Genomic DNA, 48966 nt, shown 5'->3' on the forward strand with positions numbered 1-48966 from the left:
CCAGGGTGGGGAAATTCGCTGACCAACTCTGGGGAATTTCGCTGATCGCCATCACTCCGAGCAGAACCCCAGGAGTATTGGGAGACAGAACGCAGGGCCGCACGTGTCGACACTCGACCATTCATAAAGCACGGCGAAACACTCTACATACTTCCCTGCACTTCGTCGATGACACTGGCTGTGCTATCCACGTATCTCGACGATGGTCGCCTGCCGTGGCCACCCAGGACACTCCCCGAGAATGTCAACCAGGCACTCAATAGATACCGACAGGAGAGGAACGACCAGTTCGAGAACGACTGCTACAACGCCCTCTCAATCCCAGGTCTCATAGTCCGCAAGAAAATACGACCTAGGAAAGCCAAACACCTAGGAATCGACTCCCTCTCCGGCGAGATTGACCTGTTGTGCATCAACCCAGCCCAATCACACATCTGGGTAATCGAAGCAAAGGACCCCTACATCCCATTCTCAGCTCATCGGATCAGACAACTGATAGAAGACTTCCACCAACCCGGCGGATACGTCGACACATTGCTACACAAAGTCGAAGACATCCAACGAAACATCCCATCCCTCACGAGCTCCCTGAACATCACACAACCCGACAAGGATTGGCACGTCCGCGGTCTACTGGTGACCAGAACGACCAACCCAGCCGCCTTCAAGCCGAACAGCAGCGTACCCTTCAGCAACCTAGCCGAACTCAGAAGCGTGATCTTGCCCGAGGAGCGTTGCGGCGAGGATCGGGGCTAGTTCGTGATCCCTACACGCACACGAGACCGGCTAGGCCCGGTACCAGCAGCTTTGGGCGATTGGCACCGACGTTCTCCACAGAGCCTCGGCTCCCGCCAGTGGATGGACTGGCCGCCGCACGTTACTGAGTGAGTTGAGACGAGCTGGTCATGTTCAGACGGTCTCTACGAGTTGTTTCTCAACTCGGACTCAACCGCCTGGTCGTATCTACCGAGAATCTCGTCGACGGACTGGTGGAGATACACCCTGTCGTCGTCTACCATAAGGTACCTATCTCCGATGACAGCTTGGATGCCCTTCAGGACCGCTAGAAGTCGGCTCGGTTGGAAGCTTATGAACTCCGACTCCGGGAGACGGACTCGGGAGATCGTTGGAGCATCGTAGGGATCCTCTTTCTGAGCCTCGAGCCTTTCGAGAAGTTGGCGGACCGGTACTCGCGCCTCAGCGCTTCCGAGCTCAGACTCGAGCCACTGGAGCCAGGAGAGCACGTCTTGTCGACTGAAGTGCCCCTGTTGGTCGGAGCCGCGTTGATCCGTGCCCCTGTAGGGCCCCGCAAAGAGTTCTCGCATCGTTGGTAACGGAATGCCAAAGGACGCGTGCAAAAGAAGCAAGCGTTGCAAGTCGCTCGTCGTGAGAACAGTCGCCTGTTCCGCCTTTGCTTCTTCGTTAATCGCCGACTTGTCGTCATCTTCTCCTTGAAACTTGTCGGCGATGGCGAAAGCAAAGTCTGCTTTCTCAGTACGCTGGAATCGGTGAAGAGCGTCGAAGCGAACCCTTTCGTTTGGAACCGCTCCGCCGCACGTCTTAGCGTCGAATACAAGCTTGAAGCTTGTTCGTACACGGGACCCCGGCGATACGCCAAGGTTGGCTTCGAGCACACCGTCGGTTCCGCCGCGACTCCCACCTCGCTTCTGATAGTCGAACCCGAGTGCTTCGAAGGCGGCTCCGGTTGCCCGTTCCATAGCAGTCTCATCGGTGCCAGCCACCGCGAGGAGACCTAGTATGTCGCCAATCACGGCCGGTTGGTCTTTCAAGAGGATTCTCAGAATCCGATCCCTGAAACGGAGCAACTGTTCTGTCTCTTGATGGGGGAGGCCGATGGCTTGGGCGAGCGCTTCCAAGAGAAGCTCTGATGCAGCGAATAGTTTCCATAGGGTCGGGCCTCGACTATGTTGAATCACATGGGCGACGTAAGGATGCTCTCGGTTTGTATGGAGGACTCTCGTTGTCGGTTCGTAGGATGCAACCGGGGCGTTTCGGCCTGCTTCTGCTAGGACAATGTCACTGATGGGTTCGTTCGCCGCGGCGGTCTCAAACTCAGCGACCCAAGCATCTAGGTCGGTGGCTTCTCCCTCGGCAGGACGTCGCAGGTAATACATCTGTGAGGAGGGGTCGGTTATGCCCCTGCGCACTGCGTCGATGAGCGGGTTAGTTACGAATCGTGATGGAGCTTCAGCGACTAGTCGGTGAATCTCATCGCCAACCAACTGTTTGTCTAGGTACGCATTGTAGGTCCGTCTACACCTCAGGAACTTCTCTTGGAGATACTGCTGCAGAGTGCGGGTTTCTCGCGTTTCCCTTACACCCTCACGGGAGGACTGGAGGAACTCGGTAAGTCCATCTGCTTCTACTCTGATAACGGTTCGGTGCCAGGCGGCGTGGTTTTGTACAGGAAGCCCGAAGGTCTCGTCTTCGAGGTTGACGATGCGCTGGCGAATCTTGACGAAGATGCCGTAGCTGCGTGAGTACCGGTCGGACTTGCCTCCTTCGAGCGGGCTCGGGTATACAGCTGCGTATCCTTTGATAACGCCTTTAATCCCGTCGATCGATACACTGTCTGCTGTTGCTTCGATGGAGTATTTCTCCTTCTTGAGTTTCTCCACTTCGGGGTCCTCACCGCCAAACGTGAAGCACTCGAGTGGTTCAAGGTCGACCTTAGGGCTCACGAGGATCGAGCCATTCAGGATGATGTGGAAGTCGGTCAGGATGGGTAGACCGGTTCGGAGCACCCAACGCAGGGTGCCTACCTGAAAGTCGTCCATTAGAGGCTTGAACTCGCTCAAGGCCGCAGCGGTCCAAGTTGGCTTGGCGTTATTGCCAAAGAGATTGGACCAGACTTGATCGTCATCGCGGTCAGCGATCTCGTGGAGTAGCTCCATCGCCTCGTCCTCGGAGAGCTTTCGCAGTTGGACCTTGATTTCTCTCGATTCTTCCCACTGGTGGTGTTCCCTCACACGAGTGAAATCCATGGACGTGGCGAGGTAGCGAGAGTCGTGTTTTGAGATGTGTGTCAGTCGCTCGGCTAGTACGTAGGCCGCAAGTTTTCCGATCCCGAACTGTCCAATAGCGACTCGACCTTCAATGCCTGTTTCCGGATCCTTGGACTTACGCGGGTCTGCGACGTGCCACAGGTTCTCAAAACCGTGGCTGTCCATGCCTGAACCGTCATCGACCACCCATAGGGAGTCCTCGGGGTACTCTTCTCTGGGTGTGAAGATCCAGACACGCTCGGCACCAGCGTCGTAGCCGTTTGTTACCAACTCTTCCACCGCTTTGTGCGGGCTCTGGTAGAGCCCCTCAGAAAAGAGCCGGATGATCTCGTAGCTCATTCGGACGGGGATGTCATCAACCACCTCACCTGCGTCCAAGGCGAGCGGTGTGAGGCGACTTCTAGAGTGGTCGGTTGACGCGGTAGGTGTTTCCATCCTCGGAATAATAGACGAGTGCGCCCGGTCGTAGATCTTGTTCGTTCGCGAGTGTTGGGGCTGCCAGAACCAACGGTTCTAAGTCGAACTACTGTGTTCCTCTTCAGAGAAATTAGTGTTTAGTAACATACAGCAATGGAGAATCGGTAGATATCGTATGTAATGGAGATTCGGTGCTGCGGCCCAACGTCGGATGTGTGGAGCAGAGACGAAACCATCGGCGGGCCCGTCGGTAGTCGAAGCCGACCGATACCACCGATCCCACGCCATTTGCGACTTTGCCGTCCGTGACCTCAAAGGCTCGGCGGGTCTCGCCCACCTCCCGTCCGGGATGTTCGCCGCTAACGCTGCCTGGCTAGCGTGCGACGCCCAGCCACAACCTCTACCGCTGGATAGCACTCGCCGGACGGACTCAACCCCCCGAAACTCGTCTACGGATCCACCATCCGCACTCGCCTCTTCGGTTTGCCCGGACGGATCGTGAACCGCAGCGGCCTCCACATCCTACGCGTACCGTCCGATGGTCGGAACCTACCGAACCACCCTCGGTAACCTCCGGGCTCTTCCCCAACTCTGCTAACCCGAACTGCCCCCTACTATTGAATCAACCAGATCTATCCCACTATTGAATCAACCAGATCTATCCCAACGCCCCGCATTGTAACAATACGTCAATCTACCAAAACCCAAGATAACTCCCAGACCAGACCCCCCATCATCCATCGAGGCCTTCCGAATCAACCCACCCAGAACCCCTCGACCACCCCGACACCGCTCCCGAACCAACTCCGAGGCAAGCTAATTGGTGGATTCAGGCCTAGGGTCTGCCTGCGGCCCTTGCGACCGTCTGGCGGCCGCGGAGGTTGTGGGGAGCGCAGACTCTCGCCTAGGGCGATTGTTCTTGCAGGCAACCTTGCCGGCGGATCACCTCTCGCGTCAGAGAACAACGGGTAGCCAAGGGAGGCCCGCTACTGTCAGGTACCTATGGCTGTGCGGACTATCCATCCCTTCCCGGCGCGCATGGCGCCGGAGATTGCTCTTGACTGCATCCCGGGGTCCGAACGCGGAAGAACGCAGAGGATTCTTGATCCAATGTGCGGCTCCGGGACGGTGCTCTCTGTCGCCGCCCAGCGGGGACACCACGCGATTGGGGTTGACCTTGACCCACTGGCGATTCTGATGACGAGGGTGGCCACCAGCCCCCTTGACACCTCGCAATGTGAGCAACTGCGTGAACAGGTGGTTAACGCTGCGGCGTCGGATGGAGACGTCGAACTCCCATGGAGCGATGCTGAGACAACGCGCTTTGCCAAATACTGGTTTGCCGACGGGCAACGGATACAGCTCGCGAGGCTTTCAAGGGTGATTAACGACCTTCCCGCAGGCCCGCTTCGCGCACTAGCCCAGATATCTCTAAGTAGGACTGTAATAACGAAAGCACCCAAAGCGTCTCTCGCAGCTGATACCTCTCACAGTCGACCCCATCGAGTGTCGACCACATCCGACTACGACGTGATCGCCGGATTCTCGCTGGCTATTGCCGACCTCGCCAGGCTTCTTGAGGGTCGCCGCTTGACCGGTTCCACGGAGGCCCACCTTGGCGATTGTCGCGTTCTTGACCGTGTAGCGTCGGCAAGCATAGATATGGTCGTCACATCACCACCATACTTGAATGCGATTGATTACATACGGGGACACAAGTTTGCGCTGATCTGGCTTGGATATTCGATTCCTGAGCTCCGGGCTATCCGCTCATCAAGTATCGGGGCTGAGCGAGCCCTCGACTGTCCAGCTGAGGCTGAGGCCGGTGCACTCGTAGCTCGGATAGAGCGCGATGCGGTTGACGCCGCCCGGCTACCGATGGGAATACTGACTCGCTACGCGCACGATATGCTCCTCTTTGCCAGGCAGATGAAGCGTGTTCTGAGACCGGAGGCGCGACTGATACTGGTGGTTGGGAATTCGACGCTCCGCGGAAACTTCATACGTAACGACTCGCTCGTAGAACGGGCCTTGCAGCACTATGGGTTCAGCACCGAGCGGAGCACGGAACGGACTCTGCCTGAGAACAAGCGCTACCTCCCGATTAGAACGGCTGAGCCTTCCTCATCCATAACTCGGCGGATGCGCACGGAGACGATTCTGCACATGGTTGCACCCAAGTGACGACCGAGAGGCCGCCGTCAACCGTGCCTTGGTCGATGTGGGACAGAGTGTGGGGCGGATAGTGTTGTTATGACTATCTACCTGGGGTTTTAGACGGACTCATAAGCTCCGCGCCGTGGGGCAGCGAGTTCTAGGACCGGTCCGCTCGTGCTTCGGGGATCCGACTCGTGGAGGCTGGTAGCGACCAAGAAGGGTCAATTGACTCCGTTCTCTGGGTGGAGCGTCGAGCCCGACTAGTTGAATGGCCGTAGATGGGATCGCAAGGTCGAGCGCATCCGAGAGTTCGTCGGCTTTGGGTTGGATTGGCGGACGATCCGGTTAACGGTGTGGGCGGGACTACGTTTGTCTGTGGCCTCACCTTGACCAATAACTGGAGGCCTCCGCGTGCGTGTAGGAGACGTTCGGGCGTTAGGCTCCCCGCCGGAGATCCATGGATCGGGTGGTGTCAGTAGTCCGGCCGACAGCGCCGAGCAGGAGGGCTGGACCCCAGACTCGGCGGTTTCATTCGAAGTCGCTATAACACTTGAAGTAACATTCAACGAAAGTTAAAGGCCCTCTGACCTCGGGTTATAGGGGTATCTGGCGGTTCGAGCCCGTCAACGCCCACAGTGGTCCACGGCCGGGACCTGTCCCGTCGATGCGGAACAGCACGCTCACGGCGATGTTGTCTCCTCCGACGCCGCCGGGTGGCTGATGCGGGGTGGTTCAGCCTTCTGGGCTTTCGGGGCCGCTCAGCAGGGCCATCTCTTCTGGTGTGAGGCATCCGAGCATCGCGGCCACGATTGTCTGTTCCGCGGCCATAGCGGCGTCAGCGTTGTTCTCGTCGGTGCCGTTTTCGTCGGGTGCGGTCTCGCTGAGGGCGTCGACTTGTTCCGCTACACACGCGGCGCTCTCTGGTGAGACCCCAACCGAGATCAGTTGTGCTGCTGTGAGCCTGCCAGCCGCTGTCTCGGCTTGGGAAGCGCCGGTCTGAGGCAGACAATCCGGAGGCAGCACCAGATTGAGGACAACCCCGAGATCCCCGCCGAACAAGGCGACGTCTGCGGCGACCCGGTCGGTCTCTGCGCTGGGGGCCGCTGCCTGGGCGCATTCGAGTATCGCCGGTGGCACATCGGGGAGGTCTTGCAGCGAGTCAAGGATGGTCTGTGTCCATGGCAGGCACCCGACGGCAGCGTCGACGATCCGATCACGTTCGGAGTCCGAAACGACACCGGCGGGCAGCACACCGTAGGACGGCCCGGCGAGCGCAGCGACGACTTCTGAGAGGCGCTCCTCGTCGAGGGTGTCGACTGTCGCGGAGGCCACACACGTGATCTGTTCGTCGCTGATGCTTTCGGGAGCGTCCTCCGCTAAGCGGGCCGCGACGGCGAGTTCTGCTTCAGCGCGCACCAGCGACGGTTCCCCGACCGTCGTGGTGGTGGTGCTCGCCGGTGGTGCTGCGGTGGTGTTGGACACGGTGGCGGCCGTGGTGGTCGCTGGTTCGATCACCTCCGGCTGGGACGGTGGCACCGTAGACGGTTGAGGCTCCGTGTCGCCGCCACACGCGGAGACTGCAAACACGGCGACAACTGCTACGCGAAGGAAAACATGCTTCATACGGCGACTATAGAGACGTGTCGACGCGTAAGTGACGCGGGAAGGTAGCCCGTTGCGGATGGTGACGGCCACTCTGAGCAGGATCTCGCGTACCAGGTCCCGGGCGAGCGCCTTGCAAGTTGCTTCTGGTGGTCCCGGGACGGGCCTCTCGTAGACGCATCCCAGCCGTGTTGGCTTTGAACACCCTCGAAACGCCAGCTCCCCCGAACCCGCACCGACACTAAGTTCCGAGCCCAGACACTGAGGTCTTACGCGGTCTGTCAGTCATCCCTCAGTTATCCCGAAAGCCCATGACAGCAAGGCATCACTTGATGCTATGCTGTCAGAATGCGGACTACAGTCACACTTGACTCCGACACAGAACAGATCGTCCGCCAGCGCATGACCGAACGTCGGGTCTCTTTCAAGCAGGCATTGAACGACCTGGTCCGCGAGGGCCGGGGTTTTGCTGATGGGCTCCACCAGTTCAGAACAACGACCCGGCCGATGGGACGCGCCAAGGTCGATCTCGACAAGGCGCTACGTCTCGCCGGCGAGCTCGAGGACGGCGAGGTTGCCAGGAAGCTAGAGACCGGATCTTGAAGCTCGTAGATGCCAATGTCCTGTTGTACGCCGTCAACCGAGACGCTCTCCGGCATGCCTCGGCCCGGAGCTGGCTTGACGAGGCGCTCAGCGGCGGCGCCCGGGTGGCGTTCTGTTGGGTGGTGCTGCTGGCGTTCCTGCGGCTGTCCACCAACGGACGCATCTTCGACGAGCCGCTGTCCGCAAGCGAGGCGATCGCACAAGTCGAGGACTGGCTGGCTCAGCCCTCGGCCGTAGTTGTAGAGCCGACGGCACGCCACCTCGGGATCGTCCAACAACTGCTGGCCCCGCTTGAGACAGGCGGCAACCTCGTCAACGACGCCCACCTGGCTGCCCTCGCCATCGAACACCGATGCGCAGTCGTGTCCTACGATACGGACTTTCTGCGCTTCCACAGCGTGAAGCTGGAGACCCCAACAACCTAAGAAACCAGCAAGGTGTCATGCCGAGTTGTCGGTATATCCACCGGCGAGTCCTGGGACGGGAGTCTTCCCCGCCTTGAGACGAGCGTCCACTCAACGGGTCAACCTCACGCTGACACCGGCGAGAGTTTGTTTGCTAGCTGCGTCCTTCCCCAAAGGCAGCAACGCGCAGAGTCTGACCGGACCGGTTCATTCCTGCTTCGGAGGAGCCCACTCCTGGGCTGATCGCGACCAACAAGGGCCCCTTGATCTCGTTCTCTGGGCAGACAACGAGGCCGACCAGTAGGGCGGCCGCAGATGGGATGGCACGGTCGAGCGCATCTGAGATGTCGTCGGTTCAAGTAGGATCTCCCGTCAATGCCCACCAGCCTTGTTCCCGCTTGACAGGGCGTTTTCGCCTGTTTCGGGGTATCACCTACTGAACCATCCAACTCGTGAGAAGGGACCATCCTTATGGCCGCTGACAGCAGGGACTCTCTTCTAGCCCACCTGGCCGGGAAATTCACCGGGCAGACCGAGACCCTCGCCACCGAGGCGCTCGGTTACATACTCTCTCGATCTGGTGCTGCTCGAGAGGCCCTGCGGGAGATGCTCCAGGACGGCGGCGCGGACGTGGGGGCTCTTAAAGAGGTGGCGACCGAGGTCATCGGAGAGCAAGGGGAGCGGGTGGATCTGGTCGCTTCCGACGAAAAGGGCTCGGAGCGGGTACTCATAGAGGTGAAGTTCTGGGCCGGCCTCACCGACAATCAACCCAGCACGTATCTGAAGCGTCTTCCAACAGACGGAGACCCCGCCGTTCTGCTCTTCGTCGCGCCGGAACAGCGGCTGGTGACCCTCTGGGTGGAGATTTGCGGTAGGGCCAGAGAGGCCCGTTGGGACTTGGAAACCGACGCAGGCACGGAGGAGTTGAAGAGTGTCACAGTCGGTGGCGGCCCACGCAGATTGATGCTCACGAGTTGGCGGACGTTGCTAGCCGCGATGTCGTACCGCGCCGGTAAGGGCAGCGATTCAGCCGCCGAGCGGGACATCCAGCAATTGGCGGCGTTGTGCGAACGCCAGGACCGGGACGCTTTCCTGCCGTTGCGTTCGGACGAGTTGGCACCCGCATTCCCCAGACGGATGCTGGACATGGAGAGGCTCTGGAAGGATGCTACGGCACGGGCGGTTGAACGTGGACGGGAGCTCGGACGTCCATTCGTGAACACGGACGGAACGGCTGTCGCTCCCCAGTGGCACGGATCCGGTAGACACATTCAGATCGGGAAGGAGGACGCCTGGTGGGGTGCTTGGTTTGGTGTTCACTACGAACTCTGGGTCCGGGAGAGAGAAACCCCTCTCTGGCTTACCTTCTGGGATGATCATGCGCCGGCGGCGGAGAAGAAGCTGGGCAGTCAGAACTGTGGTTTCACGCTGCCTGTAGATGTGGAATACGGCAGGGTCCTTGATTCCGTCGTAGAAGAGTTGCAGAAGATAGCGCACACGCTCAGCAGTTGAAGGAGCGTCCGACGAGCCAGGTGGGTTGGCCTGTCACACCCGGTGGATAGGCTCGGGGTGGAGTAGATCCTTGAGCGAGCCAGGAGGCTGAGGTGGGTACGACCGTAGTGTGTTGGAACATCGCCAAGCGCCACAACGCGTGGCGCGAGTTGGTGCAGATGGACGCTGACGTGGCTCTGTTGCAGGAAGCAGGCCGATACCCCGCTGACATAGTCTCGAAGGTGGACATCGGCCCCCGCGAACACTGGGACTCCCACTACTGGAACTCGGAGTGGTACGGAGACAGGTTCCGGTGGCTGCTGGAGCGGTGGCCGATGGTGGTGAAGCTGTCGGACCGGGTCGAGGTCGAGTGGTTCAAACAGGTCAGCCCGATCAGCATGACAGGCGAGGACGAGATCGCGGTCAGCGGGATCGGAACCATCGCCGCCGCGCGTATCGTTCCCCGAGATGCCGAACCGTTCATAGCGGTGTCCATGTACGCCCGCTGGATGAGCCCGCACCCGTCCACCAAGACCTCATGGAAGGTGGGTTACCCCGACGGGTCGGCGCACCGGATCATCTCGGACCTCTCGGCCTTCATTGGAGGCACGGACCCCAGCACGCATCGCATCCTGGCCGCCGGTGATCTCAACATGGCGTTCAGCGGCAAGGACGACGACCCGTTCGTACTGCGAGAACGTACAGTGACCGACAGGATGGATGTGCTCGGCCTCGAAATGCTTTACGCGGAAGGCCGGAAAGCAGACCCGACCCCCGATGACCTCCCGGCCGACACCCGCAACGTGCCCACCTATCACACCACGAGCCAAACTCCAGCAACCGCCACGAGTCAACTCGACTGGGTGTTCGCCTCACAGGGCTTCCACAACGGCATCACCGTGCGCGCCCTCAACGAAGTCGAAGAGTGGGGGCCAAGCGACCACTGCCGGCTCCTCATCGAATTCGCCGGCGACTAACTCGTAGGCATCGAAGGGCGTCGGTCAGCGGTCCCGTAATCACCGCCGAGCGTCAGATCTTGTAGCCGCCGTCGACGTCCAGTACTTTCCCGGTGATGTACGCCGCCTCATCGGAGGCGAGGAAGCAGACAGCCCGGGCCACGTCGTCAGCCGTACCCGGCCTGCCCAAGGCAATGTTCCCGGAGGCGTCGGCGAGCATCTCCTCGGTGAAGTCGCCCCGGGCGACGAGCTCGTGATACATGCCGGACGCCATCAAACCGGGGCCGACAGCATTTGCGCGGACCCCGAACCGACCTTCTTCGGCTGCTATCGCCCGGATGAGGGCCTCCACCGCCCCCTTGGGAATCGCCGATAGCGAGTCTTTGACCGGATACCGTCGCACGGCCATCGACGTGACGGCGACGAACGATCCCGACGACTCGCGAACGTGGGGCAGCGCGGCCCAGACCAGATGGAATGCTCCGAAGAGGTCGACGTCCACCTTCTCTCGGAATAGCTGAGGATCGATCTGGCTGACGTATCGCATCGGAACGTACGGCCCCGCTGCGGAAACCGCAGTGTGGATGCCACCGTGGAGTTCCGCAGCCGAGTCGACGAAATCCTTGACGGCGTCGGCATCGGTGACGTCCACCTGGCCGACCGTGACCCTCGAGCCGGCAGCCTCGACGGCCGCAGCGACCTCTGCAGCAGCCGCCTCGTTCCGGCCGTACGTGAAGGCAATGTCGCTGCCGCGCGACGCCAGCAGCGTGCACACGGCCGAGCCGATGCCTCCCGAGCCGCCCGTAACCACGGCGGTCCCTGGCCGCCCGGAGAAGTCACTCGCGGTCCGCGGTGGCACTATGGATTCTCCAGTGCTGCGATCAGGCCGTTCGCGCCCGCCAACCATGCCGCGACGCCGGCGAACGGTATGGCGCAGGCCACCGCTTCGGTGAGCTGGCCCGGCGTCGCGCCGCCCTTGAGGGCGAAGCGGGCATGGATCTCTACGAAATCGTCGCGGAACTCGGCCGCGTTTATTGCACAGAGCATGAGATCCGCCAACCGGTTTTCGAGCGGAGACTCCTCCAGAGCCGCCTGACGCATGAGGTAATAAGCGATTACGACTCCGGGAGCATGCTGAGCACCCAGGGCGACATTGGCGGGAACCTCACCGTAGAGCCCCCGGTAGTAGTCAAGGAGTTCGTCCATCGAGACCTCGGTCTCGAAAGGCGGTCCAGGGCTCACACCGACGTCACTTATCGCCGCTAGAGCCTCGGTCAAGGCTTGGTAGCCCGGAATTCCGCGTGATATCAGCACGTTGAGTGCAGCCCCGTGGACCTCATCGGGTGTCATACCGCGGTCCATCGCAATGGTCAGGTACTTGGAAGTCACCTCGGGAAGCCGTTTCACGGCACCTATCACGGCGGCACAAAGGGCCTTGTCCCGGGCCGGCAGGGCTCCGTCGGAATGGATCACGTCGGCCGCACTCGCCAGTCCTTCGGCAAACTTCGGTGATCCCGCGACCAGTCCTTCGGCCCAGGCCGCCGGACCCAGCATCTCGATCAGTCGTTGTGTGTCCATGGCTGACCTTTGCGAACGATGTCGCCCCGAGGATATCCCACCGGGCGGTCCGGCCAGTACGCATACAAGGCGATGGAACTCTTGCGGTGGCCACGGCGCCGGCTCGGCAGACGCATTGCGTAGAGTCGAGTCAAAGGCTCCGGCGCTCTCCGGCGACCACCCGTCGGGCGCGCCGGGCTCCGTCGGCTCCGTCGAACTCGATCGACCGCAAGTCGTCGGGATCCACCGAGGCAAGTGCCTCAAGCTCAGCCGGTGTCGGGTGGGCAACGGTCGGAACACCGGAGGCCACCCGTATGGGGAACCCGCCGGATGCTACCACATCAGCCGCCCCGACATCGGGGAAGAGACAATCGGCCCTCCACCCATGGTGCGAATCGAGCGTGAATACGCCGAGCCGCGTGATGAGCCTGCGGATCCGCTGCGGGGAAGGCGGAGGCCCTGAGACGAAGTCGACCCGGTCGACGAGGGTGCGGGCGGCATGGTCGGCGACGAGGTACCAGACACGTGAAGGCGAGTCGTTGTTGTCCGGCAGGCCGCGACTCCCCGGCAAGGCAACTCGCGGAGCGGCATGGGTGCCGGCGATGTGAGAGAGGTTGGTGGCCCCTCGACTGTCGAGCTGGCCAGGGGTCACCACGACGCCGACCAGGCCGCGCGCCACGGCCACGAACGTGTCGCTGACCGGTCCCCGCGGCGAGGCTCCGGCCCGAATGGCCCTCTCTCCGAGAGAGAGCGCAGGCCGCGGCGCGGCGTCGAGCGTCCCGAAGCCGGGTGCGATGGCGAGATCGGAGGCCCCCAAGCGCCGGGCCGCCAGGGCCGCGACGAGGCTCGCCGTGGTCGTGACGGCGATGACCCGAACACCGTCATCGGCCGCGGCGGTGGCGAACTCGCGAGCGAGCACTGTGGTGAACAGGTCCCCGAGCGTGCTCACGAGGCCTTCTCCAACAGGTCCGGTGTGAGGCCCTTGGACCCGGCCCACGCGGCGACGACTCCGAGGTCCACCAGAGCGTCGGGGTGGCATTCGGTCGGCCAGGACCCGCCGGCCGCACGTACAACCGCGTCGATCCATAGCCTGGAAATCGCTGCAAGCGGAGGATCGGCGGGAGCCTGCCGTTCGAAAGAGACGATCGTCGTCTTCGCGGCGCGGGCGAGCAAGCCATCGAGACCGAGGTCCCCGTCGACGTAGATATTCCCGTGGGAATCGGCTGCCGGGGCGTGGATCAGGGCTATGTCGATTGCGAGAGCGGTGGCAAACACGGTCGGTATGCCGGTTGGTGGATCCTTGTAAACGCCCAGTGACGGGTTGTGCTTGACGACGTCCGAGCCGGCCGCGGTGGAGCAAGGCATAGACGGCAGGCCGCGTGCCGTGGCTTCGACGGCCGCAACCATCGACGCCTCGGACCATTCGATGAACCGGACGGTTTGCTGCTGCCGGGCGGCGCGGAATGCGGGCGCCAGGCCGAATCCGTCCAGAGAAACCCCGGCGGAATGAAGAGCCGCCACTGCGGCGGAAGCCAGCAGGTATTCGACGTCGACGCTGCCGAGAAAGCTCACGATGTTGAGGTCACGGACTCCTCCGGCCACGATCCCCTTGAGGAGGGCCATCGGCTTCCGGTTAAGTCCGGTGCCCCCGACGGCGACGGTCGCGCCCGGCGGAATCAGCTCGGCAACTGCTGCCGGCGAGGAGAGGGTCCGCACCATGGGCCATTCAGGCCTTGCCGGTCCAGCCGGGGCAACGAACGCTGTTCACCGCCATGTCCGCAAACTCGGAGGCGATCTCCTCGATCGTGTTCGGACCTTCAGGTCGATACCACTGGTAGGTCCAGTTGATAGATCCGAGAATCGAGAACGACGCGAGCCGGGGGTCGATCGTCGCACGAACGCTTCCCTCGGCCTGACCCGCTGCGATGAGCGCTCGCAGGTGGCGGTCGTAGACATCGCGCGCCTCGATGATCTCAGCTCGGAGTTCGGGGCCGAGCGATCGAAAGTCGTGGAGAAAGACGGTCATCTTGGCAAGATTGCGAGCGTTATAGGTGATGTGCCGCTCGACGAACGACCGGATGCGATCGAGGGCGCTGCCGTCGCGTCTGCCACCTTCGAGGTTGGCCAGCCCCCCCTGGTGGACCTCCTGGATCACCTCAAAAAGCAGTTCTTCCTTCGACTTCACGTAGTAATACAGCGAGCCTTTGAGGATGTCGACGGCTTCGGCCACGTCCCGGATCGACGTCGCTGCATAACCCTTCTCGGAAAAGATGGCTGCAGCCGCGTCGATGATCTCCTTCCGTCGATCTACGGAATCCCGCCTCCGCCGACCCGAGGCCGGCGCGGTGTCGGTCACGATGTCACCCTTCTGTCTCGACCTGGTGGATCGGGGACCTCTTCGTCACGTCTGCGGCGTGGATCGACCAGATCCAGCGCTTCCAATTCATCAGGGGTCGGCTCCGGCGTTGGCGGTGCATCCTCGGGCAGCGAGAGTTCGAAGCCGGTGTTCTCGCCCACCGTCGAGGCATCGCTCCATGGATGGATCGACTCTACCCGGCCACGTCTCTCGACGAACTCGATGACGGCGAGGTCAGTGACCACGGCGACCGTCCCGGCAGCTTTCCGGGTGTTGCCGGCCCATCCGTGACCGCTGCCGGTGATCCAATCCACCTGGGCGGGCAACGAGCGAGGCCGGTGATCAGGGTGGTAGGCGATCACCCGCGGCAGTAGCGCCGGCACATCCGCTGTGGCCAGGCCGCCGCTGAACCGAGCCGTCGGGGCCGAGCGAACTCCGATCCGACTCGTATTCAGGTTTCCGAACCGGTCGATCTGAGCCGGGCGCAAGAATTGCAGAGTCATCGCCTGGCGCTCGGCCATATCCATCGAGTCGAGATGCGGAATGAAGCCGGGGGTCAGGCTGAGCTGGTCTCGAGGATCGCGCAGGTGGGACTCCACGCCGCCGTTAACGTCCAACGCACCACCGGCTAGTACATGTACGCCATGCTGTGTCGTGTGCTTGGCGACCAGGGCTGCGACGAGGGCGATTGGAGTCCCGAGTCCGACCCCGACGACGTCGCCGGCCACGACCATGCGGGCGAGCGCAACAACCATCAGGTCCGCGATCTCACCCCTCGAGGCAGTCACGATGGCCGCGCAAAGTTGAGAGTCCCCGATTCTCCACCCGACGACACGTACGCGCTGATGGCCCCTTCATCGACATCATGTTCCGGTGGCGAGCTCGTAGGCCAACTGCCCCTCTGAAGCTCGACAACCATGTCCACTTCGAATCCGAAGAGACGAGTGTGCTCCGGGATCGACGCGATCTCTTCCTCGGACACGATCTGATCGACGCCGATGATGACGCGATCGGCGGCCCGCGCCGCGAGCACGTCGATGTCCCACAGGTGTTGGGGGGGAAAAGCCATCTGCACGTGTCCGCTGGGGCTGGCTCGCCATGCGTGAAGCAGCGTGATATCGGGTTGAAGCGGCGGGAGAGCGACATAGGTATCACCGGAGTAGGGGTCGGCTACCGAGGCGAAGTCATGGATGGCCAGGGTCTCGCTGCCCGTTCCAGCCCTGGTCGGCAGAAACGGTATGCCCATCGATGCCGCTCGAAGCCGCCCGAGCAGGCTCCACTCGGAGTATTCGAGATCATCAAACGTTCCGGCCTTGACACCTGCAACGTACTGCGGCGCCGGACCGAATCGACCAAGCCCCACGTAGGCGGCGGCAACGCTGCGGACGCTGCCGGCGGCGACGAGGAGTTCTATCTCGAGGGATCCGGCGAAGGTGACCACGTCGAGGTCCCGCCTTCCCGCTCTGATGAGCGCCCGGGTCAACTCCATCGGCTTGCGGTCGAGAACGGTCCCGCCGAAGTACACTGTGTCGCCGTCTTGGACCGTGTCGGCGGCTCGGGACGCATCGACGAGCTTCAGGTTCGGGGCCACCCGACGAGCCTACCAAACGGTTGTTTGGTGCCGATATCTCAGGCCGGGACGAAGGCTGCGATCGCCGTGATCTCGGGGACCGGCTCGGGAGACCATCTTGGCACCAACTCCATGCCCACCTGAAGACCTGACGGCTCGGCGTCGACGATATGGAGCATCACGGTGTCAGCGCCCCTGATCCGGATCAAGCCGTAGGTTCGCGTGACTCCTTGGATCGTCGCGGTCGACCAGGTTTCGAGTGTTCCCTGCGGTTTCATGTCCATCGTTTCCCCGCTGTGCGCTGAGCATTCCGGACAGAATGGCCGGGCCGGTACCGCCACCGTGGGGCACGCTGGGCAGCGGGATCCCACTATCCGCCGGTTGGCCAACCCGTGGAGGAATGCCTTGTGAAAGTCGCCGGCCGTATACCGGTATGGCAGGTTGATCTTCTGATGCAGGATCGTCGGCTCACCCATCGGCTGCCGGCTCCTCCGCACGAAAATGAATGATGTCCGCCAGGGTCCCGTCGCGTTCGTGGGCCGGCTTGAAGACGGCCGTGATGCGCATTCCGATCGAGATCCGGTCGTGCCGGCTCTCCTCGAGGAAGTGATAGATGTTCGTGTCCGCTCCGTCGAGGCGGACGAACGCAAAGCCATAGGGAATCGGCCGCTTGATGCCGGTCATCGGATCGATGAAGGGCACCTCGACCACGGTGTAGCCCGTGATCACTCCGCCCGGCCCGACGTCGACCCATTCCGCCGTTCGTTCCAGGCAAAGACCGCATACCGGCCGGGGAGGCACCAGGACTTTGTCACAGGCATCGCACCTCGTTCCCTGGATCCTTGCCTCGGTCCGGAGCGCGTTCATGAATCGCGACGCGAACTTTCCGGCGGCGTATGAGTACTCGAAGTCCGCCACGTACTCGAGCCTCAGGGCGGAGTCAACCGGCGGAGTCGGGCTCACGGCGCGGTCCCCTTGAGGACGACAGCCTCGGTCCATGCGTTACCCCCGTAGCCGGTGGCCAGGGCGGTCTCGACCCCGGGAATCTGACGATCTCCCGCCTCGCCCATGACCTGGAGGGCCGCCTCCGCAACCCGGATCAGTGCGGTGGCGCCGACCGGGTTGGTCGAGAGCACCCCTCCGGACGGGTTGACCGGGAGTTCACCCTCCATGAGGGTGACTCCATCGTCGATGAGGGACCCACCCTCCCCCCAATTGCAGAAACGCAGACTCTCGTACATCGCCAGCTCCGCATAGCTGGCCGGTTCATAGATCTCAGCGACGTCGAGCTCAGCCCGGGGATCGACGATGCCGGCCTTCGAGTAGACCGAATCGGAGGCGGCGATGAGGCTGCGCATCCGCGCCAGGCGCTTGGGTGAATCACCCATGAACTGCGTGTCGTGCGCCGTCTCGGTGGCGGCAACCCACGCCGGCCTCGGGGTCATCTCACGGGCGCGGTCGGGTGCGGCCATCACCACAGCACAGGCGCCGTCGCTGCTCGGACACATGTCGAGCAGCCGCAGCGGCGCCGCAAGCATGCGGGAGGCGAGCACTTCCTCAACCGTGATGTCGGGGCGCTGTAGATGCGCATGAGGGTTGAGACAGGCATTGCGGCGGGCCTTTACCGTCACCTTGGCGGCCTGCTCCGCGGTGACGCCGCTCTCGGCGACGTATGTCGAGGCCATCACGCCGAAATTCCCGATGGCCCCCGCCATCACCGACCGCTCCCACGCAGGATCGCCGACCGTAGTTATCGCCGACTGCGTCTCACCCTCGGACTGCTTCTCGTAACCGATACCCAGTACCACGTCGTAGAGCCCGGAAGCGACGAGGTGAGCCGCTGCGACGGCCACGCTTGCCCCGACCGTACCGCCGTTGTTGAGTTTGAAGAGTGGTTTGCCCGCTGCGCCGATGGCGGATGCCATCCACAGCTCGGGAAAGTTGATTCCCTCGAACAGCTCCATGTTGCCGACGACGACCGCATCGACCTGGCCCGGGTTCAGGTCTTTCGATCCCAGGCAGCGATCGACAGCCTCCCTGACCATCTCGGGTATCGACACGTCGAGACGTCTCGACACGTGGTCGGTCTGGCCGGCGGCAACGATCGCGGCGTTCCTACCCATCAATCCCCGTTTCGAGGGTGGCGACGAAATGAGACTGCGCGCCGAGGCCGGCCACGCCGTGAGCGAGGGCGCGTTGTGCATCGTGATGCTGTCTCGGGCCCGCCTCGCCACGAAGCTGGTGCACGCATTCGGTCACCCTCGAGAGCCCCGAGACCGTCACCGGGTTGCCGCCGTGCCAGCCACCGGACGGATTCAGAGTCCCTCCTGCTTCAGCCAGATCGGCACCGAGACTCGTTGCGAACTGACACAGTTGGTGGGCGTACTGAGCCGAGACCTCGAACACGTCAGGGACATCCGTGCCCCAACCGGTCATGGCCACCGCACTGTCCCGGGCCCGGTCGAGGGCGCTTAGATCGCCGGGATGCCGATCGGTCCAGTACTTGCCCGTGGCGGTTCCGACGCCTGCGATCCACACAGGGTTCTCGGAGAGGTCCCTTGCCACCTCCTCGGTGGCGAGGATCACCGCGCATGATCCGTCACGGTTCGGCGCTCGATCGAGTACACCCAGGGGAGTCGCCGACCGCGGCGCGTCCAGAACATCGGCGACTGTCATGGCTTCGAGCGTCGTGACCTTGGGATTCACCGCGCTCGCCGCCCTCGCCGCTACAACCAGGGCCGCGGCATCCGCGGGAGAAAACGCCCCGGAAGCGTAGATCTGCCGAGCACCCAGACCGGCGACGACGTCTGCGTCCGCCCCGAGGCGCCGCTGGACGAAGGGATCGAGGGCGGCGCCCTCGATGGTCGCGAGATTGCCTTCCGACTCCTTGCAATGCGCGGTCACCAACCCGACCCGGTGGTCGCCGTCGGCTATGCGAGCCCACCCGTATAGGAGAGCGCCGATTCCGTCCGAGCATATCCGGCTCTCCGGCTTCAAATAGGAGCCGACGACATCGGCAACAGCCATGTTGGCGATGGTCCGCCCATCGTAGAAGTCCAGGCTCGCCGTGACCGCATTGTCGACGTCGGACAGCCCGATACCGGCGTCGTCGAGCGCCTCGTCAATGGCTTCGAGTACAAGCTCGGCGTAAGCGACGTCATTGCGGTCTCGTGCATGAACGCTCTGGCCGACACCGACGATCGCGACACGCCCCAATAGATCTCCCTCGTTACGCCGGCTGGGCTGGATGGTAATCCGGCGCCATCACCCGGAAACTGTCGGATTCACTCACTTTGCTGGTGTTTCCCCGGCGGCTTCGCCGGCCTCGAGAGCGACGGTCGCCGACCCTGCCAGCGCCCGGGGCCCACCTACGACATCGAGCCAGACGTCACACTCTGCGACCTGGTATTGCCCGTCCCCGGCCACCGACGTGACGATGCCGCCGGCGACGACTCGATCTCCACCCCGGACGTTGTCGAGAAAACGAACCTTCAGAGACTGGATCCGCGCCGGGTCGCCGGCCCAGGCCACCAGCATGTCCACGACATATGCCATGTTCGTCGGACCTTGGTTGATTACTCGATCCCCCATACCGAGGGCGGCCACCACGTGGGGGTCGAAGTGGATCGGGTTCGGATCTCGCAGCAGGACGGCCATGGTCTTCATGGCGGCAGCCCGAACCTCGACCTCGTACACGGGAAGCTCGGTGCCCGCGGACACTCTCACGCTGCCCTCCTCGGGAAGACGAACGAGTTGGTCGACACCGCAGCCACGGTGCCGGTCGAGTCGATTACACGAAGCTCGAACGAGACAATGTCGAACACGCCCGCTCGCTTGCCGGTCTTGCGAGCCGCACCGGTGATACCGCCTTCGACTCGATACGTCTCGCCGACCCGCATCACCTCTCGGAACTCGAGCCCGGCTTCGCCGAACATCGGGCCGTCGGCCGCCGACGACCCGACCATCGCAAACAGCTCGTCCAGCGTGAGTCCCATGCCGCCCAGCGCGGCGTAGTAGGCGTACATCGGGTGGGCCACACCGGCGGGGAGAGGCGGCGAGCCGATGGCATCGGCCGTCAGCCAGTGCTCGTACCCCTCGATGGTGAACTCCCCGACCGGAAACTCGACACCTACCAGTCGCTCCAGGTCGTCAAGCATCATCGGGCGATCCATCGCATTCAACGACCTTCGAAGCGGGGCGGTCGCTTCGCAAGAAAGGCGGCGACGCCCTCACGGCTGTCGTCGGAGAGCAACGCCGTCACGACGGCCGTTCTCTCCAATTGGAGACCGCGATCGAGATCGCGGTCAAGACCCTCGTTCACGGCCTGCTTTATTAGCCGGACGGCAAGGGGCGCCTGGTCGGCGAGCCGGGCTGCAAGCTGACGAGCCTGACCCACGGTGTCTTCGGAGTCGCTGCCCACCGCCGTCACCAGCCCGGCGGCGAGGGCCTCGTCGGCGTCGAGTCGGGATCCGAGCATAAGCAGCTCCAGAGCCTTACCGCGGCCGACGAGCCTGGAGAGCCGCTGGGTGCCGCCGCCTCCCGGAACCAAACCGAGGTTGACCTCGGGAAGTCCGATGGTCGGCCCGCCGCGCATCATGACCCGGAAGTCCAGGCACAGCGCGAACTCGCAGCCACCGCCGAGGGCATGGCCTGTGATCGCTCCCACGGTTGGCTTTGCGAGGCGCTGAAGCCGCAAGAACGTGCTCTGAGCCTTGTGAACCCGCTCGGTCATCGGACCGGGGGAGCGGTCGTAGCTCTCCATGTCCTTGATGTCGGCGCCGGAGATGAAGAGCTTTGGATGGGCCGAGGCGAAAACGATCGCTCTGACACTGTCATCTTCTTCCAGTCGGCCGAACAATGACGTGATCTCGTCGTAAAGAGCGAAGTCGAGGGTGTTTGCCGGGGGCTTGTCGACAGTGACAATCGCCACCCGATTGTCCTTTGCGATCCGGAAGAACTCCACGCGAAGGTCGTCAGCTTCCGCCGAGGCCGAACACCTCAGCGGCGGTGGTGCGCAACAACTTCTGCTTCGCGCCTGGCTTCAGACCGAGCTCGTCGACCTGGCGCAGGGACTCCCCATGTTGGATGAGCGGATAGTCCGTGCCCCACATCACCTTGCCCTGGCCCCTGCTATTCAGGAAGTGCACGAGGGAGCGGTCCCAGTATTTCGGAGCATGGCCCGACATGGCAACGTAGACGTTGGGGTGTTTCCATGCCATCGCGACCATCACCTCGCACCATGGCCAAGCCTGATGGGCGCCCACCAGCTTCAACTCCGGGAAGTAGATCGCGACGTCATCGAGGAGTAGGGGGTGCCCGTGCTTGGAAGGCATGAACTCGGCAGAGTGACCGGTCTGGAGCTCGACCGGCACCCCGAGCTCGGCGCACTTGGCATAGAAGGGATAGAACCGGGCGTCATTGATCGGCGTGTCGAATCCATACGGATGCACGTGCCCGCCGACGAAGCCGTATTGCGTGACCGCCAACTCGAGTTCTCTGACGCCCTTCATCCCGGAGAAGGGGTCGATTCCGTAGAGCCCTGAAATCCGATCGGGGAATCGCTCGACGACTCGGGCGACAGACCCCCACGGGACGCGCACGAGCTGACGGTCTCGATAGAGATACTGCTGAAGTGCTGGAACGACCACCCTCTCGACACCTGCCGGGTCCATCTTCTGTTCTATGAACTGCTCAGGCTCGTAACCGACCATGAGGTCGTGCCTTCCCCACTGGTCGCCCATCATGAAGGACACCTCAGGGTTCTCGGTAAAAACGATCCTGATGCCTTCTTCGGTGAAGAAATTACACCAGGCGTCAATGGCACCACTCATGGTTGGGGACTCGACTTCTCTGTCTGGATCTCTAGAAGCTTCTGCTTGTGGGTGCTTCGCGGCAACGAGCCCACCGCTACGAACTCGACACGGGGACGGACGGTGAGCCGATGATGCATTGCCAGGCTAATCCGGTCGGCCAGGTGAGCCGCTGCTTCGGCGTCGCCAGCGACCGGCGACTCGACCTTCACGCGCAAAGGGGGTGTCACACGAGGTGGGGGGCCGTCGAGCACTATCCGGAGCTCGCCGCTGACCTCAGGGACGAAGCTGCTGACCAGGTCCTTCACGGCGGCCGGATAGAGCTTTACCCCTTTTACGATCAGAAGGTCGTCGACACGCCCGAGCACTTTGATTCGCTTCCCCCCGATGGGTCCTTCCGGGGCAGGTGCGGTGAATACCTCATACACATCTCCGACCGAGTACCTCAGAGGAGGGGTACCTCCCCATTCGAGGGACGTTTTGACCCGCTCACCGATCGCGCCGTCGGCTTCTTCGACGGGCTCCCGGGTGGCCGGATCGACCAATTGCGTCGAGACCGAAAAATCATCTCCCAGTACGTACATGCCGTGGTATTCGTCGGTTGGAGCCGACGCCATCATGATTCCATGGGCGCCGCCGAGTAGGTCGAAGACTCTCCCGCCCCAGCCACTCTCCAACCTCGACCGCACCTCAGGCAGGCCCGCTCCCGGCTCCCCTGCACAAACAATCAACTCGATCCCCAAGTCGGCAGCATCCATTCCCAGCGCCTCCGGCACGCGCTCCATCAAGTGCTCGGCGTAGCTCGGGGTGCAGGCGAGCACCCTGGGGCGGGTCAGCGTTAGAAGCCCCAACAATCTCTCGGTGCCGGCCTCGGCACCGATCGCTATCGGCAGCGCGCCCATCCGCTCCAGTGCTCGCACCAGCGGGAGGCCGGCCAGGTACATCGAGAGGCCGAACCCCAGAAGTACCCGGTCGCCGGGTCGAACCCCGACGAAACGTAGCGCTCTCTGCCAGAGCAAGTCGGTTGTCTTGACATCGCGCCTAGTGAAGGGATAGAACGTGGGAGAACCCGTCGTCCCCGAGGTGGAGCTCAGAGCCACGATCTTTGCCGGGTCGGCACAGAGGAATTCAGAGAAGGGGTGTCCGTGTGCCTCGAGGGACTTTTCTTGGGATTGCCGGTGGATGTCCGGTGTCACGAACACGGGCAAGGACGCAAGGTCGTCGACCGCCCGGATGGTCGCAGGATCCACGCCTGCGGCCTCGAAGCAGTTCCTGTAGAACGAACTCTTGAGACAGTACGCGATCTGGCGGCGCAACTTGGCGCTGCGTTCCTCGTCCGACGGGATGGAACCGGCCAATGTCTCTGGCTTCACTCCGCGCCCCGATCGCCCCGGTTCGGTTCAGGAGCATGGAAGGCCTGATACGTCGCCATGATGTAGCCCGTGCGATCGACCCTGCGGCAAAGTCGGCCAGCCGGGTTCCGATCCGCTCGTGATAAGTCGGTCATGCGGCTGCTTTCAGCCCGAAACGATGTTCCAAACAATCTACCAAACGTTTGGTAGTTTTTCGTGGTAGGTCTGCGTTGCGGGCGGCGTGATCTGGACCGCCATCAACGCCTCTGGCTGCGTCCTGCCTCCTCAACGTACCCTGCGGGTACGCATTCGTCAGCGAGTCCTTGCCACAGACGCCGCTGGCGGCGCCATATCCCACCGCCGCCCCACAGACCCACCACGGTGCCGCGGTCGCGCATCGGATTGCGGTCGTGTTCAGGCGAACTCGCGGAGCCGGCTGCCTGTGGGATCGACTACGTCACGTAGGATGCTCAACTCGGCCGGAGTCGGTAGGTCGGTCTCTGCGACCGTGCCGCGGGGCATCGCCACCTCGAACCCCGTTGCGCTCTGAATGTCACCGATGGTGACGCCGGGATGCACCGAGCGGAGGCGCATCGCCTTGGTGTCAGGGTGGAAGTCCATTACGCACAGGTCCGTCACGCACAGCTGCGGACCTCCGCCGAAGCCGAGCCGGCGACGGTGGTCGCCGCCGTCACCCCAACCGAGACCGCTGCGGAAGTCGACCTTCTCGACCAGCGTGCGGGGATTGTGCGTCGTCGTCCAGAGGTACACGTTCGGGATCATGCCGCCGAGATCCGCCATCCCGCCTCCTCCAGGCAGACGGACCTTGGGGTTGGCGTAGGAGCCGATGACCGTGTTGTTGACATTGCCGAACCTGTCGATCTGCGCCCCGCGAAACGCGAACGTGTTGTACCGAGCTCCTTGGGCGTAGGCCCAGAAGTCGAACGGGGAGTTGGATAGCATCGTGGCGCCGTCCCAGAGCGCGTCCGACAGGGTGGACTCCGGAATAGCGGGAGGATCGGCGTCGATCGCGATCGAGCTGGCGGCCCACACGAGGCCGGGTGCGTGCGTCTTGCGCGCCAGCCGGTATGCGCAGACCGGTATGAAGCTCGCGGCGCCGTTGAAGGCGCGCGTGTCGTTGGTGAACTCGCGAGCAAGCGTGACGACCATCAGCTCGTCGACCGTGCAGTCGGCTCCAGGTATTTCGCGACTCACGAGGCCCTCCTCGTGATCGCGAGGATCGTCGCCGCGCCACCGTTGGCCTCGAGAAATCCTGCCTGGTCGTCCGGAGCGGTGATCCGGTCGTTCCAGAACCGTGCAAAACGGTCGCGGTGGCGCGAAGCACCCAGGTATTCCTGAATGAAGTCTTCATGGTGGGTATAGGACGGGTAGTTAGATGTCGGGTAGGCGCCCCAAGGTGCGTGAACCACGGCGTCGATCATGAAGCGCGGGTAGGTAGTGCGCTCCGGGGCATCCGTGAACGACCTGCGCGGTGCGACCGCCTCCACGGTCACGACGGTCGCCTCGGCGGCCCTCACGAGGTCGGAGTCCATCCAGATGAGCTTCGGGTCGACACGCGTGTTTCCGTCGGCGTCCGCAGCATGGGCATGAACGACGGCGACGTCGATCGGCAACGGTGTACACGCTACGTAGGCCTCTCCCGTTACCCGATCGGTCTCCAGGCGGGTGGTGTCAGGGTGCAAGGCGAGCACATCGGTACCGATCCCGGCCTTGGTCGGGACAAAGGGGAGGCGGTGCGCGGCCGCCTGGAGCCGGCAGATCAGAAGATGCTCCGAGTACTCCTCGACCTCGATGTCACCTGCTTCGGCCGCTCTGCGGAAGTTCGGAGCCAGACCGAGGCCTTCGAAGCTGACCAGTCCGGTGACCACTTTGTTCACCTTGCCCGAAGCTACGAGCCAGTCGACCGCCATCGACCCGACGATCGACACCACGGTCAGGTCCCGGGCATCGCTCCGAATCAGTTCACGTACAAAGCCCATGGGAGCGCTGTTCATCGAAAGCCCACCGATTCCGATGGTCGCACCATCAGGAACGAGCGACGCAGCCTCTCGCATGGAACGAATCTTCGACACCTGCCCCCCAAGCATCGGGCGCTAGCCCTGATTCTTCATGGTTCCCGTCACACTTACGTACATTAGGCACGTCAATTTCATCGATTGACTCCTGCCACTCCAACACCGGGCAGGTGAAGGTCGCGCCAAGTGTTGCGGTTGGCAGGATGCCGGTCAGCCTCCGGCGCCGGACCGATCCGCACCGACTTCGACCGCCGCCGCACCCTCCTTGCTCATGCCGGTCAGCTGCCATCGGGCCGCCAGCATGGCGACCGCCGAGATGCTCGACATCGCAGCGGCGGCCAGCCAGGCGGCCTGAAAGGAATAGATCTCGATGATCTGACCCATCACGATCGGGCCGAGCGAAGCACCGATGTACGTACCCGTGAGCGCAACGCTCGTGGCTCGCGCCGGAGCCCGCGGGAAGTGCTTCACAACGCTGTAGTTGAACAGCCCGTTCCAGCCCCATCCTGCCCCGAAGGCGAGCATCGCCGCAAGCGTGAGCATCCAAGTCCCGGTGCCTGTGAGCGCTCCAAGGCCTGCGGAACCGACCACAAGAAGCAATGCGACCCCTCCGAGCCCGCCCGCCTTGCGAGCGTCGGCCCACCAACCGGCCAGAAGCCGGACTACCAGTCCCGTGACGCTTGCCGCGGCGAGGATCAAACCACCTGCTCCGGGGCTGACACCCGAGTCGACGACGGAAATCACCAGGAACGCGCTGAGGGCCGACGCCACCGATGCTGCCAGAAATGCACCGACCGCCATGAACACGAGCGGCCGCATCTCCAGTTCCACCTTTCCGGATGAGCGTCTCGAGGCCACGTCGGCGGAGGCGCGCTGCGATCCGGGCACCGCCAGGGCCACGCCGCCCGCGATCACGCCCGCACCGACGAACACCCCTCGCCAATCGCCGTTGACAGCGAACAGCGGCACTGCAAGGCCGCTCAGCATGGCCGCAGCCGGTATCGCCGAATGTTTGATGCCGAAGACGAACCCCTGACGGCTCGCCGGCACTTCTCTGGCGAGGGCCAGATTCACCGCAGGCTGGCCGATCGCCATGGTGAGGCCTCCGAGCGAGATGAGCGCTGCGAACGAGAGCCAGGAATGGGCGAGTGCCGCTATTCCGAACATCGTCACCGCGCTCATCGCCGATGACACCCGCATCGCGGCCGGCCAGCCGATCCGGTCGGCAAGCCCGCCGATCGTGACCGAGCTGATGGCCGACAGGCCGAAGAATCCGCCCAAGGCGATCCCGAGGGAGCCGGTGTCGAACCCGAGCTCGGGGAGGATCCTAAATGCGAGCGCGCCGGCGAGAAAGGGCGGGAAGGTCATGACCATCGTGACCGCAAGCGCCGGGAGGAGGACTCGTACCGAGCCGATTCGTTCGCGCCGGCTGCTCAAAAGGCTGCGGCGGCACCACCACCGATGGTTTCCGGGCTCCGTCCGAGCAACCGGGGACCGTGTCGGGCGATGACGAGGGTCGCGATCAGCGAGATGACGGTGACCACGAGGCACGTCGTGAACGTGCCGGTGAGGTCGAGGCCCCCTGTCGATGAGACGATCAGGAACCCGAGTCCCTTGCTACCGATGAAGATCTCGGCGACTATCGCGCCGACCAGCGCATACGGTGCCGCGATCATCATCGCCGCCAGGATGAAGGGAACGATGGACGGCAGTATCACCATCCGGATCACCTGGAAACGCGTCGCCCCCATGACGCGCATGCTTGCAACCAGGTCGCCTTTGACACTTTCGACACCCGCCCTCGTGTTGTAGAAGAGCACGAAGAAGGTCATCAGGACGACGAGTGCCACCATCGGCCTGAACCCGAATCCGAACCAGAAGAGCACCACCGGGAGGAAGGCGATCCGGGGCATCGTGTACGCCCCGCCGAGGATGGGGTCGAGCAAACGTGACAGCGATCGCTGCAGGCCGAGCATGATGCCGCACACCACGCCGATGGCCGTTCCGATGAGAAGGCCGAGCCCGGCGATCTGGAGAGTTGCGAGGATATGCGGGTAGATGAACCCGCTGGAGAACCACTCGAGCGTCCGTTCCGCGATCAAGGAGGGCTTGCTGATCCAGAGGGTTCGAATGTACCGATCTGACACCCACTCCCAGCCGCCGAGGAACACGCCCAGCACTATCAGCTGGTAGAGACGGATCCGCCACATGGGGGCCCGCTCGATCATCGCTGCATCGCCGCGGCTACATCGACGCCGGCGGAACGCCATGGCAGCACGGCACGCTCCAACCAGCTCACGAGAGCGTTGAGCCCCACACCGACGACGAGCAGAACCGTGAGTGCGGCAAAGAGGCCGGCGCTGCTGTAGGAGCGCGCAGATGTGAGTGCGAGGAAGCCCAACCCTCTCACCGAGGCAATGAACTCGGCAAACACGGCCGCGCGCAGCGCGAACGGCACGGCGTGGCGCAGCCCGGTGATCAGGAAGACTGCGCTGGCCGGTAGGACCACGATGCGGAACACGTCCAGGCGCTTCGCTCCCATGACGCGCATGGCTGCGACGAGGTCGCCTTCGACGTTCTTCACACCTTCGAACGTATTGAAGAACATGAGGAAGAAGACAACCACGGCGACCAACACGACCTTGGGCATGAGAAACACCCCGAACCACAGGATATAGAGAGGGATCAGAGCCACCTGGGGAAAGCTGTAAGCCACCGTCGCGAACGGACGGAACACCGCAGCGAGGGTGGGGCTGGAGCTCAGTATCACGGCGACGAGCACTCCGAGAACTACCCCGATGACCAGGCCATATACGATCTCAGCCATCGTGGTGAGGACATGCTCGACGATGTAGCCGGTCGACACCCATTCCCACAGCCGCTCGGCGACGTCGGAAGGCCGGCTGATGTAGAACGGCTCGATGATCGTACGGCCGGCGAGGTCCCAGGCGACGACGATGCCGGCCACGATCAGGAAACGCGCGAATGTGGTCCCTGACCTACTCGACAGCACCTGCGGCTCCAGTCGGATGTGTATCAGCGACCTTCACCGCTGGCTTCTTCCTGGCTGACGACCTCATGGCGTAGCGTCGCCCAAATCCTGTTGTACAGTTTCAGGAATTCGGGTGAGCTTCGGATGGTGTCGAAGTCGCGGGGACGCTCGAGTTCGACCGGCAGGTCGAGCACTATCCGGCCGGGACGCTTACTGAACACCACGATGCGGTCGGCGATGCTGATCGCCTCGGTCAGATCATGGGTCACATACACCACGGTGGCTCGCGCCTCACTCCAGATCCGGAGCAGTTCTTCTTGCATCACGAGTTTGAGCAGTGCGTCCAGGGCCGCGAACGGCTCATCCATCAGCAGCGTGTCGGGCTCGTAGATCAGCGTCCTTGCGAGGAGGACCCGTTTGCGCATACCGCCCGAGAGTTCGTCCGGGTGATGACGCTCGAACCCTCCGAGCCTGACCTTCTCGATGGCCTGCGACACCAGGGCGGCCCGCTCGGACTTCGGGACGCGCCGGATGTCGAGCGGCGCCGAGATGTTGCCCTCCGTCGTGCGCCACGGGAGGAGCGAGTCCTTTTGGGTCATGTAGCCGACGGAGGTGTTGATGGCCGTGACCCGTTCGCCGTTGTACTCAACGACGCCCTCTTCAGGTGCGAGCAATCCCGCGATCAGGTTGAGAACCGTCGACTTGCCACACCCGCTCGGACCGATGAGTGCTACGAACTCGCCGTCGTTGATCGTGAGCGAGAAGTCCTTGACCGCGTCGATTTTCTCGCCGTCTTTCTCGAAGGACTTCGACACGCCCGTTATCTTGATCATGGATACCTCACAGCAACGCGAGCAGGTCGCAGCCGCAGGCTACGAAGGCTGGTCCCCACCGGTGTCGATGGGAGCCGGCGCCGAGCGCCGGCTCCCATCATCAACCCTCTGGAGGGTTACCGGCACGTCACTTGACGTCTATACCCAGTTCCGTCGCGGCTGCGATCACTAGTTCATTGGTGACGACCGCGGTCATCAGGGTTGTGTTGTGCTCTTCTTCGGGTTTACCGATGTTGAGGATGTATCTTCCCTTTTCGAAGCCGTCCTCGCTGAAGAGGATCGACGGCTTGAGCGAGTCGTAGTCGATCTGGAACGACGCGTCGAACGCCGCCTGCTCGAGGTCGGGGAACCGTGCCCGGGCGATAGCGCGGGCGTCGTCTTCGTTCGCTAGGGCCCAATCCCGGGCGCTGAGGACCGCCCGCAGGAACGCCTGTACGGTGTCTGGATGCTCCAGGATGTAGCTGTCGGTCGTGAAAAAGCTCGCCCAGTTGACGGCTTCGAGCTCGGACAGAACCCGGAAATCGATCGTCACCGCCCCCGGTTCCAGAGCCGCTATCTGCGTCTCGGGAGGAATCCAGAAGAACGCGTCGATCTCACGAGCCTGGAACGCGGGCAACAAAGCGCTGCCCCTCCCCAGGGGAACCAACTCGACCTCAGATGAGGTGTCGATGCCTCGTTGCTCCATGGCCCCGATCGCCAGAGTCGTCGTCGTCGACCCGGGCCGGCCCGTGCCGATCTTGAGGCCCCGCAGCGCTTCGAACTTCTCATCGATCGTAGAGTCCTCGGTTATGCCCGCAGCAGCGGCAGCCTCGGGCGAGATGATGCCGAACTCGTTCGGGCCATGCGAGAAGCCGAAGATACCGCGGAAGTCGAGGCCCCTCGTCACCGCTCTGATTCCGTGCTGGGTGCCCAACTGGGTGAACGCGACCGATCCGCTGGCAAGAGCAGAAAACAGGTCAACGCCGCCTCCCAACTCGATGCGCTCCAACTCGAGACCCTCAGCCTCGAAGAAGCCGGCATCCTCCGCTACGAAGAACAACAACTCAGACATACCACCAAAACCGGCCCAGCGCACCTTCGGCTCGGACAGGGGCACCGGTGGCGGTGGCGGCGCCGTCACTTCGACCTCTACGGTCTCGGTGACGACCTCGGTGACGACCTCGGTAACGATTGAAGTCACGGTGATGGTCTCGCCCGGGACCTCGACCTCGACTATCTCGGTGACCGTCTCGCCCGGGACCTCGACCTCGACCTCGACAATCGAAGTGACCACCACAGTCTCCGGAGGCGCATCGTCGCCCCCGCAGGCCGCGGCCGCCAAAACGAACGCAACTCCCAGGATCAAGAACCTCCAAGGACCTCTGATTCTCCTAGACATCAATGTCGTCTCCTTCCCTCGTCTTCCATACTTCGGCAACCATTCCCATTCCGTTCTCCCTCACTTGCGCGGATCGTCTGCCTGAAGGATTCTCATGATCCGGCGATTCGTCGCCGGTCGGAACTCGGAAGCCAGTGTGTCGAGCTTCTGCCTGGCATCACTGTCGATGTAGGCCTGAGCGGCGGCTTCGGTTTCCCAGAACGTAAGGCTGACACCCTCTCGGGCGTCCGGGTCGTCGAACGTGTAGACAGCCACGAACCCAGGAATCTCCTTCAGTTTCGGCACGAACTCGGGCCACAACTCGCGCCGGGTGTCACCATCGGGATCCACACCGTACTGATGCAGAATCACGTACTGAGGCACACCCGATTCAGTCACTGGCCCCCAGCACCCCTTCCACTATGAGCTTGAGCTCACCGATAGTGATATAACCCTCGGCTCTGCCCATAAGAGCATCCTTGGTGCGGTTCCGCACCTCTTCAAGGTCTTCATCGGAGCACTCGAAGCCGAGCTCTCCAATGAAGTCAGCAATGATCTCTTTGTGCTTGTGCAGGCCCTCGGGCTGGATGTAGTGGATCTTGCCGAAGACGTTCGGTCCTATCACGCTTTCGAATGGTTTGCCTAGTACCTCACCGGCAATCGCCATCGGGCTCTCCGGCGGATCGTCGGGGTCGCGGTGGCCGTACCCCTCCTCCATGTTCGCCTGCCAGCCGATGATGGGCTTGATGGCGTCGCTGATGTGGCCGCCGAAGGCCTTCTCGACCTCCTCGGCGAGCGGAAGCAGCTTGTCGAGGCGCACTCCGGCGTCCCAGCCGTATGCATAGAGGGCGCATGCCACCTCTTCGAGGGCCGCCGTGCCTGAGCGGTCGCCGACACCATTCATCGCCGCGTCGATGAAGTCCGCGCCGGCTTCGGCAGCCGCGAGCGAGTTCGCCGTCGCCATCCCGAGGTCGTTGTGATGCTGGACGTACAGGTTCACGTCGCCGATCGTTTCCTTGATCTCGCGGCAGATGAGATACGAGGCTCTCGGGTTGCTCTGGCCTCGGCTGTCGTAGATGTAGATACCCATGGCACCCGCGTCCACTCCGGCCTTGCAGAACAGTTTGATGGTCTGGATGCTGTGCCGGAACGAGTCGGGGAAGCTGAAGATGATCTGAGCGTCTCTCTCTACGCCGTAGCTCACGGTCTCGTGGATCGCGTCGACCACCTGACTCTTGGTGAACGGGCCCTTTGTGAAGTCGCTCCAGTAGCTGATCTGCGGGTAGTAGGGGAACGTGACGAAGGTGTCCGCTTCGCACGCGAGGTGATCGTCGTACCGCTTCTTCCAGTCGCCCTGCTCGAGAGGCAGCACGTGGGCGATCAGCTTGTCGCAGATAGGCGTCTCGATGCCTCCGCGCTTACAGGCTCTCACCCAATCCTTGAGCTCTCGCGGTGACAGTCCGATCGGAGTCGTGATCTCGCCGACACCGAGTTCGTCGAGCAGGTGCGCCAGGCGAATGCGCGCCGCCCACGAGAGGTGTCGGCCAACCATGTCTTCACCCTCACTGAGGGTGCAGTCGATGATCTTGACCGACCGCCCCTTCGCAGCAATTGCGTCCTGGATCTCCGAATCCCAATACGCCGGTACTGAGAAGTACTCGCGTGGTTTGTGCCAAGGTCCCCAAGAATGGTCCTGCAACGTCACTACCTCTCCTTCTCCTTCCGCGCTTCCCGCTAAACCTCAGTTGGGCCGTCCGGCACTCCGGCTGGTCCAGTGACCTGCTCGGGGGCGCGGGACGGACTCGGCATCAGGATATACCTGCATGGGTCCACTAGGTCGGGCTGGCAGCCTTTTTCGCGGTCTCTCGCGTCCCCGAATCGGGAGACGCTCAAACATCTCGCCGTCGAACAGACCGATACTTCAGGGAGAGCCCTCGCTCAGCACCGGTGCGCCGACGAACGCTAGCCCTCCAGTTCGGCGGGGCGAGGTAGCAGCTCGAGGAGCGCCGCGCTCAGCCCGCCATCGACGTAGATCGTTTCTCCGTTTATGTACGAAGCCGCGTCGGAGGCGAGAAAGGCGATGAGTCCGGCGACGTCTCGAGGTGTGCCGATCCGGCGTGAGGGAACGGCCGCGGCGCGCGCCGCACGTCTCGCAGGGTCGTCGTAGATGGCGGCAGTACCGGGAGTGGCGATGAGACCGGGGGCCACCGCGTTACACCTGACGCCACGAGGCCCCCATGAGATGGCTGTTTGCTCGGTCAGGGCCACCACCCCCGCCTTCGAGGCCGAATAGGACCCCGCGCCCGAACCGACCACGGACGCTGCGATCGAGGCCACGTTGACGATCACCCCGCCCCTGCCCAGCATCGCGGTGCCGAAGTAACGGGTGCAGTGGAACGTTCCGCGCAGGTTCACGTCGAGCACTCTCTTGAATTCGGCCGGATCCACTTGCTCCAGCGGGGCAAACCGCCAGATGCCCGCGTTGTTGACAAGAACATCTACGGGCCCGATCGCATCAGCGGCTCGCTCGACGGCCGTGGGATCCGCTACGTCGCACTCCCATATCCCGGGACCGGGCTCCAGGTCAAGACGGAAGACCTCGTAACCCTCCCCTTCGAGAACTTCGGCGACGGCCATGCCGATTCCGCGGCCGGCACCGGTAACGACTGCCTTCTTCGGTACCACGGTCCCTCCCATCTTCGAGGACTGCCGAATCGTAAGCCTCGAGCGAGCGCTCCACCACCCGAGGACTGTAGGTTCCTCCTAAGAGGCGGCGGCGAGAATGAACCGTCGATCCGGAAGGAGGAAGATGGAGGCGACATCGCCGGCGGGCGCCGATCGGCTGCAAACTTGGTTGGGCTCCCCGGACTGGCTCGAGGGCCTCGTCGCGGCCCATCCGGTCGCCGCCGAGGGGCTCGCCAGACTCACCGATGCCGCAACCGGCGACGGTTCGTTGCCGGCCCCGGTCAAGTGGCTCTATATGGCAGCCATCGGATCCGTGAAGCTGGAAGACGATTTGATCTCTGTCTGCCTGGAGCAGGCGTTCGCGTCGGGCTTGAGCAGGGACCAGGCCGATGGCGCCGCGCTGACCCTTCTGGCCTCGCGCGGGATTCCGCCCTACCGGAGGTTCATCGCCACGGCCGATCAGCTGGTTCCTCGCCACGGGGCCGGAACGAGCGAACCACCGGCCGGCACGGTAGATGTCGACGAGGCGAAGGCATATGCCTCGTCCGTGTACGGAAGGGTGCCCGATCGTATCCGGCTGATGGCCGATGAGATCCCCCGCGCTCTTGAGGGCCACCTGATGCTGCGGCGTTCGGGACTGCGTGACACCGGCCTCAGCCCGTTGCACACCGAGCTCTTGCTCGTGGCCATCAACAGCTCTCTGCAGGAGCCGGAGTTCGTCGCTGCGCATGCGGCCGCCGCCCGAAGGGAGGGCGCCTCGGATACCGAGCTGGCGGAGGCGGCTGCAACGGCGGTGCCGTTCGGAGGGTTGGCAGCGTGGCATGCGGGAGCTGCCGGCATCGCGGCATCACGCGGCCGGCCCGAGCAGGGGGCAGGCGCCTGACACACGGGGCAGGTGCTGTCGGATAGCTATACTTCTAGGTCAGGGCGCTCGAAACTCGCGCTTACGCATCCCATCAGGGTCGATGACCTCACGGATGAGGCGTACCTGCTCTTCGGTCGGCTCCGGGGTGGTCGGCACATCGGTCGGGATGACCAGTTCGAACCCGGTGGCGGCGCGTATGTCGTCCACGGTGACGCCTCTGTGGGCCGACCTGAGGCGCATCCGCTTGCTCTCCGGCTCGAAGTCGAGGACGGCGAGGTTGGTGACAACCGCCTGTGGCCCCCCCGTCAGGCCCACATCCTCGCGCTCGTCACCCCCGCCCAGATACCCGGCTGCCGAGATGAAATCGACCTTCTCGACGAGGCTGCGAGGGCTGTGATTCGGGTTCCAGTAGTAGAGGAGCTTGCCGAGCGATCCCATGTCGCCGAGGCCCGCCGTACCGGGCAAACGCACCCTCGGAGCGTGAAAGTCGGCACCGATCACCGAGTTGTTGGCGTTGCCGTACATGTCGAGCTGAGCGGCTCCCACACAGAACTTCTGCAGCCATCTCCCGTTCATGGCGTAGTTCCAGAAATCACCGTATTGCTCCATGTACATGACCGAATCGCTCCAGAGTTGCGATTCGAGAGTCGAGGCGGGCACCCTCGCCGGTTGCGGGTCAAGACCTGTGGCCGACGCCAGCCACACAAGGCCGGGTGCGTGCGTGAGTCGGGCCAGCATGAAGGCAGACACCGGTAAGAACGATGCCATTCCGTTGCATGCCTGATCGCCGTCCTCGAAGAAGCTCGAGAGCACGCTGATCATCAGCTCGTCGACCGTGTAGTCGCGCGCCCTCTGGTGCGCCTCCCCGCTCATACGCCCTCCTTGCCACGCAAGTGGCTCATCATCGCCACACCCCCGGCGGCGCTGAGGTATTCGGCGTGTGACCGCGGGCCGAGTACGTGCCTGCGGAAGAACTCCTGCGCCGCGCCGTCGTCCCGCGATACCTTTGCCCAGGCGAGATGGAAATCGGAGTCGTAACGGTATTCGGGGAAGAACGAAGTGGGGTGGGCACCGTACGGAACCTCGACGACGGCGTCCACGACGAACCCCGGAAGCACCGTGCGGTCCGGGTTGCGTCTAAGAATGTCGGATGAGACGATCTCCTCGGCCGTCACGATGACCTTCCTGGCGGCCTTCGGGAAGATGCCTATATCCGGCCAGAGGGTCGTCGGTTTGTATTGCACGTTGCCCTCGGCGTCGACACGGTGGGCGTGGACGAGCGCGACGTCCGGAACGAGGGCGCGGCATGCCACGACCGCAGTACCGCCGAACGGATCCTCGACCAGCCGGAGGTTGTCGGGGTTCTGGCTGATCAGATCGGTTCCGATCAGGCCGCGGGTCGGAAGATACGGCAGGTTCCGGGCGCCGGCGCCGAGGCGGGCGTTCAGTGCGGTCTCGGAGAGCTCTTCGACGCGCACCCGGCCGGCTTCCACGGCCTTGCGGTAGCGCTGACACAGCCCGAACTGTTCCATCGTCACCGCGGCGCCGATCAGCCGGTCCATGACACCTGCGAAGGAGAGCCAATCGACGGCGATGCCCCCGACCAGGACCACGATCCCCAAGCCGCGCTTCTCCTGTCGTATGAGTTCACGCACCGCCGCCATCGGTGCCGCCTGGGTAGCCATGTTCTGCAATGCGACGACGTCGCCGTGCTGCACATGGGTAGCGATCGCCTCTTCGATCGACGTGACCTTGTTACTCGCCAATTCCCACGCTCCTCGAACAGCCTCGTCGCCCAACTATCTGCGCTCAGACCACCTGGATGAACTCGAGGCCGCCGTGCACCTCCAGCACCTGGCCGGTGACATAGTCCGACTCGCTCGAACTCAGGAACGCAACTGCTGCCGCGACATCCTCCGGAAGCCCCGGCCGCCCTATCGGAATCTGTGCCTCGATCTTCGGAATCACTTCCGCGGGGATTCCGAACCGCCCGGCGTCGTCGCGGGGACCGGAGAGACGGGTGCCCTTGATGTACCCCGGCGCGATTGCGTTGACGTTGATCTTCTGCCCTGCCCACTCCCGAGCCAGGGACTTGGTGAGTCCGATGACACCGGCCTTGGCCGCCGAGTAGTTGACGTTGGCCGCGGCGCCGTAGATCCCGTTGATCGAGACGATGTTCACCACTTTCCGGTGATAGCGGATCTCGCGGGCGTCCTTTCGAAGCAGCCTCGCCGCCGATCGGCACACGTTGAACGTCCCGGTGAGGCACACGTCCACCACGAGATCCCACGTCTCGTCCGGCATCCGATGAAGCCAGTCGTCTGCGGTCAGGCCGGCGTTGTTGACGACTATGTCGAGCCCTCCGAACAGTTCGCCGGCAGCGCCGACCATCGCCTCGGAATCTGTCGGGTCGGTAACGCTGCCACCCACATCGCCGGCAGCCCCTCCGGATCGCCTTATCTCGTCGGCGGCTCGGCGGGCCACGTCGGCGTCGCGGTCATTGATGACGACCTTGCAACCTTCCGAGGCGAGGCGCGACGCGATGCTCAAGCCGATGCTTCGCCCGCCACCGGTAATCAACGCCACCCTTCCCTCGAGGCCTCGGAGGCTGCTCATCGGCTAGAAGGATCTCGGCATTCCAAGAGCCTCGGCGATGGAATTCCTTGCCATCTCGTTGGCGATAGGGCCTATGCGGTAGAGCCTTGCATCCCTCCAGTAGCGCTGAGGGTTGGTCTCGTACGCATACCCCATTCCTCCAAACATCTGCAGGGCCAGGTCGGCACACTTGCCGGCGTTCTCCGAAGTCACGACCTTGGCCATGTTGGACTCGAGACCACATTCGAGGCCCTCGGATTGGCGCCAGGCCGCATTGAATGTCATCAACTCGGCCTGGGACTGCATCATCTTCATGTCCGCGATGTAGTGCTGGAGTACTTGCAGCTGCTCCAGCCTCTTGCCGAACACCTCTCGGGCCGCCAAGTAGTCCAGGGCGTCTTCCAGCACGCCGTCGATGATCCCGACACAGAGCGCGGCGAGCATGATCCGTTCGTTGTTCAGCGTTCCGAGGCTCTGTTTGAACCCGTTCCCCGGCTCGCCGAGAACCAACTCGTCGGGCACCCACGCGTCGTCCAGCCACACCTCGCACGACCCGACCGAGCGCATCCCGATCTTCGGGATCTGGCGCGTCGTCACGCCGTCCTGTTTCCCGGGCACCAGGAAAAGTGTGGTACCAGCGCTCTTCTTAGCGGTGACAGGCGCGGTGCGAGCCAGTAGCAGCAGGTAGTCCGCAACGTGGGCCGCGGTGGACCAGATCTTCTGGCCGTTGATGACCCACCCGTCGCCGGCGCGGACCGCGGTCGTCGTCATCGCGCCGAGCAGGTCGGTGCCGCCCGCAGGCTCCGTGTATGCAATGGCGAACTTGATCTCGCCCCTGGCGAGTCGGGGAAGGAGCTCCAGCTTCTGCTGCTCTGAGCCACAGAGCCCGACCGACTTAGCCCCGGAGAACGAGGAGATGCCCCACACCCACGTCAAGCCTGCCAGGGAACGGGCCAACTCGCGGCAGAGAATCATCTGGCTGATGATGTCTCCGCCCTGGCCGCCGTACTTCTCGTCGATCCCGATCGCATGGAATCCCGCCTCGGTGAACTTGTCCCACAGCTCGTGGGGAAACTCGTATTCCTGTTGTTCGAGGCGGTTGGCATACTCTTTGGGTATCTCTCTGTCCACCCAGTGCCGCATCGATCTACGGAAGAGCTCTTGTTCTTCGGTATAACCGAAATCCACGTCAGCCTTCCTTACCGGCTATCGATCCCCATCGAGAACTGCCCGGCCCTCCATCAAACAGCCGGGCGGAGATCGCCGTCACTCACTCGTCCAATCTACATTCGTAGCCTACCAAACGTTTGGTTGGTAGTCCTGGCAGCTAGCTCTCGTGACCCTTGAGAGCGGCTGCGATGTGGGGCGCCGACGCGATGAGCCGGGGTACGCCGACAAGGGTGACGCCGGCGGCGACCGACCCCCACACGTCGTCTACCGACGCGCCGGCGGACAACGCCCGCGTGACATGAGCCCGGAACGACGCCGCAGGCGCGCCCAGCGCGACCAGGGTGGCGATCCGGACCAGTTCGATCTCCCGCTCGTCGAGGGAACTGCCGGCCTCGCCGGCGACTCGCGCGTCGCGTAAGGCTGAGATCAGGCCCGGAACGGTGTCGAGGCCTTCCAGCTCGGTGGGGACGGCAATCGGCGTCGCTTCTGACACGTTGGGTACGATATCAAACGCGATTCGAGCCGGAGGCAGTGTGCTGGCGCAGCAATCCGACCGCTCTCAGCAACCCGTACACGGTCTGAGCCTGGCGGTCTCGGAGGGTACTGAAGAATGTCCAGATGGCCCGATAGCCGGAACGGAACCCCGGGTAGGAGCTCCGCGGGCCAACCAATCCCCGTCTTTTTCAGCACCCTCCTCGTGGACGTCGGCCTTACCGAAGGATCGGCCGGCGACACAGCCGGGAACAGCGCACGGGCGTGGTCGCTTGGGATCCGGCGATCGCTGAGGCTCCCGCGCTTTCGTTCGACCACATCGCTCTCGCGGTTCGGTCTCTTGACAAGGCGGTAGTTCTCGTTCGGGATATCTTGGGCGCGACCTTCGTCAGCGGGGGAGACGACGAGAGGCTCGCCATGCGATCTCTCCAATACAAGCTCGCTCCGGGAACCAAGATCGAGCTTCTCATGCCGCTCGACGACGAAGGGGTGATCGCGCGGTTCATCGATAGATACGGCGAGGGCTTTCACCACGCCACCTTGTTCTTCGAGGACATCGAGGCGCTCCTACCGCAACTGGAGTCGGCAGGTTTCGAGGTCACCGGCACCGACCTTTCGAGGCCCACGTGGCGCGAGACGTTCCTCCGCCCGAAGAGCGGCTTCGGCGCGTTGTTCCAGTTTGTGGACAGCAATCTCGACTGGGGCACCCCGGTCCCGGGCATCACGGAGGAGGCCGTCCTGAGCGGGAAGGTCGTCTGGAAAGGCAACCGGCCGGTTCTCCGAGGCTCCGCCGGATGATGCGAGGCCCCCCGGTTGAGGTGACGACCTGGGGAGGTCTCCTCGTGGCGGCGGCGCAGCGGTGGCCGGACCACGTGGCCCTGGCCTTTCCCGACAGTCGCCTCAGCTACTCGCAGCTGCTCACGAGGGCAACCCGGCGGGCCCGGTCACTCCGTGCGCTCGGGATCGCGGCCGGGGATCACGTTGGATTGTTCATGCCCAATCTGATCGAATACGTAGAGATTCTCTTCGGCGTTGCCCTCCTCGGGGCCGTTACCGTTCCGATCAACGCCAGGTACAAGGAACACGAACTCGGTTACATCATCGAGAACGCGGATCTCGACATCCTCATTACCACTGACGTGGCTGCTGATCGCGTCGATTTCGTCGAGCTGGTGCGAGTGAGCCTTCCCGGGATCGGCGAGATGGCCGACGCCACGGAACTCCATGTCTCCTCCGCGCCGCGCCTGCGTTCGGTTGTGGTCTTGGGGGCATCCCAGCCGCAAGGAATGCTCTCGCAGCGACAGTTCGAAGCGGCCGCAGAGGGCATCAGCGAGGAGGAAATCGAGCTGCTCGCAGCGAGGGTGGCGGTGCGCAGCGTGTGCATCATGATCTACACGTCAGGGACCACCGACCTTCCGAAAGGCTGTCCTCTTACTCACGAGGCCCTGGTGCGTAGTGGTCGCGCCATGAGCCGGCAGCGCTACCTGTTGACCGCCGACGATGTGTTCTGGGACCCGCTACCGATGTTTCACATGTCGGCGATTCTGCCGATCACCGCCGTGTTCGATGCCGGCGCCACTTTCCTGTCGATGACGCATGTCGAACCCGACGCCTCGATCAACCAGATCGTGGCGGAGCGACCGACCGTGTTGTTTCCTTCCTTCCCGACGCTGACCACGGCGCTCATACACAATCCGAGATGGGGAGAAGTCGACCTGACCCGAGTCAGGGTGGTCAACAACGTGGCCTCGCCCGACATGCTCAGGGCGTTTCAGGCCGCATATCCCGACGCCGTCCAGGTCAGCGCGTACGGTCTTACCGAAGCCGCCGGGGTGGTCTCCTTCAACGAACTGACAGATACTCTCGACCAACGCTCGACCACGTGTGGGCGTCCTTTCTCGGGGATCGAGATCCGTGTCGTGGACCCGGAAACGGGCGTGCCACGAGGTGTGGGCGAGCATGGTGAGATCAACATCCGGGGTTACTGCCTCTTCGAGGGCTACTACCGGGACCCGGTCAAGACGGCGGAAACGATGGATGCCGACGGGTGGCTTCACACGGGAGATCTCGGCAGTCTCGACCTCGACGGGCGTATCAGCTACCACGGGCGCCTCAAGGACATGCTCAAAGTCGGAGGTGAAAACGTCGCCGCTGTCGAGATCGAGTCGTATCTCGGCACACACCCGGCGGTGAAGATCGCGCAAGTCGTGTCTGCGCCGGATCCCAAGTATGTGGAGGTACCCGCAGCCTTCGTCGAGCTCCATGACGGCTCCGAGATGACGGCCGACGAGCTCATCGAGTACTGCCGCGGCAAGATCGCCGGCTTCAAGGTGCCCCGCTACGTGCGCTTCGTAACCGAATGGCCAATGTCCGCGACGAAGATCCAGAAGTACCGGCTTCGGGAGTGGATCCAGGGCGAACCCGATCGTGGGGAACACTCAGCGCTAGGATCCTCCCGCACAGATCGAGGAGCGTAGGTCCCGCCGATCCGGGGACCTGGCAGTGAGACGAAGGAGCTTGACCGTGCAGTATCGGGAGGTCTGCACGGCAGGTGATCTGATCGTTCGAGGCGCCGTGCGCGTCCCCGATCGCGACGCGCTGGTCTTCCCCGGCGAGCGGCGCACCTACTCACAGTTGCTGGACCGCTCCGTGAGTGCGGCGCGGTCACTGCGCGGGCTCGGTGTGCGCCACGGCGACAGAGTCGGAATCCTCCTGCCGAACTCGTTGGAGTATCTCGAGGCATGGTTCGGAGCGATGTTGATCGGAGCGATCGTCGTGCCGATCAACGGAAGGTTCCAATCGCGCGAGCTGCAACACGTCGTGCCCGACGCGGGCATTCGGGTGCTGCTCGTGGCTGAGGAGAGTGGAGCGGTCTCGTACGTCGAGCGGATCAGCCGGGCATTCCCCGACCTCTCCAACGAGGGCGAGGCCGCCGGTGGGGCCAGGCTCGATCTCGCGGCCGCACCCGGTCTCGATCATGTCGTCGATCTCAGCTCTTCTCGAGCCCGAGGATTCCTGCCCTCGGCTCTATGGGACGCCGCCGGACGGAGTGTGGCTGAAGAGACGGTCGAGCGCACCGCGGCGCGGGTTGCTGTGGGCGACCCGGCGACCATCTTCTATACGTCCGGTACCACCGCCCTGCCGAAGGGTTGTGTTCTCACCCACGAGGCCATGGTGCGCCAGGGCCAGGAGACGGCTGATCGATTGGGTATTCGAGAAGGTGATGTTCTGTTCGGCCCGTTGCCCATGTTCCACGTTGGCTGCACCCAACCGCTGTTCGCCATGCTGTGGAGGCTCGGTACATACTGTTCGATGCCTACCTTCGATCCGGCCGTTGGGCTTCGATTGATACGAGAAGAACAGGCCACGACGCTGTTTACGGCGTTCCCGCCTATTACCAACGCACTTGTCGAGGCCGAGGGTTTCGACGCGGGCTCGTTCGGCCACGTGCGTACGGTCATGAATGTCGCGCATCCCGACCAGCTGCGGGGCCTCGAGAAGAAGCTGTTCGGAGCACGAGTGGTCACAGGATTCGGCATGACCGAGGTCGCCGGCTCCATGGCTCTGTCGGACCCCGACGACCCGATCGAGCGGCGCGTTCTGCCAGGTTTGGTGCTCCATGGCGCCGAGATCGAGGTTCGCGACATCGCCGATGGTTCGAGGGCGCCGGCGGGGGTCGAGGGTGAGATCGTGCTGCGAGGTCCGACCCTGTTCTCGGGATACCACGGGCGCCCCGACTTGACCGCGGAAGCGTTCGACGAGGACGGGTGGTTCCACTCCGGCGACCTCGGCATGATCGACAGCGACGGGCTCCTCCACTATCGGGGCCGCCTCAAGGACATGCTCAAGGTCGGTGGTGAGAACGTCGCGGCGATCGAGGTCGAGTCACACCTCATGGTCCATCCCCGGATCGCGATGGCAGCTGTCGTCGGCCTGCCCGACGGGCGATTGGGAGAAGTGCCCGTCGCATACGTCGAGGTAGTGCCCGAGACCGAATTGTCCGTCGAGGAGGTGATCGCTTGGTGCGAAGGCATGATCGCCTCGTTCAAGGTTCCTCGTCATGTGCGGTTCGTCACCGACTGGCCCATGTCGGCGACCAAGATTCGAAAAGTCGACTTGCGGCGGCGTATCGCCGATGAATTCGGACTGCCGCCTCCCCCTTGACGGGTATCGCTCGCTCGGACGCTTGGAATCGCGGCCACGGTCGAAGTCCGCCGCAACTGGTTGAGGCGGCCTGGTCCGTGTCGGTGTGCTGGGAAAGTGAGAAGCCGGGGCTAGCATCCGGCTGCGGCCGCTTGGCGTGCGATCGCAAGGATTGACGATCTTGGACATCCAACTCGGTGCCCCCGGCCAGATCACCCCGCCTGTCGATCGCGGCGTGGCTCTCGGTGTCAAGATGGATCAAGCCGGCTACGACGCCGTGTGGTGGCCGGACCACCTCATGGGATGGCACCCGGACACCATGTGGACCGAGGACTTCACGCCACTTGCAAGGCATCAACCTTCGGGCCACGTCTACGTAGATCCCTTCGCGATGATGGCGGCAGTCGGTGCGCAGACCGAACGGATCCGCCTCGGCACGTGTGTGACCGATCTGCTGCGCCGTCATCCCGCGTCAGTTGCCCAGACGATGCTCACACTGGACCACGTGACGAAGGGTCGGGCGATTCTGGGAATCGGCTCAGGCGAACAACTCAACATCCAGCCGTACGGGATCGAATGGGATCGGCCCGTCGGCAAGCTGGCCGAGGGGCTGGAGGTGATCCGGCTGCTAATGAACGCCGGCACCGAGACCGTCGACTTCGAAGGCGACCACTTCCGGCTGGAGGACGCGGTCATGGGCCTTGACCCGTACGGCGACAGACCGCCGGAGATCTGGATGGCCGCGCACGGACCGAGGATGCTCTCGCTCACCGGCCGGTACGCCGACGGGTGGCTCCCCACGAAGATGTCGCCCGAGGCGTACCGTGCTGCGTTGGACCGGATCCTCGCGGGCGCCAAAGATGCAGGGCGGAAGCTCGATCGATTCACACCCGGGATGCTCGGCTATGTGCTGATCGGACCGGATGAGCGGTCCGTGGCGCGACTTCTCGCTTCTCCGATGATCCGGATGATCTGCATCCTCATGCCGAATCGGGCCTTCGAGAGCCTCGGGGTCACGCCTCCGCTGGGCGAAGCCGGGGGTTTCCATGACTTCATCCCGAGCCGGGTCCCGGTCGAGGAGGTGAATCGGATCGTGGAGGCGATTCCTCCAAATGTGTCGGCGCACTATGCCTTTGCGGGCACTGTGGAGCAGATCGCCGCTCAGATCGGCGACTATCACGCGGCGGGTTTGCGCCATCTGGTGATGTGGAACGTCACCGGTCTCGCCGACCCCGACCTGGCACGGTTCAGCTTCGAGGCCATGAACGACCTCAAGGACCTGCTCAAGTCCGCTTGAGTAGCCGCCGTCGCTGAGCCCCCAGTAGTCGGTAGTCGGTAGTCGGTAGTCGGTAGTCGGTATAATTTAACAGCAACTAGTAACTAACAACTAATAACGCCAGCCCTCATCGAGCGGCCACAGTCGGCGTCCGAGAATGTCCTCGGCGCACGTCAGCCCGGCTCTGGCGGCTCGATCGACCCCTATGCCGCGCGATTTGAAGGTCTCGCTTGCGAAGTAGAGACCCGACACGTTGGGGGCCTTCCAGTGCGGGCGGAATCGGCCGACCAGGCCCGGTTTCTGGATTACACCGAACGAGGGGTCGAAGGTGTAATGGCGCCGCTTGAAGACGTGATTCCGCAACGCCGGCCACATGATCTCGATGTCTCTTTCGAGCTCGTCGAACTTCTGTCTGACGAAGTCGATATCACGGGCTCTGTTGAACCGGTGCAGCATCGAACCCATGACGTAGAGGTGCCGGCCTTCGGGGGCCACCGAGGGGTCCATGGCGGTCATCTCGAACATGAACCCGGAGGTACGTCCGACCGGGCTGTGCAACCAGGTCGCGATCTCGTGCCGGTCGATGACGGCAACGGGCTCTTCGGTGGCGATATAGAGCCCTGCCCAGGATATGCGCCAGCGGTCCTGGGCTAGGTACTTGATCTGACCCACGTACCAGTCCGGTAGCTGCTGCTCGGGCACGATCTGGAGAACATGCCACACCGGCAGGGTCGAGACCACCACCGGGGCGGTGACGATCTCGTCGTGGAAGATCTCGTTCGGCAGGACTGCATCCGGTCGGGCCAATGCGATCCCCTTGACCTCGCCTCCGGCGATCAGCACGCGGCTGACCCGCCTCCCCAGCTGAACCTCCCCACCCCGATCGACAACAACGTCTCGCAGAGTGGTGAAGATTCTGTCCCAGCCTCCCTCGGGCCAGAAGGAGTAGGCCGCCATGCGCCTCTCGGAGTAGTGCATCTTTCGATTGAAGAGGTTGTCGCTCGCCGAGTGGTCCCACCAATCCTCCGTCATGCACTCCATCACGCTGATGAACTCGAAAAGGTCGCTCACGCCCTCGTGGTCGGTGTGTTGGGAGATCCAGGTGCGCATCGGCCGATCGTCCCATTGCTCGAGCTCTTCGTACGGGGTGGCCAGCAGCGCGTGGATTACCTTCTTCAGCTGATCCTTGTCCCCCGAGTAGCGGTCTCGAATCGATCCCCATGCTTCCGTTACGTGATCCCAAACCGGCATGTCGGTGTTGTGCGGTCCGTGGCGCAACTCCTTCCCGACATGCTGGAAGATCCTCGTTATCCCCGAGCCGGGGTCCTCGAGGAGATGCGCCCCGAGGTTCAGTTCGTAGCCTTCGTCGTTGGTGGCCATGCCGCGGCCGCCCAAGAAGTTGCTTCGCTCCACGACCAACACACGCTGCCCTTCGGTAGCCAGCAGGGCCGCAGCACTGAGGCCGGCGGCTCCTGCTCCTACCACTATGGCGTCGTAATCGGTCACCGACACACCTCCGGGTGGCCCTGGCGCCTGGTCAATCTTCGCCGAAGGGGGCTTCGTCCCAACGCTGCCGAAGCTCCGCAGCGAGATGGTCGTTCTCGGCGTTGCCGGGATGGGGGTACCAGCGATCGCCCACGGCTTGGTACCGGGTAGCGAGTTCGATCAGCACGCCGTGCGCTTTGTCCTCCCCGATGAAGTTCCACTGGAGCCATGGGATGTTGGGGGGACCGCTGTTCTCGTCGAGAAGAACCGGTAGTCCGGCTTGACGGCATTGCTCGACCGTGTGACCGAAGTCGTCGGAGAGGAATGCGATGTGGTGGACGAACTCGCCGCGGCGGTCGAGCAGTTTGTCGACCCAGGTTCCCGGCATTCCCGGCGCCCACAACTGGATGCTGACGCCGAGGGGATCGGGATTCTGGAAAGTCGCCCACACCATGTGAACGCCGTCGGCCGTGCCCTCACCCCGGGTCAGCTGCAGGGTGTGCTCCGGCGAGAGAACTTCGAGAATGTCGTGCCAATCGGCGATCGCCGTTTCCAGATCGCGCACGCACATCGCGACGTGATCAATGTGGACAGCCGGCATTCGTTTGCCCCTCGGACGGTTCGACGGCAATCTAACAGGGCCCCCTAGTCCACTCCGGCAACGACGACTCGAACCGAACCCGCCGGATGTCGCCGCCGTCAGCGAAGGTCCCCTCCCGCAAACCAGCGCTCGAAGGCGGCCCGCGCCGCGGCGTCCACCAGTTCGACTCTCAGCCCGTGGGCCGAACGGTGGTAGGTGAATCCGGAGGGTTGCTTGCCTGATCTGCTGAGGCCGGCCATCTCGAGAGCCATCCCTGCATGCTCCAACTGCGCGGCGTCGATCTCGAGCTGGTGGCTCCACAGTCCGATGTGATGTAGGCCACTCACCGGCGCCCAGATCGTGTCCGCGGCGCCCTCGATGAGCTCGAGGTGGGGAGGACCTTGCCGGGAGTACGTGAACCGGATCTCCGTAGTCAGGTCACCGGCCGCGGCCCGGATGCTGACTGCTCGTTGCTGGGGGCGTGCCCATGTCAGGCCGAGCGCGTTCCCGTACAGGCTCATCGCAGCATCGAGGTCGGGCACCGCGAGCGCGGTATGGCTGATGCCCGCGATATCGAACGACATGGTCGGCCTCCTCGTACGGATGGATCGTATACATCGGTCGCGGTCGCGCAGTCCCCGTATCCCGGCCTAGCCCGGCCCGCCCGCAAGCCAGTCATCGAACGACTGCCGGCGAGAGTCATCGAGGATCTCGACCCGGAATCCATTTGCGTCGGTGAAGTATGCAAAACCGAGCAACCCGCCGTCCTCGGCGTCATAGGTGGCTTCGAGCCTCATCCCGGCCCGGGCCAGTTCGAGGCCGGTGCCGCGCAGATCCTGAACCCAGAACCCGGCGTGGTGTATGCCTCCTCGGGTGGGTTCCCACGGCGAGCCTCGGGCTTCGCCGATCAACTCCAGATGCGGCGGGCCCTCGATCGAGTAGGTGAGTCGGAGGTCGGTCGTCACCAGCCGGCCGAGGTGGCGCACGATGCGTTCGCCGTGCCGTATCGGCGCCCACGTGAGGGCCATCTGGCTGCTCAACTCCTTCATCGCACCATCTAGATCCGACACGACGATCCCGATGTGGTGCATCTGCGACAACCCGATGCTCAATGCGCGCCCCTCCCGACGAGATCCTTGAGGGCGGCGATGCCGAGAACCATCTCGTCCCAGGCTCTCGCGCCGCGAACTACCGGTGTGACAAGGACATGGTCGAGCCCGGCCTCCGCGTAGCCGGCCAGAAGTTCTGCGACATCCTCCGGACGCCCGGTCACCGGTCGCCGATCACCGTAGCCGTCACCGACCGACGACCAGCCCGAGTAGTCGAGACCGTCACCGATAGTGACCTCCATGTGGATCGACACGGTGACCTCCGCACGATGGCGCTCGATCTTCTCCATCTCGGCGAGGAGCATCACGACCCTTCGCTTGAACTCGTCGAGCGGCGCCCAGGTGCCGTGCCAGCCGTCACACCATGCGGCTCGGCGCAACGCACCCGCTGATGAACCACCTATCCAGACGGGGATCGCCTCGGACGGCCTTGGTTTCACTCTGACCGCCTCGAACGAGAAGTATCGGCTCTTGAATTCCGTGGCTCCCGCCCAGAGGGCCCTCCACCCTCGGATGTAATCGTCGAGTCGCTCGCCTCGGCCCTGCATCGGAACGCCGACGGCGGCAAACTCCTCCGTCAGCCACCCGGCGCCGACCCCCAGAATCGTGCGTCCGGGCGCCAGCCAATCCAGCGTCGCCCACTGCTTGGCGAAGTGCATGGGATTCCGGTAGGCAGGAACGATGACGCTGGTTCCGAGGCCGACCCGGCGTGTGTGAGCCGCCGCAAGGGCCAGCAGCGGAACCGGCTCCGGGAAAAACGAGGGCATGCCTTCGATCGACGTCGGGACCGCCACGTGATCCGACGCCCACACATCGGCAAAGCCGAGGTCCTCGGCGGTAGCAGCTGCGGCCCCCACCCTCTCGGGCGAAGCCGCTCTGCCGAGCTGGGGGAGGTGCAGACCAAACTTCAAGGCGTCACCACGATCTTCAGCGCCCCCGTCGACTTGTCGGCTGCCGCGACGAACGCCTCAGCCGTCTCCTCGAGAGCGAATCGGTGTGAAACGAGACCGCCGAAGGCCTCCGGATCCGACTCGAGGAGTTCAAGCGCGACCTCGAAGTCGTGACGGCCGTCGATGACCCCGTAGGTCATCGAGAAGAACAGGCGCAGTTCGCGAAACAAGGCCCGGCGCGTGTCGAGGTGCGTCGGATCGTCGAACAGCCCCAGCACCAGCACCTCACCGCCCGGATTCACGGTTCGGACCGCGAGGTCGAAAGTCTCCGGCCCTCCCCCGACTGCCTCGACCACGACGTCGGGCGCGAACCTGCGTATACCGGAGACCACATCGTCAACGACGGGATCCAAGACGTCGAGCGCCCCGAGGGTCTCGGCCGCCGCAGCCTGCCGGGGGTAACGGGCCACGCACAGCAGGGCATCGGCACCGAGGCGGGCACCAGCGGCGATCGCGAGCAGTCCGATTGCGCCCCCTCCGATCACTGCGATCTTGCGACCGGCAAGCGTCCCGTCCTGCGCGGCGAATGTATGGCTTGCCCGGTAGGCGTGAACTGCGCACGCAAGCGGCTCCGTGAGGATCGCCAATTCGTCGGCCATTCCGTCGGGAACGTCGAACAAGCTCGAGGCGTTGACCGCCATCCGCTCCGAGAATCCCCACGACCGGAGAGCGGCGCGGTCGCTGCAGAACACCGCCTTGCCGGAAAGACACGCCCCGCACTTCCCGCAACTCCCCGCCAGATTCGGCTCGACGACAACTCGGCGGCGGCGCCCTCCATCAACTCCTGGTGCCCGGGCGACGACTTCGTGTCCCCCCATGCCGGGGATCGATGGTTCGATCTGCCCGGCCATCAAGTCCGGACGGCGCCATCGGTGAAGGTCAGAACCGCAGATCCCGCAAGCGACGACGTCGATCTCGACGAGATCGCCTTCGGCCGGGATAGGCGGTACCTCGCGAACTGTGATCTCCTCCGCTCCGTCGAGGAAGGCGGCGCGCATTAGTAGTGGTCTGTCTGCGAAACAGCCAGGTGTGCTCTGGCGGTCATCGGCGCCCCGTCGCTGCGTTCCGCTTCCTCAACGTACCCTGCGGGTACGCCT

50 protein-coding genes are annotated in these 48966 nt (G+C 63.4%); 11 read left to right on the plus strand and 39 right to left on the minus strand.

All coding sequences use genetic code 11. The features are described 5' to 3' along the window. Positions 1-168: 168 nt before the first annotated feature. Positions 169-756, plus strand: coding sequence for a hypothetical protein (locus OXK16_12705; protein MDE0376803.1), 588 nt, complete (start codon positions 169-171; stop codon positions 754-756). A 164-nt stretch (positions 757-920) separates the two neighbouring features. Here OXK16_12705 and OXK16_12710 read toward each other — a convergent pair whose 3' ends face one another. Next, the gene (locus OXK16_12710) at positions 921-3389 is read right to left on the minus strand and encodes an ATP-binding protein (GenBank protein MDE0376804.1); all 2469 of its coding nucleotides are present in this window, start codon (positions 3387-3389) and stop codon (positions 921-923) included. 1092 nt (positions 3390-4481) lie between these two features. Between OXK16_12710 and OXK16_12715 the strand changes: the two genes are divergently transcribed. Next, entirely contained in the window at positions 4482-5627 is a 1146-nt protein-coding gene (locus OXK16_12715; protein MDE0376805.1) for a hypothetical protein, read from the plus strand. 705 nt (positions 5628-6332) lie between these two features. Here OXK16_12715 and OXK16_12720 read toward each other — a convergent pair. Then, the gene (locus OXK16_12720) at positions 6333-7115 is read right to left on the minus strand and encodes a hypothetical protein (protein MDE0376806.1); all 783 of its coding nucleotides are present in this window, start codon (positions 7113-7115) and stop codon (positions 6333-6335) included. Positions 7116-7550: 435 nt separating this feature from the next. On the opposite strand from OXK16_12720, the gene OXK16_12725 reads away from it, so the two are divergent. The 4 genes from OXK16_12725 to OXK16_12740 all read left to right on the plus strand — a co-directional run bounded on the left by OXK16_12725 (position 7551) and on the right by OXK16_12740 (position 10677). Further along, a complete protein-coding gene (locus tag OXK16_12725; protein ID MDE0376807.1) occupies positions 7551-7805 on the plus strand; it encodes an antitoxin in 255 nt (84 codons plus the stop codon). Then, positions 7802-8230, plus strand: coding sequence for a type II toxin-antitoxin system VapC family toxin (locus OXK16_12730; GenBank protein ID MDE0376808.1), 429 nt, complete (start codon positions 7802-7804; stop codon positions 8228-8230). The genes OXK16_12725 and OXK16_12730 overlap by 4 nt, the downstream gene beginning before the upstream one ends. Positions 8231-8680: 450 nt before the next feature. Continuing rightward, complete coding sequence (locus OXK16_12735) at positions 8681-9721, plus strand: hypothetical protein (GenBank protein ID MDE0376809.1); 1041 nt, start codon at positions 8681-8683, stop codon at positions 9719-9721. A gap of 92 nt (positions 9722-9813) precedes the next feature. Then, the gene (locus tag OXK16_12740) at positions 9814-10677 is read left to right on the plus strand and encodes a hypothetical protein (protein ID MDE0376810.1); all 864 of its coding nucleotides are present in this window, start codon (positions 9814-9816) and stop codon (positions 10675-10677) included. A 52-nt stretch (positions 10678-10729) separates the two neighbouring features. Here the strand turns inward: OXK16_12740 and OXK16_12745 are convergent, their stop codons facing one another. From OXK16_12745 to OXK16_12870, 26 genes are all read right to left on the minus strand, one after another. Beyond that, positions 10730-11515: an SDR family oxidoreductase gene (locus OXK16_12745; protein ID MDE0376811.1), complete on the minus strand. Its 786-nt coding sequence runs from the start codon at positions 11513-11515 to the stop codon at positions 10730-10732. Beyond that, the gene (locus OXK16_12750) at positions 11515-12234 is read right to left on the minus strand and encodes a carboxymuconolactone decarboxylase family protein (GenBank protein ID MDE0376812.1); all 720 of its coding nucleotides are present in this window, start codon (positions 12232-12234) and stop codon (positions 11515-11517) included. Before OXK16_12750 ends, OXK16_12745 begins: the two co-directional genes overlap by 1 nt. Positions 12235-12364: 130 nt before the next feature. Then, a complete protein-coding gene (locus tag OXK16_12755) occupies positions 12365-13162 on the minus strand; it encodes a hypothetical protein (GenBank protein MDE0376813.1) in 798 nt (265 codons plus the stop codon). Beyond that, complete coding sequence (locus OXK16_12760) at positions 13159-13932, minus strand: hypothetical protein (GenBank protein MDE0376814.1); 774 nt, start codon at positions 13930-13932, stop codon at positions 13159-13161. The genes OXK16_12755 and OXK16_12760 overlap by 4 nt, the downstream gene beginning before the upstream one ends. Positions 13933-13939: 7 nt before the next feature. Then, complete coding sequence (locus OXK16_12765) at positions 13940-14569, minus strand: TetR/AcrR family transcriptional regulator (GenBank protein MDE0376815.1); 630 nt, start codon at positions 14567-14569, stop codon at positions 13940-13942. After that, positions 14566-15357, minus strand: coding sequence for a hypothetical protein (locus OXK16_12770; GenBank protein MDE0376816.1), 792 nt, complete (start codon positions 15355-15357; stop codon positions 14566-14568). Before OXK16_12770 ends, OXK16_12765 begins: the two co-directional genes overlap by 4 nt. After that, entirely contained in the window at positions 15354-16160 is an 807-nt protein-coding gene (locus OXK16_12775; protein ID MDE0376817.1) for a hypothetical protein, read from the minus strand. Before OXK16_12775 ends, OXK16_12770 begins: the two co-directional genes overlap by 4 nt. A gap of 38 nt (positions 16161-16198) precedes the next feature. Continuing rightward, on the minus strand, positions 16199-16615 hold the full coding sequence (locus OXK16_12780; GenBank protein ID MDE0376818.1) for a zinc ribbon domain-containing protein: 417 nt from the start codon (positions 16613-16615) through the stop codon (positions 16199-16201). Beyond that, the gene (locus OXK16_12785; protein MDE0376819.1) at positions 16608-17102 is read right to left on the minus strand and encodes an OB-fold domain-containing protein; all 495 of its coding nucleotides are present in this window, start codon (positions 17100-17102) and stop codon (positions 16608-16610) included. Before OXK16_12785 ends, OXK16_12780 begins: the two co-directional genes overlap by 8 nt. Next, positions 17099-18262: a thiolase family protein gene (locus OXK16_12790; protein MDE0376820.1), complete on the minus strand. Its 1164-nt coding sequence runs from the start codon at positions 18260-18262 to the stop codon at positions 17099-17101. Before OXK16_12790 ends, OXK16_12785 begins: the two co-directional genes overlap by 4 nt. Then, a complete protein-coding gene (locus tag OXK16_12795; GenBank protein ID MDE0376821.1) occupies positions 18255-19355 on the minus strand; it encodes a thiolase family protein in 1101 nt (366 codons plus the stop codon). Before OXK16_12795 ends, OXK16_12790 begins: the two co-directional genes overlap by 8 nt. Positions 19356-19427: 72 nt before the next feature. Next, complete coding sequence (locus OXK16_12800) at positions 19428-19865, minus strand: MaoC/PaaZ C-terminal domain-containing protein (GenBank protein MDE0376822.1); 438 nt, start codon at positions 19863-19865, stop codon at positions 19428-19430. Beyond that, positions 19862-20299 carry a hypothetical protein gene (locus OXK16_12805; GenBank protein ID MDE0376823.1) on the minus strand — a complete coding sequence of 146 codons (438 nt, stop codon included), beginning with the start codon at positions 20297-20299 and terminating at the stop codon, positions 19862-19864. The genes OXK16_12800 and OXK16_12805 overlap by 4 nt, the downstream gene beginning before the upstream one ends. A 17-nt stretch (positions 20300-20316) precedes the next feature. Beyond that, complete coding sequence (locus OXK16_12810; GenBank protein MDE0376824.1) at positions 20317-21069, minus strand: enoyl-CoA hydratase/isomerase family protein; 753 nt, start codon at positions 21067-21069, stop codon at positions 20317-20319. 43 nt (positions 21070-21112) lie between these two features. After that, positions 21113-21970, minus strand: a complete 858-nt coding sequence (locus OXK16_12815; GenBank protein MDE0376825.1) for an amidohydrolase family protein — start codon at positions 21968-21970, stop codon at positions 21113-21115. After that, on the minus strand, positions 21967-23322 hold the full coding sequence (locus OXK16_12820; protein MDE0376826.1) for a phenylacetate--CoA ligase family protein: 1356 nt from the start codon (positions 23320-23322) through the stop codon (positions 21967-21969). Before OXK16_12820 ends, OXK16_12815 begins: the two co-directional genes overlap by 4 nt. A 393-nt stretch (positions 23323-23715) precedes the next feature. Beyond that, positions 23716-24516, minus strand: coding sequence for a CoA-transferase subunit beta (locus OXK16_12825; GenBank protein ID MDE0376827.1), 801 nt, complete (start codon positions 24514-24516; stop codon positions 23716-23718). Further along, complete coding sequence (locus OXK16_12830) at positions 24513-25376, minus strand: acyl CoA--acetate/3-ketoacid CoA transferase subunit alpha (GenBank protein MDE0376828.1); 864 nt, start codon at positions 25374-25376, stop codon at positions 24513-24515. The genes OXK16_12825 and OXK16_12830 overlap by 4 nt, the downstream gene beginning before the upstream one ends. A 171-nt stretch (positions 25377-25547) precedes the next feature. After that, the gene (locus OXK16_12835; GenBank protein ID MDE0376829.1) at positions 25548-26705 is read right to left on the minus strand and encodes an MFS transporter; all 1158 of its coding nucleotides are present in this window, start codon (positions 26703-26705) and stop codon (positions 25548-25550) included. Between the two features lie 65 nt (positions 26706-26770). Then, positions 26771-27565 carry an ABC transporter permease gene (locus tag OXK16_12840; protein ID MDE0376830.1) on the minus strand — a complete coding sequence of 265 codons (795 nt, stop codon included), beginning with the start codon at positions 27563-27565 and terminating at the stop codon, positions 26771-26773. Continuing rightward, positions 27562-28305, minus strand: a complete 744-nt coding sequence (locus OXK16_12845; protein MDE0376831.1) for an ABC transporter permease subunit — start codon at positions 28303-28305, stop codon at positions 27562-27564. The genes OXK16_12840 and OXK16_12845 overlap by 4 nt, the downstream gene beginning before the upstream one ends. A gap of 68 nt (positions 28306-28373) precedes the next feature. Next, positions 28374-29162, minus strand: a complete 789-nt coding sequence (locus OXK16_12850; GenBank protein ID MDE0376832.1) for an ABC transporter ATP-binding protein — start codon at positions 29160-29162, stop codon at positions 28374-28376. Positions 29163-29289: 127 nt separating this feature from the next. After that, positions 29290-30540 (minus strand): ABC transporter substrate-binding protein, encoded by a 1251-nt coding sequence (locus OXK16_12855; protein ID MDE0376833.1) that lies wholly within the window; start codon positions 30538-30540, stop codon positions 29290-29292. A gap of 60 nt (positions 30541-30600) precedes the next feature. Beyond that, entirely contained in the window at positions 30601-30870 is a 270-nt protein-coding gene (locus OXK16_12860; protein ID MDE0376834.1) for an antibiotic biosynthesis monooxygenase, read from the minus strand. Positions 30871-30910: 40 nt separating this feature from the next. Then, a complete protein-coding gene (locus OXK16_12865; GenBank protein MDE0376835.1) occupies positions 30911-32224 on the minus strand; it encodes a hypothetical protein in 1314 nt (437 codons plus the stop codon). Positions 32225-32481: 257 nt separating this feature from the next. Then, positions 32482-33216: an SDR family NAD(P)-dependent oxidoreductase gene (locus OXK16_12870; GenBank protein MDE0376836.1), complete on the minus strand. Its 735-nt coding sequence runs from the start codon at positions 33214-33216 to the stop codon at positions 32482-32484. A 112-nt stretch (positions 33217-33328) separates the two neighbouring features. On the opposite strand from OXK16_12870, the gene OXK16_12875 reads away from it, so the two are divergent. Then, a complete protein-coding gene (locus OXK16_12875; protein MDE0376837.1) occupies positions 33329-34087 on the plus strand; it encodes a carboxymuconolactone decarboxylase family protein in 759 nt (252 codons plus the stop codon). Positions 34088-34126: 39 nt separating this feature from the next. Here the strand turns inward: OXK16_12875 and OXK16_12880 are convergent, their stop codons facing one another. The 5 genes from OXK16_12880 to OXK16_12900 all read right to left on the minus strand — a co-directional run bounded on the left by OXK16_12880 (position 34127) and on the right by OXK16_12900 (position 38327). Continuing rightward, a complete protein-coding gene (locus OXK16_12880; protein MDE0376838.1) occupies positions 34127-34942 on the minus strand; it encodes a hypothetical protein in 816 nt (271 codons plus the stop codon). Then, positions 34939-35835 carry a hypothetical protein gene (locus OXK16_12885; protein ID MDE0376839.1) on the minus strand — a complete coding sequence of 299 codons (897 nt, stop codon included), beginning with the start codon at positions 35833-35835 and terminating at the stop codon, positions 34939-34941. The genes OXK16_12880 and OXK16_12885 overlap by 4 nt, the downstream gene beginning before the upstream one ends. A gap of 43 nt (positions 35836-35878) precedes the next feature. Further along, on the minus strand, positions 35879-36685 hold the full coding sequence (locus tag OXK16_12890; protein ID MDE0376840.1) for an SDR family oxidoreductase: 807 nt from the start codon (positions 36683-36685) through the stop codon (positions 35879-35881). A 3-nt stretch (positions 36686-36688) separates the two neighbouring features. Beyond that, positions 36689-37852 carry an acyl-CoA/acyl-ACP dehydrogenase gene (locus OXK16_12895; protein MDE0376841.1) on the minus strand — a complete coding sequence of 388 codons (1164 nt, stop codon included), beginning with the start codon at positions 37850-37852 and terminating at the stop codon, positions 36689-36691. A 139-nt stretch (positions 37853-37991) separates the two neighbouring features. Then, entirely contained in the window at positions 37992-38327 is a 336-nt protein-coding gene (locus tag OXK16_12900) for a carboxymuconolactone decarboxylase family protein (protein MDE0376842.1), read from the minus strand. Positions 38328-38590: 263 nt separating this feature from the next. Here OXK16_12900 and OXK16_12905 point away from each other — a divergent pair, with 263 nt between their 5' ends. The 4 genes from OXK16_12905 (at position 38591) to OXK16_12920 (ending at position 43766) form a co-directional block, all read left to right on the plus strand. Next, positions 38591-39124 (plus strand): VOC family protein, encoded by a 534-nt coding sequence (locus tag OXK16_12905; protein ID MDE0376843.1) that lies wholly within the window; start codon positions 38591-38593, stop codon positions 39122-39124. Then, a complete protein-coding gene (locus OXK16_12910; GenBank protein MDE0376844.1) occupies positions 39121-40803 on the plus strand; it encodes an AMP-binding protein in 1683 nt (560 codons plus the stop codon). Before OXK16_12905 ends, OXK16_12910 begins: the two co-directional genes overlap by 4 nt. Positions 40804-40849: 46 nt before the next feature. Then, a complete protein-coding gene (locus tag OXK16_12915; GenBank protein MDE0376845.1) occupies positions 40850-42490 on the plus strand; it encodes a class I adenylate-forming enzyme family protein in 1641 nt (546 codons plus the stop codon). A 160-nt stretch (positions 42491-42650) separates the two neighbouring features. Next, positions 42651-43766, plus strand: a complete 1116-nt coding sequence (locus tag OXK16_12920; protein ID MDE0376846.1) for an LLM class flavin-dependent oxidoreductase — start codon at positions 42651-42653, stop codon at positions 43764-43766. Positions 43767-43856: 90 nt separating this feature from the next. On the opposite strand, the gene OXK16_12925 is transcribed toward OXK16_12920, so the two are convergent. The 6 genes from OXK16_12925 to OXK16_12950 all read right to left on the minus strand — a co-directional run bounded on the left by OXK16_12925 (position 43857) and on the right by OXK16_12950 (position 48867). Beyond that, positions 43857-45251, minus strand: coding sequence for an FAD-dependent oxidoreductase (locus OXK16_12925; protein ID MDE0376847.1), 1395 nt, complete (start codon positions 45249-45251; stop codon positions 43857-43859). Between the two features lie 31 nt (positions 45252-45282). Beyond that, a complete protein-coding gene (locus OXK16_12930; protein ID MDE0376848.1) occupies positions 45283-45831 on the minus strand; it encodes a VOC family protein in 549 nt (182 codons plus the stop codon). A 98-nt stretch (positions 45832-45929) separates the two neighbouring features. After that, positions 45930-46394 (minus strand): VOC family protein, encoded by a 465-nt coding sequence (locus tag OXK16_12935; protein ID MDE0376849.1) that lies wholly within the window; start codon positions 46392-46394, stop codon positions 45930-45932. 66 nt (positions 46395-46460) lie between these two features. Next, positions 46461-46922, minus strand: coding sequence for a VOC family protein (locus tag OXK16_12940; protein ID MDE0376850.1), 462 nt, complete (start codon positions 46920-46922; stop codon positions 46461-46463). Continuing rightward, positions 46919-47830 (minus strand): TIGR03619 family F420-dependent LLM class oxidoreductase, encoded by a 912-nt coding sequence (locus OXK16_12945; protein MDE0376851.1) that lies wholly within the window; start codon positions 47828-47830, stop codon positions 46919-46921. The genes OXK16_12940 and OXK16_12945 overlap by 4 nt, the downstream gene beginning before the upstream one ends. Further along, a complete protein-coding gene (locus tag OXK16_12950; protein ID MDE0376852.1) occupies positions 47827-48867 on the minus strand; it encodes a zinc-binding dehydrogenase in 1041 nt (346 codons plus the stop codon). The genes OXK16_12945 and OXK16_12950 overlap by 4 nt, the downstream gene beginning before the upstream one ends. Positions 48868-48966: the final 99 nt, after the last annotated feature.

The sequence above is a fragment of the bacterium genome (assembly GCA_028821235.1).
Lineage (GTDB): Bacteria > Actinomycetota > Acidimicrobiia > Spongiisociales > Spongiisociaceae > Spongiisocius.

What these genes read in the sequence shown, in the direction of transcription:
- OXK16_12705 (MDE0376803.1), top strand. Translation starts at nt 169, where the DNA reads ATGACACTGGCTGTGCTATCCACGTATCTCGACGATGGTCGCCTGCCG.
- OXK16_12715 (MDE0376805.1), top strand. Translation starts at nt 4,482, where the DNA reads ATGGCGCCGGAGATTGCTCTTGACTGCATCCCGGGGTCCGAACGCGGA.
- OXK16_12725 (MDE0376807.1), top strand. Translation starts at nt 7,551, where the DNA reads ATGCGGACTACAGTCACACTTGACTCCGACACAGAACAGATCGTCCGC.
- OXK16_12735 (MDE0376809.1), top strand. Translation starts at nt 8,681, where the DNA reads ATGGCCGCTGACAGCAGGGACTCTCTTCTAGCCCACCTGGCCGGGAAA.
- OXK16_12750 (MDE0376812.1), bottom strand. Translation starts at nt 12,234, where the DNA reads ATGGACACACAACGACTGATCGAGATGCTGGGTCCGGCGGCCTGGGCC.
- OXK16_12760 (MDE0376814.1), bottom strand. Translation starts at nt 13,932, where the DNA reads ATGGTGCGGACCCTCTCCTCGCCGGCAGCAGTTGCCGAGCTGATTCCG.
- OXK16_12780 (MDE0376818.1), bottom strand. Translation starts at nt 16,615, where the DNA reads ATGGGTGAGCCGACGATCCTGCATCAGAAGATCAACCTGCCATACCGG.
- OXK16_12790 (MDE0376820.1), bottom strand. Translation starts at nt 18,262, where the DNA reads ATGGGTAGGAACGCCGCGATCGTTGCCGCCGGCCAGACCGACCACGTG.
- OXK16_12805 (MDE0376823.1), bottom strand. Translation starts at nt 20,299, where the DNA reads ATGATGCTTGACGACCTGGAGCGACTGGTAGGTGTCGAGTTTCCGGTC.
- OXK16_12815 (MDE0376825.1), bottom strand. Translation starts at nt 21,970, where the DNA reads ATGAGTGGTGCCATTGACGCCTGGTGTAATTTCTTCACCGAAGAAGGC.
- OXK16_12830 (MDE0376828.1), bottom strand. Translation starts at nt 25,376, where the DNA reads ATGCGAGAGGCTGCGTCGCTCGTTCCTGATGGTGCGACCATCGGAATC.
- OXK16_12835 (MDE0376829.1), bottom strand. Translation starts at nt 26,705, where the DNA reads ATGACCTTCCCGCCCTTTCTCGCCGGCGCGCTCGCATTTAGGATCCTC.
- OXK16_12840 (MDE0376830.1), bottom strand. Translation starts at nt 27,565, where the DNA reads ATGATCGAGCGGGCCCCCATGTGGCGGATCCGTCTCTACCAGCTGATA.
- OXK16_12850 (MDE0376832.1), bottom strand. Translation starts at nt 29,162, where the DNA reads ATGATCAAGATAACGGGCGTGTCGAAGTCCTTCGAGAAAGACGGCGAG.
- OXK16_12855 (MDE0376833.1), bottom strand. Translation starts at nt 30,540, where the DNA reads ATGTCTAGGAGAATCAGAGGTCCTTGGAGGTTCTTGATCCTGGGAGTT.
- OXK16_12870 (MDE0376836.1), bottom strand. Translation starts at nt 33,216, where the DNA reads ATGGGAGGGACCGTGGTACCGAAGAAGGCAGTCGTTACCGGTGCCGGC.
- OXK16_12875 (MDE0376837.1), top strand. Translation starts at nt 33,329, where the DNA reads ATGGAGGCGACATCGCCGGCGGGCGCCGATCGGCTGCAAACTTGGTTG.
- OXK16_12880 (MDE0376838.1), bottom strand. Translation starts at nt 34,942, where the DNA reads ATGAGCGGGGAGGCGCACCAGAGGGCGCGCGACTACACGGTCGACGAG.
- OXK16_12890 (MDE0376840.1), bottom strand. Translation starts at nt 36,685, where the DNA reads ATGAGCAGCCTCCGAGGCCTCGAGGGAAGGGTGGCGTTGATTACCGGT.
- OXK16_12910 (MDE0376844.1), top strand. Translation starts at nt 39,121, where the DNA reads ATGATGCGAGGCCCCCCGGTTGAGGTGACGACCTGGGGAGGTCTCCTC.
- OXK16_12930 (MDE0376848.1), bottom strand. Translation starts at nt 45,831, where the DNA reads ATGCCGGCTGTCCACATTGATCACGTCGCGATGTGCGTGCGCGATCTG.
- OXK16_12935 (MDE0376849.1), bottom strand. Translation starts at nt 46,394, where the DNA reads ATGTCGTTCGATATCGCGGGCATCAGCCATACCGCGCTCGCGGTGCCC.
- OXK16_12950 (MDE0376852.1), bottom strand. Translation starts at nt 48,867, where the DNA reads ATGCGCGCCGCCTTCCTCGACGGAGCGGAGGAGATCACAGTTCGCGAG.